This window comes from Yoonia sp. SWMV100, from assembly GCF_056108365.1.
This window is the reverse complement of sequence record NZ_JBWBAQ010000002.1, coordinates 170,225-225,854: the sequence shown is the minus strand read 5'-3', so window position 1 is coordinate 225,854 and position 55,630 is coordinate 170,225. Positions and strand designations below refer to the sequence as shown.

Genomic DNA, 55,630 nt, shown 5'->3' with positions numbered 1-55,630 from the left:
GGTTGCAGGTGGTGCTGAAGCGGCCATTTGCGAGCTGGGCATTGCGGGTTTCAACGCGTGTAAAGCATTGAGCACGCAGCACAATGATGACCCAACCAAGGCGAGCCGCCCGTGGGATGCTGACCGTGACGGGTTTGTCATGGGCGAGGGCGCCGGCATGGTTGTGCTGGAAGAATACGAGCATGCCAAAGCGCGCGGCGCCCGTATCTATGCCGAAGTGCTGGGCTATGGGTTGAGCGGAGACGCGCATCACATCACCGCCCCACCACCTGATCACGAAGGGGCAGAGCGTGCGATGCGCGCGGCCTGCCGCAATGCGGGGATTGACCCGACGCAGATTGATTATGTGAACGCGCATGGGACATCGACGATGGCTGACACCATCGAACTGGGTGCGGTTGAACGGTTGGTGGGGCCAGAGGCCGCTGCCAAGTTGACAATGTCGTCCACGAAGTCCGCGACAGGTCACCTTTTGGGGGCTGCGGGCGCAATTGAGGCGATTTTCTCGATTTTGGCGATCCGCGATCAAGTTGCGCCGCCGACGATCAATCTGGACAATCCCGCGGTCGAAACGGTTGTTGATCTTTGCGCGAATGCGAAACGGGAACGTAGAATTGACATCGCTTTGTCGAATTCTTTCGGCTTTGGCGGCACAAATGCGAGCGTTGTGTTCGGAAAGGTTAGCTGATGTGGCGTCACATCGCGTCTAACTTTTTGACGTTCTTTATCGTGGCTTTGTTCCTGTTGGTCGGCGCTATCGGCTGGGGGGCAAAGCAATACAGCGCCCCCGGTCCGCTGGCACAGGCGATCTGCTTTCAGGTGCCCAGTGGCGCGAACATGTCAAAAATGGCCGACAGCTTGTCCGCGCAGGGCGCAATTGGGTCGCCGTTCATTTTTGAAACGGGTGCAGATTATACAGAAAAGTCCGGTCAGCTTAAGGCCGGGAGCTTTCTTGTTCCAGAAGCCGCGTCGATGGAAGAGATTGTCAGCATCATCACCCGTGGTGGTCAAAACACTTGCGGGACTGAGATTGTGTACCGCGTTGGTATCAACCGCATGCAAATTCAGGTCCGTGAGTTAGACCCCGCCACGAATCGTTTTGTCGAATTGGTGAGCTATGATCCGCAAGAGGTCGAAACGCCCGCTGAATATTCTGAGGTGCGGGCAGCTGCGGACACACGTTACCGCGTGACATTGGCGGAAGGTGTCACAAGCTGGCAGATCGTGAACGAGTTAAGCGCCATTGACGTTCTTACGGCCGACGTGGACGTCATACCAGCAGAGGGATCTTTGGCGCCGTTTAGCTATGATATTACGCCGGGAACGGCGGTATCGTCGGTTCTTGAGCGGATGACGGAAAAGCAATCCGAAATTCTGGCGGCTGCCTGGGCGGAACGTGCGGACGGTTTGCCGCTGAATTCATCCGAAGAGGCGCTGATTTTGGCAAGTATCGTTGAAAAGGAAACGGGTGTTCCCGAGGAGCGTCGTCAAGTCGCAAGCGTATTTGTGAACCGTCTGAACCAAGGCATGAAGTTGCAAACAGACCCGACCGTGATTTACGGAATCACCAACGGAGAAGGTGTTTTGGGCCGTGGTTTGCGCCAAAGTGAATTGCGTGGAGAAACCCCGTATAACACCTATGTCATTGCTGGATTGCCGCCGACACCGATTGCAAATCCGGGGCTGGCAAGTATCGAAGCGGCGTTGAACCCTGACACCACCGATTATATTTTCTTTGTGGCGGATGGCACGGGTGGGCACGCTTTTGCGACCAACTTGGATGACCATAACCGCAATGTAGCACGCTGGCGCGAGCTGGAGGCACAAAGCGGTACTGACAATTAAGGCATTGTAAAGGTTAATGAAATGACAGCCGGGGGCGCGTAATGCGGCCCCGGCTGTTTGACTTTTCGGGTTTTTTGTGTCTAAGTGAATTTTGCTAGAAGGCGAGATTGTGCGCCTCTCGATGTAACGGAAGATTACCTTTACAGGCGAAAACATCATGGACAAATTATCTGATCAGGGGCCACAGGCCGCTGATAACGCGTCGGCGCGTGTGGCCGAAATTTCCCAACTTTACGAAAATATCCGGGCTTCACTTGTGCTGATGATGGCGCAGGCGGGCCCGCTTACGACCGATACGCCAAAACCTATTCTTAATAAAATGAACGAATTGCAATCGGCGCACTTGAAAGTGCTCGCGGCAGAAGAGGCTTTTCATGCACACCAAAAAGCAACCGCACCTGATGAAGACATCGACTATGACGACCTGCGGGCTGACATCGGGCGCCAAATTGATCGCATCCGGACCGCGCATGACGCAGATTGAGTTTCTCAATCAACTGACGCCAGCGCAAATTGCGGCGCTTCCGTATCTTTTCGACTTTTGGGCCTTGCCCCATCAGTTGCCACCCAAGGGTAACTGGCGAACCTGGGTTATTATGGGGGGCCGTGGCGCGGGCAAGACACGTGCCGGTGCGGAATGGGTGCGCACAATGGTTGAGGGGCCGCGACCGAGCATTCCTGGCCATGCCCGCCGTATGGCGATTGTCGCCGAAACGATGGACCAAGCCCGCGAGGTGATGGTGTTTGGCGAAAGCGGTATCATGGCGGTAAGTCCGCGGGATCGCAGGCCCGAATGGATTGCGACACGGCGTTTGCTGGTTTGGCCCAATGGCGCGCAGGCGCAGTTGTTTTCAGCGCACGACCCCGAGAGCCTGCGTGGGCCGCAGTTTGACGCAGTCTGGGCGGATGAATTGGCCAAGTGGCGCAAAGGTGGCGACACATGGGATATGTTGCAGTTCGGCTTGCGGTTGGGGGATCATCCGAAGGCCTGCGTGACGACGACGCCGCGCCGTGCTGCTGTGTTACGCGACCTGCTTGATTTGCCGTCCACGGTTGTGACCCATGCGCCAACGCAAGCCAACCGCGCCAATCTGGCACCGAGTTTTATTGCAGAGGTTGAAGCGCGCTATGGCGGGACATCATTGGGTCGCCAAGAGATCGAGGGCGTGTTGCTTGATGATGTCGATGGCGCGCTTTGGCGGGTTGACCAGTTGGCAGGGGTGCAAGCCGACCACCTGCCGCCTTGTAGCCGGGTGGTGGTCGCGATTGATCCGCCTGGCACATCGCATAAAGGATCGGATCAATGTGGTATCATTGTTGCCGGTGTGGTGGTGGATGGCCCGCCGCATCAATGGCGGGCCTATATCCTTGCGGATCTGTCGATGTCGGCGGCGCGCCCCTTAGATTGGGCACAGGCGGCTGTCGACGGGATGCGCCGGTTTGGTGGCGATCGACTGGTTGCCGAGGTCAATCAGGGTGGCGACATGGTGGAAGCCGTTTTGCGTCAGGTTGATCCATTGGTGTCATATCGGTCTGTTCATGCGTCCAAGGGCAAGGTTGCGCGGGCCGAACCGATTGCTGCGCTTTATGAACAAGGGCGGGTGCGCCATGCCCGTGGATTGGCGCAGCTTGAAGACCAGATGTGTCAGATGACCACACAGGGATATGTGGGCCGCGGGTCGCCTGACCGTGTCGATGCGTTGGTTTGGGCGCTGTACGATTTGATGATTGCGCCCGCTGCAAAGTGGCAAAACCCAAGCATTCGCAGCCTTTGAGACCGTTGCGTAGGGGTGCGTACGCATCCCTACCAACTTTGTAATGCTTTCAATGCAAATTGTGTTCACCGATTACAAACGGTCACCGTAGGCCGGTTGGCACAAAGGAGTTTTGGATGTTTGAGTTTTTGAACCGCCCCAAGCCATACGCGGACGCGCCAGAGGTCAAGGCATCCGCCACCGGGCGTGTCATGGCGATGTCGGGCGCAGGTCGTGTCGCGTGGAGCCCTCGTGATGTTGTGTCACTGACCAAGACCGGTTTTACGGCTAACCCGATCGGTTTTCGTGCCGTCAAGATGATTGCCGAGGCCGCTGCCGCACTGCCGCTGGTCTTGCAAGACGCAAAGCGCCGCTATGACAACCACCCGGTACTGGCGCTTTTGGCGCGGCCGAATGCGGGGCAGGGCCGTGCGGAGTTGCTTGAGGCGCTGTTTGGACAACTGCTGCTGACTGGTAACGGGTATCTGGAGGCGGTCGGTGACGCGGAATTACCGTTAGAGATGCATGTGCTGCGGTCTGACCGCATGTCCGTTGTCCCGGGTGCAAATGGTTGGCCGATTGCCTATGAATACAATGTGAACGGACGCAAGCATCGGTTTGCCGCTGCGGAAAATCAAAGCCAGATTTGCCATATCAAAAGCTTTCATCCGCAAGACGATCACTATGGGTTTTCAGCGCTTCAGGCTGCGGCGAATGCAATTGACGTGCATAATGCGGCGTCACGATGGTCAAAGGCATTGTTGGACAATGCGGCCCGTCCATCTGGCGCGATTGTGTACAGGGGCGCCGATGGGCAGGCGTCGCTGTCGGCCGATCAATATGACCGTCTGATAAGCGAGATGGAAACCCAGCACCAAGGTGCGCGCAATGCCGGACGGCCTATGTTGCTGGAGGGGGGACTTGATTGGAAGCCGATGGGGTTCTCGCCTTCTGATATGGAATTCCAAAAAACCAAGGAGGCCGCTGCACGCGAAATCGCGACGGCATTCGGGGTGCCGCCGATGTTGCTGGGAATTCCCGGCGACGCGACCTATGCCAATTATCAAGAGGCCAACCGAGCATTTTATCGTCTGACCGTGCTGCCATTGGCCACCCGTGTATCGAGCGCGATTGCGGATTGGTTGTCGGATTTCACGGGTGAACGCGTTGAGCTGCGGCCGGATTTAGACCAGATTTCCGCCCTTTCGTCAGAGCGGGACGCCCATTGGCGACGGGTCGCAGATGCGGCGTTTCTGACAGACGCCGAAAAGCGCAATTTGCTTGGGCTTCCGGCACTTGAGGTTGGCGATGGACAATAAGGTTGTCGACCTGAAGGGCAAGCCGCACGGCAAGCCGACGCCGCCTGTGTCTGATTTTTGGTTTGCGCAGGTCGATGTGCGGTTGGGCCGGATTGAATTCATGGTCACCCGGTTGGAATGGCAGATCTGGTTTATCGTCTGCGGCTGTTTCGGTCTGTTGATTTTCGAAATTGTGAAAGCACTGAGCGGGAGAATACTATGAGTTTAGAGCATAAATTTTGCCAGCTGGATGCAGAGGTGACGGTGACCGACGGATCGGTGATCAGTGGCTATGCGTCCCTGTTTGGCAAGGCTGATCAAGGCGGCGATACGGTTATTGCTGGCGCCTATGCTGCGTCCCTTGCAAAAGGGCGCCAGATTAAAATGCTTTGGCAGCATGATCCCGCACAGCCAATCGGGGTATGGGACGAGGTTCGCGAGGATGTCAAAGGCCTGTGGGTCAAGGGCCGGTTGTTGACTGACGTGGCCAAGGGCCGCGAGGCGGCATCTTTGGTCAGCGCCGGTGCGATTGATGGGCTATCCATCGGTTATCGCACTGTGAAGGCGCACAAGAACGACAAGGGCGGACGCCTGTTGTCTGAGCTGGAGTTGTGGGAGGTGTCATTGGTGACATTCCCCATGCTTCCTGATGCGCGTGTTGCGGCCAAGGGTGATGACCCGAATGCCCTGATGCTGCGTGACCTGGCTGCGGTGTTTGAAGATGCCCGTCGCCTGATGGCGCGGACCTAACCCCGCCGACTGCACCAAAGGACGAATTGATGAGCAAGACTGAGAGAGATTCTCGGGTCGGGGAAGATGTGTCTCCGGCGCAGAGCCTGAATGCGGCGATTGCCGGGTTTGTGAGCGATTTCAAAGACTTTTCCAACGGCATTAATGCCAAAATGCAAAGACAGGATGACCGGATGAATAAGCTGGACCGTAAAACAATGATCACTGCCCGCTCTGCGCTGGCCACAACAGCGGCGGTCGAGGCGCCACATCAGAAGGCATTTGCCGCCTATCTGCGGTCAGGGGATGACGACGCGCTGCGCGGCCTGGAGCTGGACGGCAAATCGATGAACACGGCGATTGCTGCTGATGGCGGTTATCTGGTTGATCCACAGACTGCGGACACGATTAAGGGCACGCTGTCGTCGACCGCGTCGATCCGCGCGATTGCCAACGTCGTCAACGTGGATGCCACATCATATGACGTGTTGGTTGACCACACAGAAATGGGTGCCGGTTGGGCCACCGAGACGGGATCCGTATCTGAAACCGCGTCGCCGCAGATCGATCGCATCACCATTCCGCTGCACGAATTGTCGGCCCTGCCGAAAGCGTCGCAGCGCCTGCTGGATGACAGTGCATTTGATATTGAGGGTTGGCTGGCCGGACGTATTGCGGATAAATTTGCCCGCTCGGAAGCAGGCGCGTTCATCAACGGTGATGGTGTGGATAAGCCAAAGGGCGTGCTGACCTATCCGACGGTCGACAACGATGTCTGGGCGTGGGGCAACATTGGTTACGTGCCCACGGGGACAGCTGGCGGGATTGATGGCGGCGATGCCGTGGTTGATCTGGTGTACGCGCTGGGTGCCGAATACCGGGCAAATGGCACATTTGTGATGAATTCAAAAACTGCCGGTACTATTCGCAAGCTGAAGGACAATGATGGCCGTTTCTTGTGGTCGGATGGTTTGGCAGCGGGCGAGCCTGCGCGGCTCATGGGCTATCCGGTGCTGATCGCCGAAGATATGCCGGATATTGCGGCAGATGCGATGGCGATTGCCTTTGGTGATTTTGGCGCGGGCTATACCGTGGCCGAACGCCCTGACCTGCGTGTCCTGCGCGATCCGTTTTCGGCCAAGCCGCACGTGCTGTTTTACGCCACAAAACGTGTTGGCGGTGCCGTGAGCGATTTTGGCGCGATCAAGCTGCTGAAGTTCGCGACCAGCTAAGGCTGGCGTGAAACCGGGGGGCGCAAGCGCCCTTCGGTCTCCCGGGCGCAGGTCTGGCAGTCCTGCATTGTCTAGCTGCTTCCTTCCGTCCGAGCGATGCAGGGGTGTCGCGCCCGGGATTACTGGCCAAAGGGCCGAAAGATCAGAGATTTTCGGAGTAAATCCATGATGTTAGTCGAAGAGACCACGGTGCCGCAATCCGCGCTTCCGGTGGCTGAATTTAAAGACCACATGCGCTTTGGGTCCGGGTTTTCGGATGACGGGTTTCAGGATGCGGTGTTGGAATCATATCTGCGCGCGGCAATGGCGGCGATCGAAGCCCGTACCGGGAAAATCCTGATCGAACGCGATTTCAGTTGGACGTTGACTGCGTGGCGCGATGCGCGTCGGCAAACGATCCCCATCGCCCCGGTAAGCGCAATTACCGGCCTCACGTTGGTCGGGTTCAACGGTGATGAAACACTGGCCGATACCGCCGCGTGGTGTCTGGAGCCGGACCAGCAGCGCCCCAGTGTGAAGGCGACCGGTGGCACGCTGCCGGCAATTCCTACAAACGGGAGCGTGCGCATCGGGCTCATGGCTGGATTTGGCCCGGAGTGGTCAGATCTACCTGCCGACATTGCGCAGGCTGTCGTTATGCTGGCCGCGCATTATTACGAATTTCGCCATGACGTCGTCCATGGGACACCGGCAATGCCGTTTGGAGTGGCGGCACTGATCGCCCCTTACCGCACTGTGCGGTTGTTTATGGGGGGGCCGGTATGAACGCGCCAAAGTTGAACCGCGCGCTTGTCCTTGAGGCCCCGTTGCGTGTTGGCGATGGCGCAGGCGGCTATATCCGGGACTGGCAGCCTTTGGGAGTGCATTGGGCCGAGGTGACAGCGGGCACAGGGCGTGAGACCGCTGCTTTTGCGGCCACTGTATCACGCGTGCCTTACCGTATCACGTTGCGTGCAACCCCGTACGGTGCCCCATCACGTCCCGTTGCTGGACAGCGGTTTTGTGAAGGAGACCGGATTTTTAACATTGTGGCTGTGGCAGAGCAGGGCACCGACGCCCGCTATCTGACCTGTCACGCATTAGAGGAGACTGCATCATGAGCTATGGCGTTGCTTCTGCATTGCAGGCCGCTGTTTACAGTAGGTTGTCGGGTGATCCGACGCTGACAGGTTTAGTTGGCACGGCGATTTATGACGCACTGCCCGGTGGGACTTTGCCACCGCTTTATGTGGTGTTGGGGGCAGAGGAAGTAAGTGATGCCTCTGACCAGACCGGCGGTGGCGCGCTGCATGAATTCACCATCACAGTCGTCACCGAAAGCGCCGGGTTTTCCAGCGCTAAGGACGCGGCAGCCGCAGTGTCAGACGCATTGGTAGATGCCGATCTGAACCTCAGCCGCGGGAGCCTGGTGTCGCTCAATTTTTTCAAGGCGAAAGCTGCTCGTGTTGGCACGGGTGATGTCCGCCAGATCAACGTGATTTTCCGCGCCCGTGTCGCGGATGACATTTAACCCCAAGGAGTAATGGCGATGGTAGCCCAAAACGGTAAAGACCTATTGGTCAAGATTGATATGACGGGTGGCGGATTGTTTGAAACCGCCGCAGGCCTGCGTGCCACGCGCATCAGTTTTAATGCTGAGAGCGTTGATGTGACGAGTTTGGAAAGCAGTGGCGGCTGGCGCGAGTTGCTGGCGGGTGCTGGTATGAAGACTGCGTCCATTTCGGGGTCAGGGGTTTTCAAGGATGCGGCCACGGACGAGCGTGCGCGCCAAATTTTCTTTGACGGGGAAACCCCTAATTTTCAGGTGATTATCCCTGATTTTGGCACAGTCGAAGGTGCATTCCAGATCACGTCGATTGAGTATGCCGGGTCGCACAATGGTGAGGCGACGTATGAATTGTCGTTGGCATCGGCGGGTGCGCTAACATTCACGGCGATTATCTGATGGCAAACCCTTGGACTGGTGAAGTGACGGTGCAGATCAACGGGGTATCCCAGACCTGCAAGCTGACCTTGGGGGCGCTGGCCGAACTGGAGGCCGGGTTGCAGGAAGGATCATTGATCGACCTGATCCGCCGGTTCGAGGGTGGCGCGTTTTCCAGCCGTGATGTGATGGCGGTGATTGTTGCCGGATTACGTGGCGGCGGGTGGACGGGAATATCAGCTGACCTGATGACAGCTGAAATTTCGGGTGGGCCGATCGGTGCGGCGCAGGTGGCTGCCACATTGCTTGCACGTGCGTTTGCCCCGCCGACATGATCGGTTTGGATTGGCAAGGGCTGATGCAGGCTGGGCTGCATGGGCTACGTCTGACCCCTGCGCAGTTTTGGGCGCTAACCCCGATTGAATTGCAGATTATGTTGGGGATGACCCAGAAAACACCGCCGATGGACCGCTCCCGCTTGTCTGCATTGCAGCAGGCATTTCCGGATACGCCACAGGAGAATAGAGATGGATGATTCAGACAAAATTGATCAGTTAGATAGCAATATCAGCGCGCTAGAGCGTACGTTGGGCGATGCTTCGGCTGTGGCGACTGCCTTTGACAGTCAGTTGCGCGGCATGCAGGGATCGCTGGCCGACACCACCCGCGATTTGGGAAAACTGGAGCGTGGGTTTTCAGGTGGTTTGCGCCGGGCTTTTGACGGGCTGGTATTGGACGGCATGAAACTGTCGGATGCGCTGGGCGGGCTTGCGCAGTCAATGATTAACACTGCGTATGCGGCAGCGGTGAACCCGGTCATGGATCACGTTGGGGGTCTGTTGGCCAATGGGCTGAATGCGGCAGTGTCCAGCATGATGCCGTATGCGGACGGCGCGCCATTTTCCCAAGGTCGGGTCATGCCATTTGCCAAAGGCGGTGTCGTCAGCAGCCCCGTGAGCTTTCCGATGCGCGGGGGCACCGGGCTGATGGGGGAAGCGGGCCCCGAGGCGATCATGCCATTGTCGCGGGGGGCTGATGGTCGATTGGGTGTGCGTACCCAAGGCGGCGGAGCCGTGACCGTAAATATGCACATATCGACCCCTGACGCCCAAAGTTTTCAACGCAGCCAAGGCCAGATCGCCACGCAAGTGGCGCGCGCATTGGGCCGCAGTCAACGCAATCGATAGGAGTAGGTCATGGCCTTTCACGAGATCCGATTCCCCGCATCGTTAAGTTTGGGCGCCATTGGAGGCCCGGAGCGGCGCACCGATATTGTCACGCTTGCCAATGGATATGAAGAACGCAATACACCTTGGGCGCACGCACGCCGTCGCTATGATGCGGGAATGGGACTGCGTTCGCTTGACGATGTCGAGACTTTGGTCGCATTTTTCGAGGCCCGACAGGGGCAGTTGATAGGCTTTCGGTGGAAAGACTGGAGCGATTATAAGTCGAGTATTCCGTCGCGCGAAATCGATGCAGAAGATCAGTTGATTGCTGTCGGTGACGAGATCACCAGCACCTTCCCATTAATCAAATCATATCGGTCGGGTACGACCACTTATGCGCGCCCGATTACGAAGCCGGTGCGCGGATCGGTCCGTATTTCTGTTGCGGGCGTCGCGCAGCAGGACGGCGTTGATTTCAGCGTTGATTTCGACACCGGTCTGGTCAGCTTTCCACACCCGCCTGATATTGGTGCCGAAATCCGCGCAGGCTATGAGTTCGATGTGCCGGTGCGGTTCGACACCGATGCGATTTTGACCTCTGTTTCCAACTTTCAGGCGGGCGAAGTCCCTAATGTGCCAGTTGTGGAGGTGCGGGTATGACTGTGCTTGACCTGCACGCGCATCTTGCAACAGGCGCAACCCGTGTATGCCACTGCTGGTCCATTGCCCGGACTGATGGCGTGACGTTGGGATTCACGGATCATGATCGCGCGATCGCCTTTGGTGGGATGACATTTCAGCCAGAAAGTGGATTAAGCGCGCGGGCATTGTCCAGCACAACCGGTCTTGCAGTCAATAATACCGAAGCGATTGGCGTGCTGTCGTCCGCAGCGATCACTGAAGAGGATATTTTCGCGGGGCGCTATGATGGCGCAGAGGTGACGACGTGGTTGGTGCAGTGGGACAGCCCCGAAGCCCGGCACGTCAGGTTCTATGGCACGATTGGCGAAATGACGCGTGCGAACGGCGGGTTTCAAGCTGAGCTGCGTGGTTTGACCGAGGCTTTGAACCAACCGCAAGGACGGTCATATTTGACGACTTGCAGTGCTGTGCTGGGCGATCCGCGCTGCGGCGTTGATACGTCTGATGCACGTTACGCTGTTGATCTTGTGCCTGAGGGTGTGAAGAGCGGTCAGCGGTTTACATTTTCCGGTTTGAACACTTTCAATCCGCGCTGGTTCGACGCTGGTCAATTGATCGTGGAATCTGGTGCTGCATCGGGCCTGCGGGGCGTCATCAAATCTGATGAGGTTGACGGGGATATGCGCGTTATCACCTTGTGGGAGCCGATCCCAATGCCGATTGCGATGGGTGATCGGGTCCGGTTGGTTGCTGGCTGTGACAAACGTGCTGAAACCTGCCGACTGAAATTCGAAAATATTGCCAATTTTCAAGGGTTTCCCGACATCCCTGGCGAAGACTGGCTGATGCGCGGTCCGACCGGTGGTTAGTGCGATGGACACGCGAATTGTCGAAGCTGCGCGGCGTTGGATGGGAACACCTTATGTTCACCAAGCCTCGGTCAAGGATGTGGGTTGCGACTGTTTGGGCCTGTTGCGCGGTGTCTGGCGCGAGGTTTACGGTCGTGAGCCGGAAACGGTTCCTGCGTACACGCCTGACTGGTCCGAACCGCAGGGGACGGAGCTGCTATATGCTGCGGCCCTGCGTCATATGACGATGGTTGCGGACCCTGTACTGCGTTCAGGACAAGTGATTTTGTTCCGAATGCGCGCGGACGCAGTGGCCAAACATATCGGGATCGTGTCGTTCGGGGACCCGAACCCAGCATTTATTCACGCATACACCGGGCACGGCGTGGTCGAAAGCCCGCTGTCGGCCCCTTGGCGCAGACGTATTGCTGCGCGTTTTGAGATTATAAAAGGATAACGCGTCATGGCAACAATCGTTCTATCTGCGGCCGGCATGGCCATTGGCGGCTCTCTTGGTGGGTCAGTTTTGGGGCTGTCGATGGCCACGATTGGGCGCGCCGCGGGAGCGGCGATTGGGCGTCGGATTGATCAGCAAATCTTAGGTGGGGGAAGTGAGCCCGTTGAAACCGGGCGGGTGGATAGGCTGCGGCTGATGGGGGCGTCGGAAGGCGCCGATCTGCAGCAAGTCTATGGGCGTACGCGCGTGGCGGGGCAGGTAATCTGGGCGTCCAATTTTCAAGAAACCAATAAAACGACCGGGGGAGGCAAGGGGGGCGCACCGACGCCTGAGGTGAGGTCTTATTCGTATTCTGTCAGTTTTGCGGTGGCGCTGTGTGAGGGCGAAATCAGTCGTGTGGGAAGGATTTGGGCCGACGGCGTTGAGGTGTCGCAAGACAGTTTGAACATGCGCGTCTATACAGGTGCGCTGGACCAACAGCCGGATCCGAAAATGGTCGCGATCATGGGTATCGATGACACCCCTGCGTATCGCGGTACGGCATATGTGGTGTTTGAAGATGTGCCTTTGGGACAGTTCGGGAATCGTATTCCGCAATTGACCTTTGAAGTGATGCGCCCGGCACCCGTGTCTGCGGAATTGCATGATCTGGTATCGGGTGTTGCATTGATCCCGGGCACGGGAGAATATTCTTTGGCAACGTCGCAAGTGTATCTTTCACCGTCGTATGGCGAACAGGTTGCGATCAATACCAACTCGCCTTCGGGTCAATCTGATTTTAGCGTATCAATGACCGCGCTGACCGAAGAGTTGCCTGCGTGCAAATCCGTCATGATGGTCGTGTCGTGGTTTGGCGATGATCTGCGCTGTGGCAACTGTCGGATCAAGCCAAAGGTTGAACAGGCAACCGTTGATGCCGCAGACATGCCTTGGTGTGTGACCGGGGTTACGCGCGGCGCGGCCGATCTCATTCCGCGCTTGGATGACAAGCCCGTGTATGGCGGGACGCCGACGGATGAGTCGGTGGTTGAAGCGCTGCAAGATATGCGTGCGCGCGGACTATTACCTGTGTTTTATCCGTTTATCCTGATGGAACAGTTGGGTGACAATACGCTGACCGACCCGTGGAGCGGAAACGTTGGCCAGCCGGCGCTGCCTTGGCGTGGGCGTATCACAACAGCGCTTGCGCCCAATATGGACGGAACCAGTGACGGCACGGTCATGGCCGAAGCTGAAGTGGCGGCATTTATGGGCGCTGCCACTGTGGCTGATTTCAGCATATCGGGCAGTCAGGTGAACTACACTGGTCCAGCAGATTGGGGATATCGGCGTTTCATTCTGCACTATGCACATCTGTGCAAGGCCGCTGGGGGCGTCGATGCATTTTGCATCGGGTCTGAAATGCGAGCATTCACCCAAATTCGTGGCGCCAGCAATGATTTCCCAGCGGTTTCAGCGTTGCGGGCGCTAGCCGCAGACGTACGTGCCATCCTTGGTAGCGGATGCAAGATTAGTTATGCTGCTGACTGGTCAGAATATCATGGATATCAGCCCATAGGTACGGCAGATAAGTTCTTTCATCTGGATCCGCTTTGGGCAGATGCAAATATCGACTTTGTTGGTGTGGACAACTACATGCCGCTGTCGGACTGGCGCGACGGGGCTGATCATGCTGATAGTGACGCACGGTCGATCTATAATCTGGACTACTTACAATCCAATGTGGCTGGTGGCGAAGGCTTTGACTGGTACTATACAACACCCGAAGCCCGCGCGGCGCAACGCCGTACGCCCATCACCGACGGGCAAGGAGAGCCATGGGTCTGGCGCTATAAGGATTTGCAAGGTTGGTGGGGGAATGCGCACCATAACCGGGTCGGCGGCGTAAGAGCGTCGTCACCAACCGCGTGGGTGCCGCAAAGCAAGCCGATTTGGTTCACTGAATTTGGCTGTGCCGCGATCGATAAGGGAACCAACCAACCAAACAAATTCCTGGACCCCAAATCATCAGAGTCGCAGTTGCCACATTATTCAACCGGCGGCCGTGATGATTTTATCCAGATGCAGTATCTGCGCGCGGTCTACGGTTATTACGGGCAAAGTGCGAATAACCCTACATCATCGGAATATGTCGGGCAAATGGTGGACACAGCCCGTATGCATGTATGGGCGTGGGATGCGCGCCCTTTCCCATTCTTCCCTGGTAACCGGACGCTATGGTCAGATGGTGATAACTACGGACGCGGACACTGGCTTAACGGGCGGTCGACGAACAGGTCACTTGCGTCTGTTGTCGCAGAAATTTGCGAGCGCTCTGGGGTGACCCGGTATGATACTTCCCGGCTTTATGGGATCGTGCGCGGGTATGTGGTCAGTGACATCGGATCGGGGCGTGCCGCGCTTCAGCCATTGATGATGACCTACGGGTTTGAGGCAATGGAGCGTGACGGTGTATTGGTGTTTGAAAACCGTGAAGGAACGGTGGATCACATCATTACCGATAACGAGTTGGCGATAGACACCGAAAAAGACCAGTCGATCGCCCTGACGCGACGGCCGTCGGCTGAACTTGCCGCGCGCATGCAATTTTTACACCTTAACGCGGACGGCGACTACGAACCTGTGGCAGCCGAGGCCGTCCATCCAGATAAACAGACCTTTGGGCTAAGTCGCACAGAGGTGCCATTGGCACTGACCCGTGACGAAGGCAAAAACGCGGTTAGTCGTTGGTTGCAGGAAGCACGGATTGGTCGCGATCAAGCCATATTTGCGCTGCCTCCTTCACAATTGGCTGTTGGCGCGGGCGATGTGGTCGGCCTGGATACAGCTACGCATAAAGGACACTACCGGGTTGACCGTGTTGAGGAAGGTGGCCTGCGCCTTATCGAGGCAACCCGCGTCGATGCAGAAGTCTACCGCCCCCAAATCACGACCGACAACGGGCCAGTTCTTGCGCCCTACGTGGGACCGACGCCCGTTGAAGCATTGTTTTTGGATCTCCCGCTGCTGACCGGCGATGAGATGCCACACGCGCCCTATTTCGTAAGCGCTGGGCGTCCATGGCCGGGAAATATCGCACTTTACGGGGCGGCCCAAGACAGCGGCTACACGCTTCAAACTGTCATCGACCGGTCAGGAACGATGGGCCTCAGTCAAACCGCGCTTATCAAAGGTCCAGTGGGGATTTGGGATCGGCAAGCGGGGCTTGAGATCACGTTGATCAATAACACGCTTAGTTCGGCGACATCCGAAGCCCTTTTGTCGGGTGCAAACACCATTGCGATCGGGGATGGGGCTGCGGACAACTGGGAGCTCTTGCAGTTTCAGGATGCAATTTTGGTTGGTGATCGGCGTTACAGATTGACCGGTTTGCTACGCGGTCAGGCTGGCAGTTGGGGGGCGATGCCAGCAGCATGGCCGGCAGGGTCGCGGGTGGTATTGATGGATGGCATACCATCCCAAATCGCTATTCCCACTGCGGCGCGCGGGCTTGACCGACATTTTCGCTATGGGCCAGCGGCACGGCCGCTTTCTGATCCAAGCTTTCGTTATGCCGTCCATCGGTTTCAGGGCAATGGTTTGCGCCCTTATCCCGTCGTACATTTAAAGGCACACGATGCAGCGACCAGCACCGAAGTCTCATGGATGCGGTGCAGCCGGATCGATGGCGATATTTGGACCGACGGTGAGATACCGCTGGGAGAAGAGATTGAAAGCTATCAAGTCAGGGTGGTGCAGAATGGTGTTGTCCGCCGTACCGAGACGGTCAGCACACCCGGTTGGAGTTACCCCAATAGCACGCGTTTGGCTGATGTGGGCGTGCTGCCCTATCGGGTAGAGATCGCGCAGGTTTCGGCGCGCTATGGGACCGGTCCATCGCAAAGCCTTGTGTTGCAAACGGCGTGATGCAACCGGTCCAACTGGCCGATATTGAAATGGCCGCGCGGGTTTTGCTGGCATTGCCAGAAGCCGCGCGGCCGACAATGGCAGCGGTCCTGTGTCGGCAGGCGAGCCTGGCGGGTGTTCACAAAGCCGAAACCGGAAAGGTGCATAGTCTTTACGGGAACGGCACATTGATGTCCGCAGCATCACGATATGCTGCAACTGGTCGCCCGGTGTTTTGTACGCGCGACTACCTCGCCTGTTTGGGCGATGTCATCACAGCGCTGCCCCACCACGGTGATCAAAATTTGTGATTTATGCAATCACAGCTTTGTTCTTGGCGCGGTGTTCCTATATGGTTTAGACAAAGCGTCTGAAACGCAAAGGAAGCGCCATGGCACATCTTAAACCCTCTCTGCGCGAACTCGATCCGGTATGGCACCGCATTTGTGACGAGGCAGAGGCCGCGATTAAGGCAGAGCCGCTGATCGGGGGAATGATGCATGCGTGCATTTTGCATCATAAGACCTTTGAGGATGCGCTGGGCTATCGATTGTCGATGAAGCTGGCGTCGTCGGAAATGTCTGAACAGATTTTGCGTGAAATCACCGACGAGGCTTATGCCGATGACACAAGCTTGGCCGCTGCTGCACGGGCCGATATTGTCGCGATCTTTGACCGCGATCCCGCCTGCCACCGCTTTTTGCAACCACTGATGTTCTTCAAGGGGTTTCAGGCTGTTCAAGCCTACCGGATTGGGCATTGGCTGTGGAAACACGGCCGCCGCGATCTGGCGTATTTTGTGCAAATGCGGGTAAGCGAGTTGTTTGGCGTTGATATCCATCCTGCCGCCAGAATCGGGCAGGGAATCATGATTGACCACGCCCATTCGATTGTCGTGGGTGAAACGGCTGTTGTCGGGGATAACGTGTCGATGCTGCATTCGGTCACGCTGGGCGGAACTGGCAAAGAAGATGACGATCGTCACCCGAAAATCGGCAATGGTGTATTGATCGGGGCAGGGGCAAAGGTTTTGGGAAATATCACCGTCGGTCATTGCAGTCGCGTCGCCGCGGGATCTGTCGTGCTTGAAGACGTGCCGCCGATGAAAACCGTTGCAGGCGTACCCGCGCGAATTGTCGGAGAGGCCGGGTGTGCGCAGCCGTCACGGTCGATGAACCAGTTTATCGAGACGATTTAGCTATTTGACGCTTCTGGTTGCAGATTAATGAAACGGGATGCAATCAGCGGTACAATCTGGGACCATAATTGTCATCCAGTACCGAACTAAAGCGGTGCAGTCATATTGAAATGCTGCATGAGAAAGGTTGTGAAACGGGTAAAAGCCTGGCTGATGCTTTTGCGTAAGATAGCAGTCGTAGGAAAATCGCAGTTTAAACACAGTCACGGCTCGCCGTCTGCCCGCATGCGTTAAACCGGATTGAAATCTATGTTCTAAAACAAACATGCCCAGCCAAATTGGCTGGGCATGTTTGTTTTGCTTTACGCCAACATGGTCAGCGGGTTTTCAAGGTTATCCTTGATCGCATTCAACAGGTTCGCGCCCAGGGCCCCATCGATCACGCGGTGATCAACCGATAGCGTGGTGGACATGACAGTTGCCACGGTCAATTCGCCATCTGCCCCGACGATAGGTTTCTTCACGCCCGCGCCCACAGCCAAAATCGCGGCATGCGGCGGATTGATGATAGCGTCAAAGTTGTCGATGCCAAACATGCCGAGGTTGGAAATCGCGAACGAACCACCTTGGTATTCATGCGGCGCCAATTTGCGGTCGCGCGCACGGGTGGCAAGGTCCTTCATCTCGGACGACAACGCCGACAGAGACTTCATTTCGGCGTCGCGCAGGACAGGTGTGAACAACCCACCTTCAATGGCGACCGCGACAGCCACGTCCGACTTCGTGAACTTCAGCGTCCGATCCCCAGCCCAAACTGCGTTCGCCTCTGGCACCTGTTGCAGCGCCAGTGCGCAGGCTTTGATGATAAAGTCGTTGACCGACAGTTTCACGCCGCGGCCTTCCAACTGTTTGTTCAACTGGGCGCGGAATTTCATCAGCGCATCAAGGTTGATGTCACGGCGCAGATAGAAATGCGGCACCGATTGTTTGGCTTCGGTAAGGCGGGCAGCAATGGTTTTGCGCATGCCGTCCAGTTTGACTTCTTCGAAGGGACGATCCGCATATGTTTTCAGAACCGCATCCGTTGACGGACCAGCCGCCAACGTAGCAGCAGGCGCTTCGGCCTTGGCAGCTGTGGGTGCCGCAGCTTTCGGTGTAGCGGTCGCGCTTTCGACATCTGCTTTTACGATCCGGCCATGCGGACCAGAACCGGCGATCGCGGCCAAATCAAGACCTTTGTCAGCCGCAATACGACGGGCCAAAGGCGTGGCAAACACGCGGTTACCGTCTTTGACAGGTGCCGCTGGCGCAGGGGGGGCGACCTTATCGGAGCCCCCGGCGGGGGCCGCCTCTGCGGTCGCGGCGGGCTGCGCCGCCGGTTCTGCTGCAGGCGTTGCGGCAATGTCATCCGCGCTTTCGCCGTCTTCCAGCAAAATCGCGATGACATCGTTGACCTTCACACCTTCGGTGCCTTCGGCGATCAGGATCTTGCCCATCACACCTTCGTCGACGGCTTCGAATTCCATCGTGGCTTTGTCAGTTTCGATCTCGGCCATAATGTCACCAGAGGAGACCTTGTCGCCCTCTTTGACATGCCATTTGGCCAATGTGCCCTCTTCCATCGTCGGGGACAGGGCGGGCATCAGGATTTCTGTAGGCATCGCATCGTCTCCTTAGCGGTAGGTCACGGATTTGCAAGCATCGACGACTTCGTCGACGGTCAGCAAAGCGTGTTTTTCAAGATTGGCGGCATACGGCATAGGAACATCTTTGCCTGTGCAGTTGATCACTGGCGCATCCAGGTAATCAAAGGCCTGCTGCATGATCACGTTGCTGATGAAGCCACCAACGGACCCTTGTGGCCAACCTTCTTCGACGGTGACACAGCGGTTGGTCTTACGCACCGACGCAAGGATGGTTTCGGTATCCATCGGACGCAGGGTGCGCAGGTTGATGACCTCGGCGTTAATGCCTTCTTCTGCAAGCTTTTCAGCGGCTTGCAGCGCATAGGTCATGCCGATGCCAAAGGAAACGATGGTGACATCGTCACCGCTGCGTTCGATTTTGGCCTTGCCGAATGGGATCGTGAAATCATCCATGACCGGCACATCAAAGGATTTGCCGTACATGATTTCGTTTTCAAGAAAGATGACCGGGTTGGGATCGCGGATCGCAGTTTTCATCAGGCCTTTGGCGTCGGCGGCAGAGTAGGGCGCCACCACCTTGAGGCCGGGAATCTGCATGTACCATGCGGCGTAACACTGCGAATGTTGTGCGCCAACGCGGGCGGCGGCGCCGTTCGGACCACGGAACACCATCGGTGCGCCCATTTGGCCGCCCGACATATACAGCGTCTTGGCGGCAGAGTTAATCAAGTGGTCGATCGCCTGCATCGCAAAGTTGAAGGTCATGAATTCGACGATCGGTTTCAAACCGCCAAATGCAGCACCTGTCGCAATGCCCGCAAAACCGTGTTCGGTAATCGGGGTGTCGATGATCCGCTTGGCACCAAATTCATCCAGCAGGCCCTGCGATATCTTATAAGCACCTTGGTACTCTCCGACCTCTTCACCCATCAGGAAGACGTCGCCGTCGCGGCGCATTTCTTCGGCCATCGCGTCGCGCAGTGCCTCTCGGACGGTGGTGGATTTGGTCGCAACGTCAGCGGGCCAATCGGGGGTCGCATCGGCAATAGGTGCGGCAGGCGCCGCTGCGACAGCGGGGGCTTTGGCCGCGGCGGGTGCCGCTGTTTCGGTTTTCGGTGCGCCGCTGGCCGCTGGCACGTCTTCGCCTTCTTCGATCAGAATGGCGATGGGTGTATTTACTTTCACGCCTTCGGTGCCTTCGGCGATCAGGATCTTGCCCATGATACCTTCGTCCACGGCCTCGAATTCCATCGTGGCTTTGTCCGTTTCAATTTCGGCCATGATATCGCCGGACGACACCTTGTCGCCCTCCTTCACCAGCCATTTGGCCAATGTGCCTTCTTCCATCGTGGGGGACAGGGCGGGCATCAGAATTTCGGTTGCCATGTCTTATGCCTCCACTTCAGCGTAAATATCTGTCCAAAGCTCTTCAAGCGCGGGCTCTGGGCTTTCTTTTGCGAACTCGGCAGCCTCGTTCACGATAGCTTTGATCTCTTTGTCGATGGCCTTTAGGTCATCCTCGGTTGCGTGTTTGCCAGTCAGCAGCATATCGCGAATTTGTTCAATCGGGTCGCGTTCATCACGCATTTTCTGAACCTCTTCGCGGGTGCGGTATTTTGCCGGATCCGACATCGAGTGACCGCGATAGCGATATGTTTTTACCTCAAGGATATAGGGGCCTTTACCAGCGCGGCAGTGCGCAACGGCGCGTTCACCGGCCTCTTTGACAGCCAGAACGGACATGCCGTCGACTTCTTCGCCCTTGATGCCATACGCGGCGCCACGTTCCCAAAGGGATGGCGATTTGGTCGAGCGTTTGACAGATGTGCCCATGGCATAGCCGTTATTTTCGATCACGAAGATCACCGGCAAATCCCACAGTTCAGCCATGTTATAGGTTTCGTAAACCTGACCTTGGTTGGCGGCACCATCGCCGAAATAGGCGAAAGTCACACGGTCATTGCCTCTGTATTTGTCAGAGAATGCTAAACCAGCACCAAGAGGCACCTGTGCGCCGACAATACCGTGACCGCCGTAGAAATGTTTCTCCTTTGAGAACATATGCATCGAGCCGCCTTTGCCTTTCGAAAAACCGCCTTCGCGGCCTGTCAATTCGGCCATGATCCCTTTGGGGTCCATGCCACAGGCCAGCATATGGCCATGGTCGCGGTAAGATGTGACGCGCTTGTCGCCCTCATCTGCGGCGGCTTCCAGGCCAACAACAACGGCTTCTTGTCCGATGTAAAGGTGGCAGAAACCGCCAATCAGGCCCATGCCGTATAGCTGGCCCGCCTTTTCTTCAAATCGCCGGATCAGCAGCATTTCACGGTAATGCCCCAGCAGCTCTTCAGCTGAGACGTTGGGTTGCGCGGCGGCCTTTTTGGGCGGCATGGGTGCTCCTCCAGCGTTTGTGCAGTATAGTTTAACGTTAAACTATCTCATACAGCAGCTCAGGGTGAATTGCGAGGGGAAAAGTGAAAACCTGAATTTTTGCGCGCTGATACACGGCCGTGGATAGGCGAAAGCTGTGTCAAAGCGACAAAGTTTTGTGCCCGCCGCGATGCGCAAAGGCGGGTCGGTCATATCTCAAGATTCGACCTCATTAGCATCTCGCAAAATAACTATGCATTGCGGTGGTGAGACAGATGCCAATTCTGCGGGCGCTTTTGTCGTGACACTGATTTGGCCCCCAATCAGCAGATCATGATCGCACGGCCGCTTTGGATCGATCGGGGTTCATATCACAGCGGATGAACCCTAGCGGGAACGCGATTTCAGATCGTGAAACAGGGTCGCACATCTGCATGTGCTGAAAACTAACGAATAACCACTTCATCCGCGCGGATCAGACCCAGCACATCGCGGGCCTGTTGATCAAGCAGGTCAAGATCCAGAAAGCCATCCGACAAGCGAGAGGTGAGGTTCGCCATGCGACCAACCTCCGCCTGAAGGATTGCCAGTTCCTGCTCCAGTGCGACGCCCTCTGCCTGGATCTCTATGCGCTTGAAAAGGCCATAATCACCCTGCACAGCGGCAAAGGTGAAATATAACCCAAGCATCAACGCGCCTAGGAAATACAAAAGAGTGCCCATCGGGGGGCGGTGACGTCGGAACATGTGCTTGCCTCATATGCCGCCTCTTGCGGGTGGCTGACATCAGAATCGCACAGTTGATTCGCAATGTGAATCCCCTAATTTACCAAATTTGGGGATATTCACTGGAATTTACATGATTTTATGCCGCGCCACGGTAGATTTCGACCAACTTGGCCAACATCTCTAACGCGTCCGCGCGATCACGTTGGAAAGAGTTTCGGCCAATGATGGATCCGTTGCCGCCGCCATCACGGATCGCCCGGGCGTCGTCATAAACAGCGTCTGCACCTTTGGCTGCCCCGCCCGAGAACACCATCAAACGCCGCCCCGCGAACGCGCTTTCAACGCAGTGGCGCACGCGGGCTGCTTGGGTCGCCACGTCTATCTTCTGTTCTTGGTAGACCTTTTTGGCTTCGCCAAGACTAAGATGATCGGTAGAGAGTTTGATCTTGATGATATGTGCGCCCAACAACGCCGCGATTTGTCCCGCATATGCGGCAATATCAATCGCGGTCTCGCCGTCTTTGTCCAAGGCTTCACCGCGCGGATATGACCAGATCACGGTTGCAATGCCCTTGGCTGCGGCCTCGCGGCGCATTTCTGCAATGTCAGAAAACATCGTCAGGGCGGCGGACGACCCCGGATAGATTGTGAACCCGATCGCAGATGCCCCAAGGCGCAGCGCATCGTCGACAGATGCTGTAATGGCTTGGGTTTTGGGGGCTGCATCGGGGATCAGTGAATTGGCAGAATTCACCTTCAGAATTGTTGGAATTTGACCGGCAAATGTATCTGCGCCTGCCTCAAGCATTCCCAACGGTGCCGCATAGGCATTCAGCCCCGCATCAATTGCCAACTGGTAATGGTAGTGCGGATCGTAAGCTGCAGGGTTGGGTGCAAAGGATCGGGCAGGGCCGTGTTCAAACCCTTGATCGACGGGCAGAATAATCATTTTTCCCGTGCCGCCCAATTTACCGGTCATCATGATCCGCGCAAGGTTGGCTTTGACCCCCGGGGTTTCACCCTCGTAATTGGCCAAAATACGTTGCACGTTTTCTGTGGTTTTCATGATGCGGCACCCCTTTTGTTGCTGTACGCATACGCCGCTTTAACAGCATGAAAATACAGCACAATAACGGTTGCGCTAACACTTTGGATGTTTGCGTTAACAGGCGGAAATTGGCCGGCAGACTAGCCAAATTTTTGCTCTGACAGCCAATCCAAGGTCACGCGCACCCGTGGGGAAAGATGTCTGTCGCGGGGGTAAACTGCGGCAAGAGGTGACGGGGTTGGCTTTGTATCCGGCAATAGTTCGATCATGCGACCAGCCGCCAGATCCGCCGCCAACCGATATCGCGGAATTTGTGCGATACCCAATCCGGCTTGTGCCGCCGCGATCAGGGTTTCGGTGCCAGTCACGGTGATCGCGGTTTGAATGCGCCGTGTCACGACAGTTCCATCCCAGACAAAGTCCAAGGACAGCACCTCATGCGCGCGGGTGGAAAAGAACCCGACCATGTGATGCCTATCCAGATCATCCGGATCGCGCGGCGTGCCGTACTTTGCGACGTAGGCCGGTGAGGCAACGGTCACTTCTTCCAGCATACCCAGCGGCCGCCGGATCAGGTCACTGTCGGACAGCGGCCCCGTGCGCAGCGCGATGTCGACGCCTTCGCGAATAAGATCAACCAGCCTTTCGCCCTCTGACAGGATTAATTCAATCTCGGGATAGCGCGCCAAAAGTGCGGGCAGGGCGGGTAAAAGCACAGTGCGCGCAAGCGACCCGACCGCGTCCAGCCGCACGCGCCCCGCAGGGATACCACCCCGAAAGGCAGCCTCCGCATCTTCAACGTCACCCACTATTGCGCGGCAGCGGTCATACCATGCCAAGCCGTCTGGTGTCGGTGCTACGACCCGTGTGGTGCGGTCCAAAAGGCGCGTGCCGAGCCGTGCCTCGGTCCGCTTTACAACATCGGTGACGGTAGAGGGCGGCAAACCCAATGCAATTGCAGCGCCACGAAAGCTGCGGGCGTCAACAACATTCAAAAATACGCGCATTGCGTCGATCCGGTCCATCATGCCCCGTTGTTTGTGTATTCCGAATTATGAAGCCAAGTTTACGGTCATTATCCGAATTTGGCAAAGATGATATCACGCAGACAGTCAAAAAAGGAAAGAGACACCAATGATCCAACACCTATTCAAATCCGCGCTCGTCACGGGGGCTTCTCGCGGTATCGGGGCGGCGATTGCGCTGCGGCTCGCAGCCGACGGATATGCCGTGACAGTCAATTACACGGGCCGCAAAGCCCAAGCCGAAGATGTCGTCGATCAGATCAAATCTGCCGGCGGGTCTGCGATTGCCGTCCAAGCAGACGTCAGCGACCCGGCACAGGTTACAGCGTTGTTTGATCAATCCACCGCGGCATTTGGCGCACCGCACGTCCTTGTTAACAATGCAGGCGTGATGATGCTTGCCCCGCTCGTCGAAACCACCGACGCTGATTTCGATGCGATGATCGCGATCAACCTCAAGGGGGTCTTTCACTGCCTGCGCGAAGCGGGGCGGCGGATGCCTGACGGGGGCCGGATCGTCAATCTATCGACCACGGCTTTGGCTGTGAATTTTCCCGGTTACGCCGGATACTGCGCCGCAAAAGCAGGCGTGGATGCGATGACGCCGATTTTCGCAAAGGAACTGGCCGGGCGCAATATTACCGTGAATGCAGTTGCGCCGGGACCAGTCGGGACTGACCTATATTTGACCGGAAAAACCCAATCACAGCTTGACTATGTCGCAGGCCTGAACCCGATGGGGCGGATCGGTGCACCTGAAGATATCGCCGCAATTGTATCGGCGATGGTTGGTGGTGACGCGGATTGGGTGAATGGTCAGATCATCCGCGCCAATGGCGGTATGGCCTAATGACATGGCCCGCAGGGCGATCTGCGGGCCAGTTTTGAAAATGTCTTTGCGATAAGGAGCGGCGGCCCGAAAAAATCGCGCCGCCGTCAGACGCTAGCCAAGCGCCGCAACGCCGGGCAGTTCTTTGCCTTCCATCCATTCAAGGAACGCGCCGCCCGCGGTGGAAATATAGGTGAAATCTGCGCCGTGGCCCGACGCATTAATCGCGGCAACCGTATCACCACCACCGCCAACAGATACCAATTCACCTGCTTTGGTCTGATCGGCAATCACATCCAGAATCGCAAAGGTGCCGGTGTTAAATGGCGGCAGTTCAAACACCCCCAACGGCCCGTTCATGATCAGCGTCTTTGCACCTTTGATCACGGTATTGATATACGCCACCGTATCGGGACCGGCGTCAAAGATCATCGCGTCGTCAGGGCAGGCGGTTGCAGCCACGGTTTCATTGGCTGCATTGGCCTTGAATTCGCGGGCGATCACGATGTCGCGGGGCAGGATGATTTCGCACCCGGCCGCCTCTGCCTTGACCAAAATTGCGAGGGCGGTGTCCGCAAGATCATGTTCGCACAGCGATTTCCCGACGTTCATACCCTGCGCGGCAAGGAACGTATTGGCCATGCCCCCGCCAATCACCAGATGGTCGACCTTACCAACAAGATTACCAAGCAGATCCAGCTTGGTGGACACCTTTGCCCCACCAACGACCGCAACAACCGGGCGTTCAGGCGTGCCGAGCGCCTTTTCCAACGCACCCAATTCTTCGGCCATCAAACGGCCCGCGCAAGCTGGCAAAAGGTGCGCGATGGCTTCGGTGCTGGCGTGGGCGCGGTGCGCCGCCGAGAAGGCATCATTCACGTAGATATCGCCAAGGCTCGCCAGACGTTTGGCAAACGCTTCGTCGTTCTTTTCTTCGCCAGGGTTAAATCGCAGGTTTTCCAGCAACAAAACTTCGTCGTCGTCCATCTCGGCGACGGCATCGCCGTAATCGCTATCGACGAATGTGACGGGCAGGCCCAGAACATCGGCAACGGCGGGTGCGATGATTTCCAGCGACATCTCTGGCACAACCTGTCCCTTGGGGCGACCAAAGTGCGCCATCAAGATCACCTTGCCGCCTTTGGCTTGGATGTCGTCCACTGTGGCGGCAATCCGTTCGATCCGGCTGGTGTCTGTCACCACGCCATCTTCGACGGGCACGTTGATATCAACCCGTACCAACGCACGCTTCCCGGCAAAATCCATATCATCAAGAGTTTTCCAAGCCATTTGCTGTTCCTTCATGGGCATGTTTCACGCTTTGTTGCGGCAATCGGTGCGTAACGTCAACCAGACCCGCTTGGCATTTGGCACATAGACACATATGTCTTCGCCCAATACAGATTAAAGGAGCCCAAAATGGCCGAGATTAAAGACCCAGAAAACACGATCATCATGACACTGAAAGGCGGCGATGTTGTGATCGCGCTGCTGCCCGACGTTGCGCCCGCACATACGGCGCGGATGAAAGAATTGGCGCGTGCCGGTGCCTATGACAATGTGTGCTTTCACCGTGTGATTGACGGTTTCATGGCGCAAACGGGCGACGTCGCCAATGGCAACATGGAAAAGAACTTTAACCTGCGCAGCGCCGGCACTGGGGCATCCGACTTGCCCGACCTTCCTGCTGAATTTTCGAAATTGCCGCATGCGCGCGGGTCATTGGGTGCGGCGCGGTCGTCGAACCCGAATTCGGCTAACTCGCAGTTTTTCATCAACTTTAAAGACAATGACTTCCTGAACGGTCAGTACACCGTTTACGGTCACGTCATTTCCGGCATGGAGCATGTTGATGCCATCACCAAAGGTGAGCCGCCGATGAATCCCGACCGGATGATCAGCGTGAAAGTTGCCGCCGATGTATAAAATCGCTGCGCTGCTCGCCCTGCTGGGCACGCCCGCGCTCAGCGCCGGGCTTGAAATCGATGTCGCAGGCGAAGCCAACGGCACCATCAAAATCGATCTGTTCGAAGATGTGGCGCCGCTGCACGTGGCGCAGATCACAGCAATTGCCGAATCCGGCGCCTATAACGGGGTGGTCTTTCACCGCGTGATCGACGGTTTCATGGCGCAAACCGGTGATGTGCAAAACGGCGTTCTCGGGGGGGATCTGTCGATGGCAGGCACCGGCGGGTCTGACCTTGGTGATATCCCGGCAGAGTTTTCCGACCTGCCGTTCGAGCGCGGCGTTGTCGGCATGGCGCGGGCGCAAAACCCCGATTCTGCCAACAGCCAGTTCTTTATCATGCTGGAACCCGGCTATTTTCTGAACGGCGATTATACTGTCGTTGGTGAAATCACCGAAGGCATGGACATTGTCGACGCGATCAAGCGCGGCACAGGTGCCAATGGCGCTGTCATTGGTCAGCCAGATGTGATGTCCGAAGTGCGCGTTACCGAATAAAATATTGCCCAGCCCCGGTTGTCGGGGCTGGGCATTTTGCACTCAGGTGCCACAAAATGTCCGCGTCACACGTTCATCATCGGTTGGTGGTCGCGCAAACGCGGATGTGGCCTCGGTCAGGGCGGCATATGGCGCGGTAACCGCAGCCAATAATGCGTGAAACGGCGCATAATCCCCCGCGACACCAGCCGCAATAACGGCTTCAACCTGATGATTGCGCGGGATTATTTTTGGATTTGCAAGGGCCATGATATGCTGTGCATCGGGCGATTTTCGGGCGCCCCAGCGCGTTTTCCATGCGTCAAAGGCGTCCCGATCAAGAAACTGATCGCGCACGGTAACGTCTGCCAGATTCGCAAAAACATTGGTGAAGTCTGCCCCATCGGTCGCCATCAACCTGATCAGGTCATTGATCAGTGGTTCGTCGTCTTGACTGACGTTATCAATCCCGAGCTTTCCGGCAAACACGCGACGCCAAGCCGTTTGATAAAGGTCGGGGAACCGGTTCACCGCAAGCGTAAAACTTTCGACGGCGGCGTCGGCATCTGGCATCAGCGGAATGAGCGCGGTCGCAAATTGCGCCATATTCCAGATGCCGACGTGCGGTTGGTTGGCATAGGCATAGCGTCCGTTCTGGTCAATCGCGCTGAATACCTGATTGGGCTGGAACGCGTCCATAAAGGCGCAAGGCCCGTAATCAATGGTTTCGCAGGCAATCGACACGTTGTCCGTATTCATCACGCCATGAATAAACCCGAGACCCATCCAGGCCGCGATCAGGTCGGCGTAGCGTGCGACGACCTGATCCAGCAAATCGGCAGGTCCGGTGGCGGTCGGGTAGTGACGGGAAATCACGTGGTCCGTGAGGGCTTGTAATGCGGTCACATCGCCGCGCGCTGAAAAATACTGAAATGTCCCGACACGGATGTGGCTTTGCGCAACCCGTGTGATCACGGCGCCGGGAAACACCTGTTCTCGGTAGACATTTTCGCCCGTTGTCACGGCAGCCAATGCGCGGGTCGTCGGCACGCCAAGCGCATGCATGGCTTCGGACACCAGATATTCACGCAGCACCGGACCAAGCCAGGCCCGGCCATCGCCGCGCCGTGAATAAGGTGTCGGCCCCGAACCCTTTAATTGGATATCGCGGCGCACACCATCTGCGCCTATCACCTCGCCCAAGAGAATCGCCCGGCCATCGCCCAATTGCGGATTCCAGTTGCCAAATTGATGTCCGGCATAGGCTTGAGCAATGGGTTGTGCGCCCTGTGGCAAAGCATTGCCTGCAAAAACCGCGACATCAGGTGTGCCCACGATCCCCATCACATCGGCCAGCGGTTGATTATAGGCGACCAGCGTCGGATTGGTGACCGGTGTCGGCTTATGCGCCGTGAACATCTGCGCAGGTAGTCGGGTATAGCTGTTATCAAACGCGAATTTCACAGCCGTGCCAACCGATCTGCAAGCAAGTCGTAAAATCTTTCGGCATCAAGGTCGCCAACAAAGGTTGCGTTTTTCGGGCGGTCGGTGATGCCCCACCAATCCGCCACGGTCATCCCAAGCGTCAACGCAGAGTCTGTTTCAATCTCGACGTTGATCAGGCGTCCCGTGAACAGGGTCGGGTCAATCAGATAGGCAATGGTGCACGGGTCATGGAGTGGCGCGCCCTCTGACCCGTATTTCGCCATATCGAAACGTTCAAAGAAATCAGTCCAAGCTGCGACCATGTCACCGACTTTGGTTCCCATCTCCTGAAACGCAGCGATACGTTTTTTTGTTGTCAGCGCTTTATGGGTCACGTCCAGCGGCATGACGACCAGCGGTACACCGGAACCAAAAACAATCTTGGCGGCCTCTGGATCGACATAAATATTAAATTCTGCGGCGGGGGTGATGTTGCCAACCTCGAAATACGCGCCCCCCATCAGAACAATTTCTTGAATGCGCGGGATGATATCGGGGGCCTTTTCAAACGCAGTGGCGATGTTGGTCAGCGGGCCGATGGGGCACAGGGTCACGGTGCCCTCGGGTTCATTGCGCAGGGTGTCGATAATGAAATCAACCGCGTGCTGGCTTTGCAGTGGCATTGTGGGGGCGTCCATTTGCGGGCCGTCAAGACCGGTTTTGCCATGAACATGTTCAGCTGTGACCAGCTTGCGGTGCATCGGCGCATCACAGCCTGCAAAAACCAGTGTCTCTGGTCTGCCTGCCAGCTCGCAAATGATGCGCGCGTTTTTTTCGGTGAGAGGCAGCGGCACGTTCCCTGCGACTGCCGTAATTCCTAAAACCTCGACATTCTCGGGCGATGCAAATGCGAGCAGGATCGCAACGGCGTCGTCCTGACCGGGGTCTGTGTCGATGATAATTTTGCGCGGGGTCATAGTTTCATCCTGTCTTGCGTTAACGACAGCTTGTCGCGTGGCGCGGGCAGTCGCAAGGGGGCGCGCCTATGAAACCTGTATCAAGTCGTGCATCACATCTCCGACAGATGGGGTGGCGCGTGTGAAACAGCGCGATATAGTCAAATTACGGTGATAAATTGTCACATTGTCCCATATTTGGATACATAGGCATAAAATTGCATCTTTTGTTTCCACTTATGGCGATCTTGCGCCGTTTTCACTTTGCATTTGCATGAGGCATGGTAAGTGCTGCGCAGGGCGACCATGTAGTGTGGCGAAGGCAAGATGACCTTCTTAACGTCCTAAAATGGAGACTAACGATGACCCATCTAAAAACACTTTTGGCACCAGCCGTTATCGCAATGACGCTGGCGATTCCTGCCGTTGCTCAAGACGCAGCAATCGATATCAACGGTGACGGCATGTACAGCTACCCAGAGCTGACAGCGGTTCTGCCAGACCTGGCTGAAACCGATTTCGAAGCAATGGACGTATCCGGTGACGGCCTTCTGGATGCAGAAGAAATCGTTGCAGGACAAGAAGCTGGCCTGCTGCCAGGCTAAACGAAATTGCGCCGGATCAGGGGGCTGATCCGGCGCGTTCTTGCGTATTATTTTGCGCCGCGCGACAGTGCGGCAACACCCGTCCGGGCAATTTCCTGAAGGCCCAATGGGCGCATCAATTCCGCAAATGCGTCGATCTTTTCGGGTGTGCCGGTAATCTCGAATACAAATGATTCCAACGTGCTATCGACAACATTTGCGCGAAAGATATCCGCAAGGCGGATGGCTTCGATGCGGCTGTCGCCTTTCCCGGACACCTTGAACAGCGCCAATTCACGCTCAACCGAAGGGCCTTCGACAGTCAGGTCGTTGACCTTGTGCACATCCACGATCCGTCCCAATTGCGCCTTGATCTGTTCAATGATCTGCGGCGTGCCGGATGTGACGATGGTGATGCGCGACCGGTGGCCCAAATGGTCCACCTCGGCCACGGTCAGGCTGTCGATGTTATAGCCGCGCCCCGAGAAAAGCCCGATGACACGCGCCAGAACACCCGGTTCGTTTTCGACCAAAACGGCCAGTGTGTGCCGTTCCACGGTGTCAGAATAGTTGGGCCGTAGATTGTAAGCAGAATGGCTGGTAGCGCCTTTTTTGATTTTAAGTGCGGACATGAAAAACCCCTGAATTTTGCTGTCGGATTTGCGTCTGATAAATTCGGCAAACCGTCGGACCCCAACGGACGTACCGTTGGGGGATCATTTGTGTTGGGCGTTAGACCAACGCCTGTCCTGCGCCCGTAATCGCGCCATCGGTAGAAGCTTCGCCCATCAGCATTTCATTGTGCGCCTTGCCTGACGGGATCATCGGAAAGCAGTTTTCGTGCTTTTCCACCAAGCAGTCGAACAGGACCGGGCCGTCATAGGTGATCATTTCCATGATCGCGTCGTCCAGCGTGTCGGGGTCGTGGCATTGGATGCCTTTGGCGCCAAAGGCCTCGGCCAGTTTCACGAAATCAGGCAGGGATTCCGACCAGCTGGAAGAATAGCGTTCACCGTGCAGCAACTGTTGCCACTGGCGCACCATACCCAGACGTTCGTTATTCAAAATGAACTGTTTGACGGGCAGGCGGTATTGCATCGCTGTTCCCAGTTCCTGCATGTTCATCAGCCATGACGCTTCGCCGGCGACGTTAACCACCAACGCCTCTGGATGTGCCATTTGCACGCCGATCGACGCCGGAAAGCCATAGCCCATGGTGCCAAGCCCGCCGGATGTCATCCAGCGGTTCGGGTCTTCAAAGCCCAGATATTGCGCGGCCCACATCTGGTGCTGGCCGACTTCGGTGCAAATATAGCGGTCGTATTTTTTGGTCAGCGCCTCAAGCCGTTGCAATGCATATTGCGGCTTAATGATTTTGCCTTCCTGTTTGTACTTGAGGCATTCAACGGCGCGCCATTCATCGATCTGTTTCCACCACTTGGACAGACCTTCGCGGTTGGTTTTGGCGCCGCGTGCCTTCCAAACCTTCAACAGGTCTTCAAGAACATGGGCGACATCGCCCAAGATCGGAATATCAACGTGAATAACCTTGTTGATAGACGATGCGTCGATATCGATATGCGCCTTGGTCGATCCGGGGCTGAACGCGTCCAGACGTCCGGTGATCCGGTCGTCAAAGCGCGCGCCGATGTTGATCATCAGATCACAGTCGTGCATCGCCATGTTTGCCTCGTACAGACCGTGCATCCCCAACATGCCCAGCCAGTTATCGCCGGATGCAGGGTAACACCCCAAGCCCATCAAGGTTGACGTGATCGGAAAGTTGGTTGCCGCAACCAGTTCGCGCAGCAATTGCGATGCCGCCGGGCCAGAGTTGATGACACCGCCGCCGGTGTAAAACACCGGGCGTTTCGCCGTTTCCATCGCTTTGGCCAGTTCGGTGATCGCATCGATGTCGCCCTTGACCTGCGGATTATAGTGCGTTTCGACCTGTTGCGCCTTTGTGTAGGTGCCGGTGGCGAATTGCACATCCTTGGGGATGTCGATCAGAACCGGACCGGGGCGGCCAGAGGTCGCAACATGGAATGCCTCGTGCAGGGTCGCGGCCAGCTTGTCAGTTTCTTTGACCAGCCAGTTATGTTTGGTGCAGGGGCGGGTGATGCCAACAGTGTCGGCCTCTTGAAAGGCATCCGACCCGATCATGAATGTCGGCACCTGACCGGTCAGAACGATCAGCGGAATGCTGTCCAACAGGGCATCGGTCAACCCGGTCACGGCATTGGTGGCACCCGGACCAGATGTGACCAGCGCAACACCGGGTTTGCCGGTAGAACGCGCATACCCTTCGGCGGCGTGAACCGCGCCTTGTTCGTGGCGTACCAGAACATGGGTAATGCTGTTTTGCTGAAAAATCTCGTCATAAATTGGTAGGACGGCACCACCAGGGTATCCAAAGACGACTTCCACGCCCTGATCTATCAGAGCCTGTACTACCATTTTTGCGCCTGTCATGGCTTTTGTCATTGTACTCGCGTCCTATCCGCTGGTGTTATCATTAGTCACAAAAAAACCCCCGAGTATTTCGGGGGCGCATGGGATCGTTATGGTCTTACCGTTACCGGCCCATGCGCGTTTTTCTCACAATTAGTACGACACTTTTCATCAGAGATTCCTTTGTGTCTGGTGACAATAGTGCGCTGTGGAAACAGGGTCAACCGTCAGTTTGGAGAAAATGTCGTTTGAATGCGATTTTTCGCAACTTTATTTCTGTGGAGCCGCTTATGCGCAAGAAATGCCAATAAACATTGCGCCACCCCTTTGTGGGGTGGCTTTTGATTAATGGCGTTAGCCGCCGATTTTATCTTGGGTTCTGGTGTCAAAGTCGCTGGCATCGTGGCGTTCATGCAATTGGCCTTCGGGCGGACCAAAGGATTTGTTGACCATGGCACCGCGGATGAAGGCCGGGCGCGACATGACGTCGTCTGCCCAACGGATCACGTTTTTATAGATCCCGACATCCAAAAATTCGCCCGCGTCATAGGCTTCGCCTTTGACCATGCGCCCATACCATGGTGCGGTTGCGATATCGGCAATCGTGTAATCGGCGCCCGACAGATACTGGTTATCGGCCAGCCGCTGATCCAGCACATCAAGCTGCCGCTTGGCTTCCATAGCGAAGCGGTTGATTGGGTATTCAAATTTTTCGGGGGCATAGGCATAGAAATGGCCAAAGCCGCCGCCAAGATACGGCGCAGACCCTTGCAGCCAGAACAACCAGTTCAGCGCTTCGGTCCGCATGGCCGGGTCTTTGGGAAGGAAGGCGCCGAATTTTTCGGCCAGATACAGCAGGATCGCGCCGCTTTCAAAAACGCGACTTCCGGTGCCGTGGTCCATGAGGGCAGGGATCTTGGAGTTGGGGTTCACGCCAACAAAGCCGCTGCCGAATTGGTCGCCTTCGCCGATGTTGATCAGCCACGCGTCGTATTCGGCGTCATGCCCCGCAGCAAGCAGTTCCTCGAGCATGACAGTCACTTTGACGCCGTTTGGTGTGGCCAGCGAATACAGTTGCAGCGGATGCTTGCCGACTTGCAGGTCCTTATCATGGGTCGGGCCGGAAATCGGGCGGTTGATACTGGCGAATTGGCCGCCGTTTTCTGCGTCCCACGTCCAGACCTTGGGGGGGACGTATGGTGTGGCTTCGGTCATCGTTTGCTCCGGTTTGTGGGGTTTTGTCAGGGTTCAGCTTCGACCAACGCCGTGGGTAAGCGCAAGCTGAAACTGTTCACCATTTTGTGCAGACCTGCGCAGATGATGTGCGGCGGTTAATTGCCGGAAACAATTAAGTATTTTCAATTTAATTGCAGACTTTCTGAAAGAGTGTGAAATAGTTGCTGCACTTAACAATGATAAGCAAAAGGAATGTCTAATGTTTAGACGTAGTACACAGGTCAATGTGTTGAGCTTGTCACGAGTAAATCTTTTTTCTTCCAAACGTCGTGCGGCGCTATGCACGTCAGCGGTCACGGTGCTGGCGCTGTCCGCAGGCCACGCCCAAGCCCAAGAGCAGTGCAGCAGCTACACGGTGGTCCGCGGGGACACGCTGTTCGGGGTCGCAACTGCGGCGCGTGTTCGCGGCGGGTATCAACAGTTGTTCAACGCGAATACAGATGTGCTGACATCGCCCAACGATCTGGAAGTGGGACAGGTCCTGAAAATCCCCTGCGCGGACGGGTCTTTGCCTGCGGGCAGCGCAAATAGCGTGATTTCGATTGCGCAGCCCGCGGCGGCGCCAACCCCAGCACCGGCAAGCCTTGCGCGTCCTGTCAGTTTTGTCACCTCCAGCGGGTACGCGCCGTTCACCGACGAGAAACTTCCCGGCGGCGGGTTGTTCACGCAGATGGTGCGCCGGTCGATGGAATTGGGCAACGCCGATCAAGAGTTCAACATTGTGTTTGTGAATGACTGGAATTCACACCTTGAGGATTTATTGCCATTGGGCATCGTCGATATGGCGTTCCCGTGGTTTAAACCCGATTGTGACAAGGTCGAAAACCTGTCCGCACCGAATGCATACCGGTGTACTGAATTTAACCATTCTCTTCCGTTTTATGATGCGCTGGTGGGATATTACACACTGGCAGACAGCAGCTATGCGACTGCGGACAGCTATGACGATCTGATCGGGGCGCGGATCTGCCGTCCAGAGGCGTGGTTTACCTTTGACCTCGAGGCCGAGGGGCTGATTGCGCCTGCGATCACCCTGACCCAAGCCCCGACGCAGGCGGGCTGCTGGGACTTGCTGCGCCATGGTGATGTAGATGTCGTAACTTATGACGCCCTACCTGCCGAAGAGGATTTCACAAATGCGGGCATGAACGATACGGTCGTTGATTTACCTGCCCTGACGTCACAGCAAACGCTGCATGTGTTTGTCAGCAAGGATAACCCCAACGGGGATGCCTATATGCAGATCATCAACGCGGGCCTTGAGGAACTGCGCCTGTCTGGCGAATGGTTCGAAATTGTGCGCGAAGGGATCAAGGCCACCGTCGAAAACTAGGCCCGGGTATGGCCAAGATGATCGCGTCTTGCGTACCGCACGGCGCGATCATTGATTATATGCCGGTGCCCTGCAGCACCCCGTGTTCCAACGCATAGCGGGTCAGCCCGGCGGTGGAACTGATCCCCAGTTTGCCTTTGATGTTTTTGCGATGTGTTTCGACGGTCCGCACCGAAATATTCAGCGCGATCGCGACTTCTTTGTTGGATTTGCCTTGCGCAAGTTCCAGCAGGATCGTTTGTTCGCGCCCCGTCAGTGCGACGCGTCCATCACTGATCTTTGGCTGCAACGATCCTTTCGCACCGGTACAAAGGTATCTTTTGCCTGCCATCACCGTATCAATCGCGGTCCGAATTTCGTCGGTGGGCACGTCCTTTAGAATATAGCCGCGCGCGCCGTGGCTCAGCGCGGTTGAAATATATTCGGGGCTGTCGTGCATCGAAAGGATCACGATCCGCGTGTCGGGCCGTTTTTCCAGGATCATCTCGGTCGCGTTTAATCCCGAAAGACCCGGCATATTCAGATCAAGCAAAATGACATCAGGGGCGAGGTCATCGACCATATTCACGGCCGCCTGACCGTTGTTCAGCGTGCCGACGACCGTGATGTCATCATAGCTTTCTAGGATGGCTTGAATGCCCTCGGTGACCATCGGGTGGTCATCCACGATCAGAATGCGGATTGTCATGCAATGTCCTTTGGCGTCTTTTGCGGGCTGAGCATGTGCGTCAGCGGTACTTGGGCTTCGATGGTTGTGCCGGTGGGGGCGACCCGCGCGGTATCCACCCGCAGCGTCCCGCCGATCTGTTCCATCCGTTCTTGCATATTGCGCAGGCCAAGCCCATGCACGCTGCGTCTATCTTGCGGTTTGGCCACGCCGATCCCGTTGTCGCGAATACGTAACATCGCGCCGGTGCGGTGCCCCTTAAGGGTCATATGCACATGGGTGGCGTGTGCGTGTCGTTCGATATTTGTCAGGGCCTCTTGGGCGATGCGGTAGAGCGCGATCCGCGCCTCCTGGTCCAGACGATTGCGGAAAACAACGGTTTCAAACTCGGTTTCGATCCCGGTGCGTGCCTGAAAATCATCCGTCAGCGCCTGAAGCGCCGGACCAAGACCCAGATCATCCAACACCCCTGGCCGCAGGTCGCGGCTGATCCGCCGGACCTCTTGGATGGTTTGGCCAAGACCGTCGATGCCTTTGTTCAGGCTTTCGCCGACCGACGAATCTTTGCCCAGCTTGCGGCGGGTTAGTTCAAGCGCGTAGCGCACCCCGACCAGCATCTGGCTGATCCCGTCGTGCAGTTCGCGCGCCACGCGCCCGCGCTCTTCTTCCTGGGTGTCGATGATCCGCTGGGTCAGCTCCTTAAGCTTGACATCGGCAAGGCGGCGTTCACGCAGGTTCAAAACCATGCCTGTCAAAAACACCCCGATCAGGGCGATAATTGCGATCGCGACAATATAATAGGATGTGCGCGTGATGCGCGCTTCGACTTCGGCACGCGATGTGGCGACGTTTTGCAGGACATCGTCGATAAAAATGCCCGTGCCAATCACCCAACGCCAGTCCTGAAACCCATTGACATAGGCGATCATGCGGGCCTGTTCGCCGGTCGATGGTTTGGTCCAGACAAAGCTGTGATAGCCGCCACCAGTGCGGGCGATGCGGATCAATTCATCGGTGACAGCGGTACCGTTCGCGTCGGTCAGGCCCAGCCAGTTGCGCCCGATCAGGTCGGTTTGCCGCGGCGCGACAAGGTTATTGCCATCATAGTCAAACACAAAAAAATATCCGTCCTGCCCATAAAGCATGGATGACAGTTCTTGTGTGACCCGCAGTTTAGCGTCTTCGTCATCTGGTGCGGCGCGGCCATATATATTGACGACAGCGGTGCGTGCGATCGACAGATAGTTTTGAAGTTCGGCACGTTTTGTGGCGATCAACTGGACTTCAAGCGCGTGAATTTCGCGCTCTGCGAGCTGGCGTGACTGCGCCGATACCACCAACGAAATCAAAAACACCGCAAGGACAAGCGGCATGGTGGCCAAAAGAAAAACCTTTTGACCGTAGCTAAGATTGATCCTGTCAACGAAACGCGAAAACCACTGCTGCATGTGCTGACCGTTACCGGGAAATCATTTGGAAGCAAACCCTATACGATTCGCACAGCTGCGGTCACGAACCCGTGTTTGCCTAATATTCGTGCGTAGGTTGTCATAATTCGTCACAAAATTACCGCTTCTACGTAAAACTACGTATTTTCCGAAGCCTGCGCAGGCGCTAGGGTGGCCGAACGAAACCGATCTATCCTTGCCCGTGTTGTTGGGCGGGGGGACAATATCTGGGAGGAAATTCTATGGATCGCCGTTCATTTTTAAAAAATTCCGCGCTTGGCGGGACCGCCGCCGCTGCAACAGCTTTGGCTGCACCTGCTTATGCGCAGGGGAACCGGACGCTTACGCTTGTGACCACTTGGGGCCGCGGCCTTGCCGGTGTTCATGACGCTGCACAGCGCGTTGCCGATACCATCACTGCCATGTCCGGCGGTTCGCTGACAATCGACCTGAAGGCTGCTGGCGAACTCGTTGGTGCATTTGAGGTTTTTGACGCTGTGACTTCTGGTCAGGCTGACATGTACCACGGCGCTGACTACTATTTCGTCAACCAGCACCCAAGCTATGCGTATTTCACGTCCGTTCCATTCGGTATGACCGCACAGGAACTGATGAACTGGTACTACCATGGCGAAGGTCAGGGTTTCCATGACGAACTGGGCCAAATCTTTGGTCTGAAGTCGTTCCTTGCGGGTAACACGGGCCCACAGTCGGGTGGTTGGTTCAGCAAAGAGATCACAGGCCCCGAAGACTTCCAAGGTCTGAAGTTCCGTATGCCGGGTCTTGGTGGTGAAGCACTGGGTAAAATGGGCGCGTCCGTCCAGAACCTTCCGGGCGCCGAAGTGTACCAAGCACTGGCATCAGGCGCGATCGACGGCACCGAATGGATCGGTCCATGGGCTGATGAAAAGGCTGGTTTCCAAGAGATCACCAAATTCTACTACACAGCCGGTATGCACGAGCCGGGCGCAGGTCTGTCGTTGGCCACAAACCTTGACGTGTTCGAAAGCCTGAGCCCCGAGCACCAGAAGATCATTGAAATTGCATCGGGTGAAGCACACCAGTGGAACCTTGCGCAGTTCATGAACAACAACGGTGCCGCGCTTCAGCGGTTGCAAGCTGGCGGTGTCAAGGTTCTTGAATTCCCGGATAGCGTTTGGGACGCGATGGGCGTTGCTGCAAAAGAAACGCTGGACCAGTATGCCGGCGATGACATCTACGACCGCGTCCGTGCGAGCTATAACGCGTCGATGTCGTCTTCTTCGGGTTGGATCACAAAGTCCGAAGGCATGTACCGCACACAGCGCGACCGCGTGATGGGCTAAGCCTTTGGGGTGAATGGGGGGGCGGCCAGATCGGCGGCCCCTCGCTTCATTGTACCTGCGGGTCAATGCACGACGACTTCATTTTTGAGGGGGAGACCATGGGACTGGTCGAAGCATGGGGCGGCAACGTCTTTGGTTGGTTTTTCGCCAATCTAATCGAAGCATTTTATAATTTTGGCTATGCGGTCACACATCCGGGACAGTGGCTGTCGTGGGTTCCCTTTATCAACAAAGGCATGGACGATGTCGCCGTCAAAGAAGCGCTGATGCGCTTTATTTACTATGGTGCCTCGGTCGAACTGTTCTTTGTTGTTTTGGTGATTTTCCTGATCGTCAGCGCGATCGGATTTATCAACAACCGCTTTATGTGGGGCTGCGTGCGGTTTCTTGAAGGCATCGGGAATACCGTTGGCCGCTTTTTCGCATGGGCCGGTTTGCTGATGGTGCTGCAACAGATCGTGATTATCTTCATGCAGCGCGTTTTTGCGGTGTCCGAGATCGGGTTTGGCTTTGGCGTGAATTTTGCCAAAGACGTCAGCTGGTGGTCGGAAGAATTGAAGCTTTATAATGCGTTGATCGTGTGCATGTGCGCCAGCTACACGTTTGTCCAAGGCGGCCATGTGCGTGTCGACCTTGTTTATTCCGCCGTCAGTTTCCGCACCAAGCGGATCATCGATATGGTCGGGTCGTTGTTATTCATGGTGCCCGCCGCCATTCTGACATGGCTTTACGGGTGGTTCTTTTTGTGGCGCAACCTTGTGGTGCCAAATCCGTCCGCGTCCGATGCGCTAGAGCGGTTGATCGGCAAGGCGCGCGCGCTGCGCTGGAATATCGAGACAATCGGATTTTCGCCAAACGGGTTCAACGCATACTTTTTGTTTAAAATCCTGCTGGTGGCGTTCACGATCATGGTCATGATCCAAGCGGTCGCATTTTTCTACCGGTCCTATCTGGAACTGAAAGAGGGCGAAGCGAGCGAAGACAAGTATCTGGATCGCGATGTCCTTGGCGACGCAACCGCCGAACTTGTTGCTGAAATTCACTAGGTTAGGACGCGAGATATGCTTTTAGGTTTAGATGGCGTTGAAATCGGCATTGCAATCGTCTTTTTGACGTTGTTCGCCGGGATTTTGTCCGGCTTCCCGGTCGCTTTCGCGATCAGTGGATCGGCGGTTATTTCGTTTGGTATTATTGCCGCTTTGGACAGCTCTGGTTTGCTGGTTCACGCGGGCATTGATACGGCATCCGCTGAATACGCGGGGCTGATCGCAGAAGGTGTACGGCCCGACGCGATCTCGGTGTTCCGCTACCCCGAATTGCCACGCTTTGAAGAAATGTTGTTCCCCAGCGGCTGGGAACAGGCGCTGGATCGCAACGTCGGTTTTCTTGTCAACCGGATGAACGAACGGGTGCTTGCGGGTCAGTCGATTGAAACACTGCTGGCAGTCGTCATGTTCGTGATGATGGGGATCGTTCTGGAACGGTCCCGCATTGCGGACGAATTGCTGACCACGATGGCCAAAGTGTTTGGCCCGCTTCCGGGTGGTTTGGCGGTGTCAATTGTGATCGTGGGCGCATTTTTAGCGGCATCCACCGGGATTGTCGGGGCCACGGTTGTGACCATGGGCCTGCTGGCCCTGCCGACCATGTTGAAAAACGGGTATTCCCCCGAGCTTTCGACCGGGGTGATCGCGGCGTCGGGTACGCTGGGGCAAATCATTCCGCCATCGATTGTGATCGTGCTTTTGGGCACGCTTGCGGGTGATTTGTATTCCGCAGCGCAAGAACAGCGTGCGCAGCTTGTTGGCTGTTCTGATGCGTTGACGTATTTGGGCGAACCTGCCGTCGTGTCTGTCGGCACCTTGTTTCAGGCAGCGATGCTGCCGGGGATCATGCTGGCGGTGCTATATGGTGGTTACGCGTTTATCTACGCGCTGTTTAACCCGTCCAAGGCACCCGCGGTGCAGTTTGGATCCACAGGCGGCGGTAATGTCATTACCCGCAACGAGGCCTTTACATGGTTCCTTGCGGTGCCTGTCGGCATCATTGGTCTGACCATCGGGCTGGGGCAGACGGGGTTGCTAGGCAATCAGAATATCATCGTTGATAGCTACACCGATGCGGGTCAAACATCGTCTTTGCGTACAAACGTCAGCGCGGATTGTGCTGACGCCATGTTGGAGCTGCACGGCGCAGAGGCGTGGCAACAGGCGCTGAACGAACAGGCTGCGATTGATGCCGCCGGTGGTGTAACCGAGGCGCGTGCGCTTTCTGATGAAGAACGTGCAACGCTGATGGCTGAACGCGTGGGCAACGCGGCCCCCATCGGCAAAGGTATCGGGATCACAGCGATGTTCATCGCGTTGATGCTGGCCCTTGCGCGCGGTGTCGCACCCGCTGCGGATGGACGTCCGCTGCTGATTGGCGCGGCGGGCGTTGGTCTGCTGGTGTTGGTGGATATCTTGTTCATCTCGCCGCTGACGTCGCCGGGTCTGACCACGGTGCTGATCGCGCTGCCGCTTTTCGTCGCCTATCTGGGGATGAAGGTCGCTGCAAAGTATCTGGCCGGGAACGAGATTTTGCGCGTGGTGTTCCCGCCGCTTGTCTTGATCATTGCAGTGCTTGGGTCGATCCTTGGCGGGATCACGAACCCGACGCCTGCGGCGGCACTGGGGGCGGGCGGCGCGCTGTTGCTGGCTGCTTACCGCAAGCGCCAAGACCAAGGTCTGTCTGGTAATATCGTGCTATGGACCACCGCCGCGATTGCCGCGATGCTGCTGATCGGCGTCAACTTTGACATGCGTATGGGCCAAGAGGTTGTGCTGCTACAAAACCGCATCGCTTATTTGGTCGCCTTTGGCTGCTTCCTTTATACGATGTTCGGTTTTTTCTGGGCGTGTTGGGTGTTGTTCGCCGGTGGCGTGCTGCGACCTGTCGTGCGTGAAACGGCCAAAGTCACGTCAATGGTGTTTACGATTCTGATCGGGTCACAGTTGTTGAACCTTGTTCTGATCTCTTTCGGGGGTGAACATTATATCCAGGACTTCCTGCGGTCGTTTGACAACGAATGGCAGGTGTTCTTGCTGGTGATGTTCGTGCTGTTCATCTTGGGCTTTGTTCTTGATTTCCTCGAGATTATTTACATCGTGATCCCGATCGTCGGCCCGGTCATCTATGGCGGCACCTTTGATCCGAAATGGGTGACGATCATGATCGCGGTGAACTTGCAAACATCGTTCCTGACGCCGCCATTCGGGTTTGCTTTGTTCTATCTACGCGGGGTGGCCCCGAAGTCGATCACAACAGGGCAGATATATCGTGGTGTGATGCCGTTCATCGCGATCCAGCTTGGCGCGCTGCTGTTGCTGGCGTTGGTGCCAAGCGTGGTAACGATTGTGCCGAACCTGCTGAAATAGGCGGGTGGCGCAGGTACAAAAAGGCGCGCGCAGGTGACTGCGCGCGCCTTTTGCGTTTCAGGTGACCGGATTAGTAGCGACCATCAGGCAGTTTGATCTGCGCGACCTGTTCGGCGATGGGGTTGCTGGACAGCGGGTCGATATCCGAACTGTAATGTGCCGGATCACCCAAAGGCGCCCATGCGCTGTCTTTGTAGATTTCCAGCCCTTTGAATTTGGCTTTGTAATCCATTTTCTGGCTGCCCGGCACCCAATAACCCAAGTAAATATAGGGCAGGTTCAATTCTTGGGCGATGCGGATATGATCCAAGATGATGTAGGTGCCAAGCGACAGGCGTTCGAGGTCAGGATCAAAAAACGAATAAACCATCGACAGCCCATCATCCAGAATATCGGTCAGGCACACGGCCTTCAGGCGTTGGGTATCGGTGTATTCGATCAGGCGCGACCGGATCGGCGTTTCTTCGACCATGGCCGCGAATTCGAACATGTCCATGTCCGCCATGCCGCCCGTCGCATGACGACTGTCAAGATAGCTGCGGAACAATTCATATTGGTCTTCAGTCGCCCAAGGCGATGTCGCGCGGCGGTCCAGATAAGACGCCCGTTTGGCGACACGTCGCTGGCTGCGGGTGGGTTCAAACTGTGAAATATTGATGCGTGCGGACATACAGGCAGAACATTCAGCGCAGGACGGACGGTAGAGCACGTTTTGCGACCGCCTGAACCCTTGCTTTGACAAAGAGTCATTCAGCTTTGTCGCGCTGTCGCCTTGCAAGGCAGTGAACAGTTTACGTTCCATCCGGCCCGCCAGATACGGGCAGGGTTGCGGTGCAGTGACATAAAACTGCGGAGCAATAGGAAGCGAGTGGCGCATGGGAACATCCGTACTGTGACACCAAACCTTAGCAACGCATTTTGGGTGCGCCAAGCCCTCCGTTTCCCTTTTGGAAACAGGAGGGCATATTATTTGTGTGCAATTCTGGATTGTGTCGGGTCAAAGCGAGCGATTGACCGCAAATGTGCCGAGGAACTGGTCGGTCAGGCCTTTGCCATTCGCAGTAACCAGCATCATGATCACAGATATCGCCTGCAAAGGTGCCACACATACGCTGATTGTATATCCGGCCGTATGGGCAAGTGCCGTCCCGGACGACAGTGGCGCGCCGTTGATGTCGCGCAATGTGACGCCCACCATGCGCATACCCCAGGTTGCAGAACCACCCGCAATGGTGAACCAGCGGTAAAAGAAGCCGACCACCAGCATCATCGCCGGAAAGAAGAAAATGCCCGTAAACGCGGTGAACGGCAGCAGGAGCGCGCACAAGATCCCGATCAAGACCACGTCAAAGATCCACGCGATGCCGCGTTTTAGCGCCACGCCAGCAAAGGCGTCCGGGTGAAGGGTTTGCGATGTGGCATAGCGGGGTGTCATGTTGGTCCTCGGTTCGAATATGATGTGGGGCCGCCCCGGTCGCACCGGGGCTAACCAAATGCATCTTAGGCGGCAGTGTCGTTTTCGGTGTCCACTGCGCTGGCGCGTTCGTTCATGAACTGGTCAAATTCGGCCTTGTCTTTGGCGTCGCGCAGACGCTTCAGGAACGCTTGGAAGTTGTCCTGTTCTTCTTCGAGGCGGCGCAGGGTTTCGGCTTTATAGGCGTCAAAGGCGCTGTTGCCGCTGGACTGACGCATATGCCCCATATGGCGGTAGGATTTGTGACTGCAAGATGATTTAAACATACGTTTGCTCCAGATCATATAGGCAAGAATGGCGAGGCCGACCGGCCAGACAAAGATGAAGCCCAGAATCATAGCCGCGATCCAGGCGCCTTTGCCACGCGCATCAAGCCATGCCTCGGCACGGGCGAAAAACCCAAGGTGATGGGGGTAGGCCATCGGGGATTGGGTGGTTGCGGTGTTCATTGTGGGCTCCTTTGAGTATCCGTTGGGTTATGTGAATGTCTTTCACATTACGAGATATCGGAACCACGGCGGCGTCGTTCAAGGGTTTATGTAAAGGTAATTTACATTAAATAAAATTATGATGTAAAATCAGTCAGTTGTGCGCCAGAAATTTCAATCAGCTGTGCGGGGCTGATCGGAAAGATATGGCGCGGTGTGCCCGCAGCGGCCCAAATTTTGGTGAATTCCGTTAAGCGCGGATCGATAAAGGCCCGGATTGGCGTCAGATGCCCCACAGGTGCCACACCCCCAATGGCAAACCCTGTTTGTGCGCGGATCAGTGCGGCGTCCGCTTTGCCCAACGGTTCGCCTGCAGCTGCGGTGGCCTTGATCGCGTCAACCTGATTGCCGCCTGCCGTGATAAACAAAATTTCCTGACCTGAGGTTGCCCCTGCGAAAATCACCGACTTGGCGATTTGGTCAAGATGACAGCCCGCAGCATCCGCTGCCTGCTGCGCCGTGCGGGTTTCGGCCGCCATCATCAGCGGGGTGATGTCCAAACCAGCGTCGTGCAGTGCACGTGTGACCCGTCCGAGGCTTTTGCTCATGATCTTCATGTCCTTTTTGGGCCTGCCTGCACGCAGAGTAGCAATTGACCCGGCGGCGGCACAAGTTAACTGTGGCGCATGTCTTTTATCAAACGCCTTGCCCGTTGCCCACGCCCCTACGATCTTGATCGTGGGGCGGATGTGCTGACTTATGTCCCTGATCTGCCCGCAGAACTCAGGCCGCTTTTTGCGGGAACGGCGGGATGCAGCCCGTATCTGGCCGGGCTGATCCAGTCAGAGGCCGATTGGATCGTGCCCGCCTGTGACACCCCAGAGACGGCTGTTGGCGACATCCTGACAGCGCTACCCGATGTGCCGCTTGATGCGCTGCCCGCGCATTTGCGCCAGTGCAAACGCCGGATTGCACTGATTACGGCGCTTGCGGATTTGGGCGGCGTCTGGCCGCTGGAAACCGTCACCCAAGTACTGACCGATTTTGCAGATGCGGCAGTGCAGGCCGCAATGGTGCAGTTGATCGCAGCCGAGGTAACCCGTGGTAAACTGCCGGGCGGCGAAGATCCGGCGCAGGCGGGCGGCATGGTTGCGCTTGCGATGGGCAAGATGGGCGCGGGCGAGCTGAACTATTCTTCCGATATCGACCTGATCTGTCTGTTTGATGAAACGCGGTTCGACCCCGATGATTATCACGAGGTCCGCGCCAGTTTCATTCGCGCGACCCGCCGTATGGCGGCGATGTTGTCGGATGTGCGCGAAGGTGGCTATGTGTTTCGCACCGATCTACGCCTGCGTCCGGATGCGTCGGTCACGCCTGTCTGCCTGTCAATGGAGGCCGCCGAACGGTATTACGAAAGTGTCGGGCGCACCTGGGAGCGTGCCGCCTATATCAAGGCCCGCGCCTGTGCTGGTGATCTGGTGGCGGGGGGGCGGTTTTTGGACACGTTGCGCCCGTTCGTGTGGCGCAAGCATCTGGACTTCGCGGCGATCCAAGACGCCCATGATATGCGGCTGAAGATTCGCGACCACAAAGGGCTGCACGGCAAGCTGGTGCTTGAGGGCCACAATATGAAACTGGGACGCGGCGGCATCCGCGAGATCGAATTTTTCACCCAAACCCGGCAATTGATTGCAGGTGGGCGCGATGTGTCGTTGCGCGTACGTGGCACGCACGACGGGTTGACCCGGCTGGCAGACGCAAATTGGCTACCGCAAAAAGATGCTGCAACCCTTTATGATCATTATAAATATCACCGACAAGTCGAGCATCGCTTGCAGATGGTCAACGACGCGCAGACCCATCATTTGCCACCCGATGCCGCCGGATTTGACCGGCTTGCCGCGTTTATGGGGACCGAGGTTGCGGCGCTGCGGACTGATCTGACGCAACGGCTGGAAGAGGTGCATACCCTGACCGAAGGCTTTTTTGCCCCCGATGCCGCCCCTGCGCAGACAACGGATTGGGGTGCCGATGTCGTGGCACGCTGGCACAGCTATCCCGCGTTGCGGTCTGAACGGGCGGTCGAGATATTCAAACGCTTGCAGCCCGAAATCATGGCCCGCTTGCAAGAGGCCGCGAAACCCGACGAGGCCCTGGCGCAGTTTGACGGATTTTTGGCAGGGTTGCCTGCGGGCGTGCAGTTGTTTTCGCTGTTCGAGGCGAACCCGCAACTGACCCAGTTGATCGTGGACATCGCTGCAACGGCGCCGGCATTGGCGCAGTATCTGTCGCGCAATGCGGGCGTGTTTGATGCGGTGATCGGTGGTGCGTTCTTTGCGACGTGGCCAGGCCAGGCGGGGTTGCAGGATGCGTTGACCGCTGTTCTGGCACAGGCTCCCGATTACGAGGCGCAGTTGATTGCCGCCCGCCGCTGGGCCAAGGAATGGCATTTCCGCATTGGCGTGCATCTGCTGCGCGGACTTATCAACGCCGAGGATTCCGGCACACAATATGCCGACCTTGCGGGCGCGGTTGTCGCCGGGCTTTGGCCCGTGATTGTCGCCGTCTTCGCCAGAAAGCATGGCGATTTACCCGGCCGCTGCATGGTGTTGGGCATGGGGTCGCTGGGATCAGGGCGGTTGAACGCGGGATCGGATCTGGATTTGATCATGATCTATGATGCCGGGGACATCGAGATGTCGGATGGCCGCCGCCCGCTTGCGACCCGGCAGTATTACGCACGGTTGACGCAGGCGCTGGTGACGGCGTTGTCGGTGTCGATGGCTGAAGGGCGGCTTTACGAGGTGGATATGCGATTGCGGCCATCGGGGCGGCAAGGGCCGGTTGCGACGGCGTTCACCGCATTTAAAACCTATCAATTGACCGAGGCATGGACATGGGAGCATCTGGCGTTGACCCGTGCCCGCGCCATCGCAGGCGACGCCGGGCTGGCTGCTGAGATGGAATTGTTTCGCGGGGCGGTTTTGGCGGCCAAGGGCAAAGGCGACACCGTGTTGCATGATGTTGCGGATATGCGCCGGCGGATTGCGGCAGCAAAGCCGCCGCAGGGTGATTGGGACGCGAAAATCGGGGCAGGGCGTTTGCAAGATGTTGAACTGTTTGCCCAGACCGCCTGTTTGCGGGCGGGGTCGCCTGCGCGCGATGTTGCCGCGCAATTGGATGCCGGTGTCGCGGATGGCTGGGTGAATGCCGCTGACGCGCAGGCAGTGTGCGACGCCGCAAGGCTTATGTGGAAACTGCAGGCCGTGGCGCGGTTGCTGACGGGGGGGGCATTGTCCCCCGATGATTTGGGCGAAGGAGCGAAGCGGTTGGTTTTGCGCGAAACAGGCTGTCAGGACTTGGCGCAACTGTCGGATCAACTGACCGCGCGGGCAGCCGCCGCCGATGCGGTGATCAGCCGTTTGTTGGGGGCGCAGGATGAAACCTGATCCGATCGACCCGACCGGACTGATCCGGGAATCGTTTCGCATCGACGGGATTACCGTCCCTGAATGTCGCACGATATTCTTTGAGTGGGCCGTGGGTATCGACGTGTCCCTGGACACAAAAGCCGCAATTTCGGCGCTGTTGACACGTTATGCCGATGCGCCCGCGGACCATCCGATGACCCAGACATTGCGGCAGGCGCTGGCCGATGCGCAACCCGCCCGCCGCAAAGGCGGCAGACGGGCGCGGATGTCTGAATGATCAGTTCGCGTTAAGTTTGGCGGCCTCTGCCGCCAAGGCTGTGATGCCTGCCCAGTCACCCGCAAGGACCATTTCCTTGGGTGCCACCCATGACCCGCCAACACAAAGAGTGTTGCTTAGGCTTAGGTAATCCTTGGCGTTTTTCAGACTGATGCCGCCAGTGGGGCAGAATTTGATCTGTGGCAGTGGTGCGCCGATCGCCTTGAGCGCGGGCGCGCCGCCGTTGGCTTCGGCGGGAAAGAATTTTTGCACGCTATAGCCGCGCTCCAGCAGGCGCATGGCCTCTGTTGCGGTGCAGATGCCCGGCAGAAGCGGCAGGTCGTTTGCTTCGCAGGCGTCAAGCAGCCGGTCGGTTGCACCCGGCGATACACCAAAGGTTGCTCCGGCGGCTTTGGCGTCTTCGACGTCTTTTGCGGTCAGCAACGTGCCTGCGCCGACAACGCCGCCGGGCACTGCTGCCATTTCGCGGATCGCGTCCAATGCGGCAGGGGTGCGCAGCGTGACCTCAAGTGCAGGCAGGCCGCCTGCGATCAGCGCGCGCGCCAGATCTGCCGCCGTGCTGGCGTCGTCGATCACCAAAACAGGCACAACAGGAGCCAAAAGGCAGACTTTGGCGGCGGCAGCAGAGGCTTCTTGTGGGGTCATGATCAAGCTTTCATCGGTTGTGGAATGCAGCGCGGGCAGGCGCACTGCGCTAAAGTGGTTATGGGAAATGCCGTGCGGTTAGACAACCACGGCCGCACCTTCTGACGACAGGCCGACATTGCGCCGGAATACCTCAAACAGTTCGCGTCCGACGCCGTTGCCGTTGCCTGTCAGATCCGCGATGGCGGGGCTGCGCGTGCTTAGGTCAACGCCAAGCACGTCGATGGTGCCTTTGGTCGCGTCAAGGCGGATGATATCCCCGTCTTTGATCAGGCTGATCGGGCCGTTGTCGGCGGCTTCGGGGGACAGGTGGATGGCTGAAGGGACTTTGCCCGATGCACCTGACATCCGGCCATCGGTGACCAATGCCACGCGCAGGCCCCGGTCTTGCAGGACCGCCATGGTCGGCGTCAGCCCGTGCAGTTCCGGCATACCGTTGGATTTTGGTCCCTGAAACCGCACGACAATTACGGTGTCACTGGTCAGTTCACCGGCTTTGAAGGCATCTTTGACGGCCTCTTGCGTGTGGAACACGCGGGCGGGGGCCTCGATGATGTGGCGTTCTTTGGCGACAGCGGATGATTTGATCACCCCACGTCCAAGGTTGCCCTTAAGTTGCTTTAGCCCGCCTTCGGGCTGGAAAGGGTCGCTGGCGGGGCGCAGGATTTTTTCGTTCAGTGATTTACCCGCACCCGGTGCATATGTGATCCGCCCGTCGGTCAGTTTCGGTTCTTGGGTATACAGGTGCAGCCCGTCACCCGCGACGGTTTTTACGTCATCATGCAGCAGGCCCGCATTCAGCAGTTCGCCGATCATAAACCCGAGGCCGCCAGCGGCATGAAAGTGGTTCACATCGGCCAGACCGTTTGGATAGACCTTTGCCATCAGCGGGGTCACATCAGACAAATCGCTAAAGTCTTGCAGGTCTAGAATGATCCCCGCCGCACGCGCCATTGCCGGCAGATGCAGGACAAGGTTGGTTGACCCGCCGGTTGCCATCAGGCCCACAAGCCCGTTCACGAACGCTTTTTCGTCCAGAATATCGCAGACAGGGGTGTATTGGTTGCCCAATGCAGTGATTTCCAGCGCACGTTCGGTGCCGGCTGTGGTCAGCGCATCGCGCAGCGGTGTATTCGGGTTCACAAAGGACGCGCCGGGCAGGTGCAATCCCATGAATTCCATCAGCATCTGGTTGCTATTCGCCGTGCCATAGAAGGTACAGGTGCCCGGCCCGTGATAAGACGCCATTTCTGCGGCCATCAGTTCTTCGCGGCCAACTTCGCCAATGGCGAATTGCTGACGCACCTTGGCTTTTTCATCGTTGGGCAGCCCTGACGTCATCGGACCCGCAGGCAAAAAGATGCTGGGAATATAGCCGAACGTCGCGGCGGCCATCACAAGACCGGGCACGATTTTGTCGCAGACGCCCAGATAGATGGCAGCGTCAAAAACGTTGTGCGACAGGCCAACCCCGGCGGCCAACGCGATCACGTCGCGCGAAAACAGCGAAAGCTCCATGCCGGTTTGGCCTTGCGTTACGCCGTCACACATCGCGGGAACACCGCCCGCGACCTGGGCGGTGCCGCCCGCCGCCCGCGCCGCTGTGCGGATCAGGTTGGGATAGTATTCAAACGGCTGGTGGGCCGAAAGCATGTCGTTATACGCGGTGATAATGCCGATATTCGGGGCTTTTTCTGCGACAAGCGCGGCTTTGTCTTCGCCCATCGCGGCATAAGCGTGGGCTTGGTTTCCACATGCCATATGGGCGCGACGCGGCCCTTCGGTGGCGGCGCGCGCCATGTTTTCGAGATAGGCCTGCCGGGTATCTTGGGAGCGTGCACGAATGCGGTCAGTGACTGCTGCGATCGTTGGGTGAAGTGGCATAGGCTTCCTCATAACATTGGTTTGGTGAAATGCTATCATACAGTGTTAGCGCTAACAAGTAGGAGTGACCTATTAGGGTGGCTTTAAGTTAGGGAATGTTATTTGTAAGTTATCAACAATTATGAAGTGTGTTAACCCCGCGCAATGCAGCGTCTATGAGGTCAAGGAAACCTATGTTGAAAAAGCTTTTGAGTATCGCCCTGTTGCTGGGGGCAATGGCGGCATGTGGCATGGTCGGTGGTGGCTCCGATCCGCGCCCGGTGATAGCGCGGTCTTACACCCTGACCGGATTGAATTTTGCGGCGACCGAAGGGTTGGTGGTCTCCGAAGCGAACCGGTATTATCCGCAGGCCGACATCGTGTGGCGCGGCGATGCGCCCGGTGACCGTGTTGCCCAGATTGGCGCGATGTTTCAGGCCGCCGCCACCCGTAATCGCGGGGTGTTGACGGGAAACACGCCGGTGGTTGTTGATATTCAGCTGATCCGGTTTCATGGCGTCACCGAACGCACCCGCGGATCGATAGGCGGTGTTTACAACATCATCTTTATGATGACAGTGCGTGATGCCCGCACTGGCGCAGTGATTGAACCGCCGCGCCGCATTGTGGCCGACCTGCCTGCACCCGGCGGAAGTGCCGCGCGTGACCTAGAGGCGCGTGGCCGCACCGAAAAAGTCGAGGTCACAGATTTCTTGACCGCGACACTCCGTAACGAACTTAGCTAGGGACGCATTTCTGCGTCTTCCCAAGACGGGGCAAATAGGGGTAGGAGGTCAGGTATGAACACATCTGACACCTCCCCCGAATTTGACGCATCTGAGATGCCTGTTGTCCGCTTGATCCCAAAGGCCGAGGCGCGTGCCATTCGGCATGGGTTTCCATGGGTTTACGCCAATGAATTGGTCACAGACCGGCGCACACGCAAACTGACGCCCGGTACCATTGCCCAGCTCGAAGACGCGAACCGCACACCGATGGGTGTTGTGGCGGTGACGCCTGATTCGAAGATTATTTGCCGCATGTTGGACCAGGATCCAAACGCGGTCATCGACCATGACTGGTTTGTGGCCCGTTTGACCCGTGCATTGGCACACCGTGCACGTCTATATGACGCACCGTTTTATCGGCTGGTCCACGCGGAATCAGATGGTTTGCCCGGCGTCGTGATTGACCGTTTTGGTGATGTTGCGGTTGTGCAGCCAAATGCGGCGTGGGCGGACGTGCGGATCACAACCTTGGTTGCTGCCCTGCAAGAGGTGACAGGTGTGACCACTGTCATCATGAACGGGACAGGCCGCGCACGCACGTTGGAAGGTCTGGAAGAAAAGACCGAAGTATTGTTGGGCACCGCCCCAACGGCCCCGATTGCGGTGCCAATGAATGGCGCGACGTATATGGCGGATGTCATGGGCGGCCAGAAAACGGGCCTGTTCTATGACCAGCGCCCGAACCATGCTTTTGCGGCAAGCCTGTCAAAGGGCGCGCGCGTGCTCGATGTTTTCGCCCATGTTGGCGGTTTCGGTTTGGCTGCGCTGGCAAATGGCGCGGCATCTGCGCTTGCGGTGGACGGATCAGCCCCTGCGCTGGAGCTGGCCGAACAGGGCGCGGCTGCCATGGGCGCGTCGGATCGGTTCACAACCCGCAAAGGCGATGCCTTTGCCGTGCTGACCGCGTTGGCCGAAGAAAATGCCGAATTCGACATTGTTGTCTGTGACCCGCCTGCATTTGCGCCATCGCGCGAATCCGTCGAGGCCGGTTTGCGGGCCTATGAACGCGTGGCGCGACTGGCGGCCCCGTTGGTGGCGGATGGTGGATATCTGGTCGTCTGTTCATGTTCACATGCCGCTGACCTGACGAAATTCCGCAACGCATCGTCGCGCGGCATTGGCCGGGCCGGACGCCGTGGGCAGATTATCTACACAGGCTTTGCCGGACCGGACCACCCGATGATGCCGCATTTGGCCGAAAGCGGTTACCTGAAGGTTGTTGTTTATCGCCTATGAGGGTGATGATCGACGCCTGCGTTCTGTATCCGACAGTCATGCGCGAAGTTGTGCTGGGCTGTGCCCAAGCGGGGTTGTTTGAACCCCGCTGGAGCCCACGTATTCTAGAAGAATGGGCGCGTGCGACCATCAAGCTGGGACCAGAACAAGAGGTATGGGCGCGGGGCGAAATCGCAGCGCTTGGCGTGCAGTTCCCGATGGCCTGTGTGACCTATGATCGCGCGATCGAAGCGCGGTTCTGGTTGCCTGACCCGGCCGATATCCATGTTTTGGCGGCGGCTGTCGCCGGATCATGTGATGCTATTTTAACGATGAATACCAAAGATTTTCCCGGTAATCTTCTTGCAGACGAAGGGCTGGACCGCATTGATCCAGACGGGTTTGTCCGCGATCTGTTCAACCGTGCGCCTGATCTGGTGCGCGGGATTGCCCACGGCGTTCTGGCCGAAGCAAACAGGCTGTCAGATCGCCCTTGGGAGATGCGTGCGCTGATGAAAAAGGCGCGTTTGCCGCGATTTGGCAAGGCGTTGGTGGCTTAACGCCACTTCGCCTCGTTGGCCTCGATCGCGGCGATGCGTTGCGCGGTTTTGGGGTGGCTTAGCAACCATGCAGGTGTGCTGGCCCCGTGTGCGCCGGTCAGATGTTCAAGCTTTGCAAAAAGTGTCTTTTGTGGCGTTGTGCCGATGCCCGATTTTGTCAGCAGTGCTGACGCATAGGCGTCCGCTTCGAATTCATCCTTGCGGGAAATGCCGGCTGCGACCAGCCGCATCGCCATCGTGGCGATCCACGGACCGACCCCCGGAATAAACCGCCCCAGTACCATCGCGAGCGCCGTGCGCATGGCGTTCTGGCCAGAAAAGTCGATCATCCGGCGTTTGGCGTGCCCCAAGGCGACATGCCCCAATTCATGCGCGAGCACCGATGCCATTTCCGCGGCGCTGACCTTGCCTTCGCGGTATTTGTTATAAAACCCGCGGGTGATAAAGATGCGCCCGTCAGCAACGGCCAAGCCGTTTACGGGTTCAATTTCATAGATATGCACCCGAATCCGATCAATTTCGAGCGCTTTCGCCATTTTGCGGGTCATGGCGATCAGTCCCGGATCAACCAATTCCGTCGATTGCGCATCCAGCGCACGCGCGGTCCGCCAGACCGAAAACCGGTACAGTATTAGCCCATAAATGACGGCCAGCAGGATCGGGGTAAAGCGGATCATGGATGTGATATTGGGGCGCGGGTGGTGAAAGGCAATGGCTTAACGCGTCAACAGCTTCATGCCGCTCTCGATCCCTGACAGGGTCATCGGCACCATGCGGTCCATGCCAAAAATATCGCGGATCATTTGCACGGACTGTGTGTAGGCCCAATAGCGTTCATCAAGCGGGTTGATCCACAGATGGCCGGGCCATTGGTCGCGCGCACGCATCAGCCATGTTTCCCCGGTCTCGGCGTTCCAATGTTCATTTGCACCGCCTTTATAAGCGATTTCGTAAGGCGACATGCTGGCGTCACCGACGAAAATGCATTTGTAGTCAGATCCATAGGTGCGCAGCACATCCCATGTGGGTGTTTGCTGGTCCCAGCGGCGTGCGTTGTCTTTCCAAACCCCTTCGTACAGACAGTTGTGAAAGTAGAAATGTTCAAAGTGTTTGAATTCGGACTTTGCGGCGCTGAATAATTCTTCGACGATTTTGATATGGGGGTCCATCGACCCGCCGATATCAAGAAACAGCAAAACCTTGACCGCGTTGCGCCGTTCCGGTCGCGTTTGCACATCAAGGTAACCATGTTCGGCCGTGGCACGGATCGTCCCGTTCAGATCAAGTTCATCGTGCGCCCCATCACGTGCCCAACGGCGCAGCCGTTTCAGCGCGACCTTGATGTTGCGGGTGCCAAGTTCAACGCTGTCGTCCAGATTGCGAAATTCGCGTTTATCCCAGACCTTGACGGCACGCTGGTGGCGGCTTTTGTCTTGGCCGATCCGCACGCCTTCGGGGTTGTAGCCATAGGCCCCAAAGGGCGAGGTGCCAGCTGTGCCTACCCATTTACTGCCGCCTTGATGCCGTTCTTTTTGTTCCGCGAGCCGTTTTTTAAGGGTCTCTATCAGGGCATCAAAACCGCCAAGGGCGTCTACGGCCGCTTTTTCTTCGGCGGACAGATGTTTTTCGGCCAGTTTTTCAAGCCAGTCAGCGGGGATATCGACAGCCTCTAACACCGCCTCGGGGGGGATGGCGTCAAGACCTTCAAAGGTTGCGGCAAAAGCGCGGTCGAATTTATCAAGGTTGCGTTCGTCTTTGACCATGATGGTACGGGCAAGAAAATAGAACGCCTCGATGTCGTAGGTGGCCAACCCTGCCTGCATGCCTTCAAGAAAGGCAAGAAATTCGCGCAAGGTGACGGGGACACCATGCCTGCGCAAATGGTCAAAGAAGGGCAGGAACATGGTCTAAAGATAGCTGCGTTCAAGAAAGATCAGGGTGAACAGACCGATCAGACCCCCGATGATCGCAAAAACAAGCGCCCACTGGATGATATCTTTGCCCGTGCCTTCACGCATTTTCGCCCGCACTGCGCCCAAAATAGCGCCTAAAACAAGTCCCATTAGCGGATAAATCATCGGTCCAACCTTTGTCAGTTTGTACGCGCGAGCGGCGCGAGTGAGGCAATTTCATTGAGCCGTTCGATGACGTCATCGCGGCTTCCAAAGCCGTAGCGTGCCCACGCCAGACTGTCGACCCGCAGCGCCATGCCGTCTGTGGTGTTGCCTTGAATGTCCAGCGCTTCGGCTTTGAACATCATCAACAACGCCAGCAGCGATGCGTTTTCATAGCGCCGTGCCACGGGGATTGCCGCGTCTGTAATGGCGATCGTCGCCTCTGCATCGCCCCGTTGCAAGGTGAATGCCGCCATTTGTACCGCAACATGGGCCGCGTGAATATCGGTCAGGCTGCTGGAGCTGTAGGCGCGGTTGGCGGCGTTGAATGCGATCAGGGCTTGGGATGAATCATTGCTGATTTGAAGGCGCCCATAGGCGTATTGCGCAAATCCGGCCCGTGGCCCACCCCAGCCGATCTGGTCGCCAATCGTCACTGCACGCCCTGCGGCGGCGCGGCGCGCATTTTCTGATCCTGACCCGCTCAGTGCGGTTTCGATCGCCGTGATCCATGCCCGTGGGGTCGGTTGGGCCGTGTCGCCTCCGCCGCGTTGACCACGCGGATTTAATCGCGCGAGGATGCCCGGCAGCCGTGCTGCCACGTCGGCGCGTGACATGCCACTGCGCAATTCGCGGTCGTAGAACACGCGCAGGATCAGCATGTCAAAACCCGTCAGCACCGCGTGCATGTTGTCATCGTTATAAACGGAATCCGGTAGGCGATAGAGGTCGTTTAGCGGGCCCAAACCCTGGGCAAGTTCTTCGTGCAGGCAATCGCGTGCTTCTTGGGGCGGGGTGTCGACGGGAATAAAGATCGCCGCGGTTTCACGGCGCGCCAGCGTCGCCCATTCCAATGCGCCGTTGTTGCGTGAACGGCGCAGTTCCGCCCAGCTTTGCACGCGGGGCACGACAAAACATGCCGCGGCAGGCGCCACGGCTTGCAACTGTCGTTGTGTCACGGCTTCGATGACGATGTTGGCC

58 protein-coding genes (2 of these 58 cut by a window edge) are annotated in these 55,630 nt (G+C 57.1%); 34 read left to right on the top strand and 24 right to left on the bottom strand.

Annotated elements, in window-relative coordinates; all coding sequences use genetic code 11:
• The 21 genes from fabF to cysE all read left to right on the top strand — a co-directional run.
• On the top strand, nt 1-688 hold the 3' portion of the coding sequence (gene fabF, locus ACXJGX_RS01150; protein ID WP_474778300.1) for a beta-ketoacyl-ACP synthase II. It extends 575 nt beyond the left edge of the window; only the last 688 of its 1,263 coding nucleotides appear in the window; its start codon lies off the left edge, out of view; the stop codon is at nt 686-688.
• Entirely contained in the window at nt 688-1,845 is a 1,158-nt protein-coding gene (gene mltG / locus ACXJGX_RS01145; protein WP_474778299.1) for an endolytic transglycosylase MltG, read from the top strand. Before fabF ends, mltG begins: the two co-directional genes overlap by 1 nt.
• A gap of 157 nt (nt 1,846-2,002) precedes the next feature.
• Complete coding sequence (locus ACXJGX_RS01140) at nt 2,003-2,329, top strand: hypothetical protein (RefSeq protein WP_474778298.1); 327 nt, start codon at nt 2,003-2,005, stop codon at nt 2,327-2,329.
• On the top strand, nt 2,316-3,620 hold the full coding sequence (locus tag ACXJGX_RS01135) for a DNA-packaging protein (RefSeq protein ID WP_474778297.1): 1,305 nt from the start codon (nt 2,316-2,318) through the stop codon (nt 3,618-3,620). Before ACXJGX_RS01140 ends, ACXJGX_RS01135 begins: the two co-directional genes overlap by 14 nt.
• A gap of 116 nt (nt 3,621-3,736) precedes the next feature.
• Entirely contained in the window at nt 3,737-4,918 is a 1,182-nt protein-coding gene (locus ACXJGX_RS01130) for a phage portal protein (RefSeq protein ID WP_474778296.1), read from the top strand.
• Entirely contained in the window at nt 4,908-5,120 is a 213-nt protein-coding gene (locus ACXJGX_RS01125; protein WP_474778295.1) for a hypothetical protein, read from the top strand. The genes ACXJGX_RS01130 and ACXJGX_RS01125 overlap by 11 nt, the downstream gene beginning before the upstream one ends.
• Nucleotides 5,117-5,647: an HK97 family phage prohead protease gene (locus tag ACXJGX_RS01120; RefSeq protein WP_474778294.1), complete on the top strand. Its 531-nt coding sequence runs from the start codon at nt 5,117-5,119 to the stop codon at nt 5,645-5,647. The genes ACXJGX_RS01125 and ACXJGX_RS01120 overlap by 4 nt, the downstream gene beginning before the upstream one ends.
• Before the next feature lie 29 nt (nt 5,648-5,676).
• The gene (locus ACXJGX_RS01115) at nt 5,677-6,858 is read left to right on the top strand and encodes a phage major capsid protein (RefSeq protein ID WP_474778293.1); all 1,182 of its coding nucleotides are present in this window, start codon (nt 5,677-5,679) and stop codon (nt 6,856-6,858) included.
• A gap of 165 nt (nt 6,859-7,023) precedes the next feature.
• Nucleotides 7,024-7,623: a head-tail connector protein gene (locus ACXJGX_RS01110; RefSeq protein WP_474778292.1), complete on the top strand. Its 600-nt coding sequence runs from the start codon at nt 7,024-7,026 to the stop codon at nt 7,621-7,623.
• Nucleotides 7,620-7,958, top strand: coding sequence for a head-tail adaptor protein (locus tag ACXJGX_RS01105; protein WP_474778291.1), 339 nt, complete (start codon nt 7,620-7,622; stop codon nt 7,956-7,958). Before ACXJGX_RS01110 ends, ACXJGX_RS01105 begins: the two co-directional genes overlap by 4 nt.
• Entirely contained in the window at nt 7,955-8,368 is a 414-nt protein-coding gene (locus ACXJGX_RS01100) for a DUF3168 domain-containing protein (protein ID WP_474778290.1), read from the top strand. Before ACXJGX_RS01105 ends, ACXJGX_RS01100 begins: the two co-directional genes overlap by 4 nt.
• Before the next feature lie 18 nt (nt 8,369-8,386).
• Nucleotides 8,387-8,803: a phage major tail protein, TP901-1 family gene (locus ACXJGX_RS01095; RefSeq protein WP_474778289.1), complete on the top strand. Its 417-nt coding sequence runs from the start codon at nt 8,387-8,389 to the stop codon at nt 8,801-8,803.
• Nucleotides 8,803-9,117 carry a gene transfer agent family protein gene (locus ACXJGX_RS01090; protein ID WP_474778288.1) on the top strand — a complete coding sequence of 105 codons (315 nt, stop codon included), beginning with the start codon at nt 8,803-8,805 and terminating at the stop codon, nt 9,115-9,117. The genes ACXJGX_RS01095 and ACXJGX_RS01090 overlap by 1 nt, the downstream gene beginning before the upstream one ends.
• On the top strand, nt 9,114-9,317 hold the full coding sequence (locus ACXJGX_RS01085) for a rcc01693 family protein (protein ID WP_474778287.1): 204 nt from the start codon (nt 9,114-9,116) through the stop codon (nt 9,315-9,317). Before ACXJGX_RS01090 ends, ACXJGX_RS01085 begins: the two co-directional genes overlap by 4 nt.
• Nucleotides 9,310-9,969 carry a phage tail tape measure protein gene (locus tag ACXJGX_RS01080; RefSeq protein WP_474778286.1) on the top strand — a complete coding sequence of 220 codons (660 nt, stop codon included), beginning with the start codon at nt 9,310-9,312 and terminating at the stop codon, nt 9,967-9,969. The genes ACXJGX_RS01085 and ACXJGX_RS01080 overlap by 8 nt, the downstream gene beginning before the upstream one ends.
• Before the next feature lie 9 nt (nt 9,970-9,978).
• Nucleotides 9,979-10,611, top strand: a complete 633-nt coding sequence (locus ACXJGX_RS01075; RefSeq protein ID WP_474778285.1) for a phage distal tail protein, Rcc01695 family — start codon at nt 9,979-9,981, stop codon at nt 10,609-10,611.
• Nucleotides 10,608-11,462, top strand: a complete 855-nt coding sequence (locus tag ACXJGX_RS01070) for a DUF2163 domain-containing protein (RefSeq protein WP_474778284.1) — start codon at nt 10,608-10,610, stop codon at nt 11,460-11,462. Before ACXJGX_RS01075 ends, ACXJGX_RS01070 begins: the two co-directional genes overlap by 4 nt.
• A 4-nt stretch (nt 11,463-11,466) precedes the next feature.
• On the top strand, nt 11,467-11,898 hold the full coding sequence (locus tag ACXJGX_RS01065) for an NlpC/P60 family protein (RefSeq protein WP_474778283.1): 432 nt from the start codon (nt 11,467-11,469) through the stop codon (nt 11,896-11,898).
• Between the two features lie 6 nt (nt 11,899-11,904).
• Complete coding sequence (locus tag ACXJGX_RS01060; RefSeq protein WP_474778282.1) at nt 11,905-15,804, top strand: baseplate multidomain protein megatron; 3,900 nt, start codon at nt 11,905-11,907, stop codon at nt 15,802-15,804.
• A complete protein-coding gene (locus ACXJGX_RS01055; protein WP_474779149.1) occupies nt 15,804-16,094 on the top strand; it encodes a DUF7742 family protein in 291 nt (96 codons plus the stop codon). Before ACXJGX_RS01060 ends, ACXJGX_RS01055 begins: the two co-directional genes overlap by 1 nt.
• Nucleotides 16,095-16,174: 80 nt before the next feature.
• On the top strand, nt 16,175-16,981 hold the full coding sequence (gene cysE, locus ACXJGX_RS01050; protein ID WP_474778281.1) for a serine O-acetyltransferase: 807 nt from the start codon (nt 16,175-16,177) through the stop codon (nt 16,979-16,981).
• 302 nt (nt 16,982-17,283) lie between these two features.
• On the opposite strand, the gene ACXJGX_RS01045 is transcribed toward cysE, so the two are convergent.
• From ACXJGX_RS01045 to ACXJGX_RS01020, 6 genes are all read right to left on the bottom strand, one after another.
• On the bottom strand, nt 17,284-18,582 hold the full coding sequence (locus ACXJGX_RS01045) for a pyruvate dehydrogenase complex dihydrolipoamide acetyltransferase (protein WP_474778280.1): 1,299 nt from the start codon (nt 18,580-18,582) through the stop codon (nt 17,284-17,286).
• Nucleotides 18,583-18,594: 12 nt separating this feature from the next.
• On the bottom strand, nt 18,595-19,953 hold the full coding sequence (locus ACXJGX_RS01040; RefSeq protein ID WP_474778279.1) for a pyruvate dehydrogenase complex E1 component subunit beta: 1,359 nt from the start codon (nt 19,951-19,953) through the stop codon (nt 18,595-18,597).
• 3 nt (nt 19,954-19,956) lie between these two features.
• Nucleotides 19,957-20,958 (bottom strand): pyruvate dehydrogenase (acetyl-transferring) E1 component subunit alpha, encoded by a 1,002-nt coding sequence (gene pdhA / locus ACXJGX_RS01035; RefSeq protein ID WP_474778278.1) that lies wholly within the window; start codon nt 20,956-20,958, stop codon nt 19,957-19,959.
• 425 nt (nt 20,959-21,383) lie between these two features.
• Nucleotides 21,384-21,683, bottom strand: coding sequence for an FtsB family cell division protein (locus ACXJGX_RS01030; RefSeq protein WP_474778277.1), 300 nt, complete (start codon nt 21,681-21,683; stop codon nt 21,384-21,386).
• A 118-nt stretch (nt 21,684-21,801) separates the two neighbouring features.
• Complete coding sequence (locus tag ACXJGX_RS01025; RefSeq protein ID WP_474778276.1) at nt 21,802-22,731, bottom strand: class I fructose-bisphosphate aldolase; 930 nt, start codon at nt 22,729-22,731, stop codon at nt 21,802-21,804.
• A 122-nt stretch (nt 22,732-22,853) separates the two neighbouring features.
• Nucleotides 22,854-23,741 carry a LysR family transcriptional regulator gene (locus tag ACXJGX_RS01020; protein ID WP_474778275.1) on the bottom strand — a complete coding sequence of 296 codons (888 nt, stop codon included), beginning with the start codon at nt 23,739-23,741 and terminating at the stop codon, nt 22,854-22,856.
• A 106-nt stretch (nt 23,742-23,847) separates the two neighbouring features.
• Between ACXJGX_RS01020 and ACXJGX_RS01015 the strand changes: the two genes are divergently transcribed.
• Nucleotides 23,848-24,588, top strand: a complete 741-nt coding sequence (locus ACXJGX_RS01015) for an SDR family oxidoreductase (protein WP_474778274.1) — start codon at nt 23,848-23,850, stop codon at nt 24,586-24,588.
• 93 nt (nt 24,589-24,681) lie between these two features.
• Here ACXJGX_RS01015 and ACXJGX_RS01010 read toward each other — a convergent pair whose 3' ends face one another.
• Nucleotides 24,682-25,857 carry a phosphoglycerate kinase gene (locus tag ACXJGX_RS01010; protein WP_474778273.1) on the bottom strand — a complete coding sequence of 392 codons (1,176 nt, stop codon included), beginning with the start codon at nt 25,855-25,857 and terminating at the stop codon, nt 24,682-24,684.
• 129 nt (nt 25,858-25,986) lie between these two features.
• Between ACXJGX_RS01010 and ACXJGX_RS01005 the strand changes: the two genes are divergently transcribed.
• Together ACXJGX_RS01005 and ACXJGX_RS01000 are read left to right on the top strand one after the other, a co-directional pair.
• The gene (locus ACXJGX_RS01005; RefSeq protein WP_474778272.1) at nt 25,987-26,493 is read left to right on the top strand and encodes a peptidylprolyl isomerase; all 507 of its coding nucleotides are present in this window, start codon (nt 25,987-25,989) and stop codon (nt 26,491-26,493) included.
• Complete coding sequence (locus ACXJGX_RS01000) at nt 26,486-27,031, top strand: peptidylprolyl isomerase (protein ID WP_474778271.1); 546 nt, start codon at nt 26,486-26,488, stop codon at nt 27,029-27,031. Before ACXJGX_RS01005 ends, ACXJGX_RS01000 begins: the two co-directional genes overlap by 8 nt.
• 42 nt (nt 27,032-27,073) lie before the next feature.
• Here ACXJGX_RS01000 and ACXJGX_RS00995 read toward each other — a convergent pair whose 3' ends face one another.
• Together ACXJGX_RS00995 and ACXJGX_RS00990 are read right to left on the bottom strand one after the other, a co-directional pair.
• Nucleotides 27,074-28,474 (bottom strand): protein adenylyltransferase SelO, encoded by a 1,401-nt coding sequence (locus tag ACXJGX_RS00995; protein ID WP_474778270.1) that lies wholly within the window; start codon nt 28,472-28,474, stop codon nt 27,074-27,076.
• Nucleotides 28,471-29,412 (bottom strand): nucleoside hydrolase, encoded by a 942-nt coding sequence (locus ACXJGX_RS00990; RefSeq protein ID WP_474778269.1) that lies wholly within the window; start codon nt 29,410-29,412, stop codon nt 28,471-28,473. Before ACXJGX_RS00990 ends, ACXJGX_RS00995 begins: the two co-directional genes overlap by 4 nt.
• 341 nt (nt 29,413-29,753) lie before the next feature.
• Here ACXJGX_RS00990 and ACXJGX_RS00985 point away from each other — a divergent pair, with 341 nt between their 5' ends.
• Nucleotides 29,754-29,996 (top strand): EF-hand domain-containing protein, encoded by a 243-nt coding sequence (locus ACXJGX_RS00985; RefSeq protein ID WP_474778268.1) that lies wholly within the window; start codon nt 29,754-29,756, stop codon nt 29,994-29,996.
• A gap of 47 nt (nt 29,997-30,043) precedes the next feature.
• Here the strand turns inward: ACXJGX_RS00985 and ilvN are convergent, their stop codons facing one another.
• From ilvN to yghU, 3 genes are all read right to left on the bottom strand, one after another.
• Nucleotides 30,044-30,607, bottom strand: coding sequence for an acetolactate synthase small subunit (ilvN, locus tag ACXJGX_RS00980; RefSeq protein ID WP_474778267.1), 564 nt, complete (start codon nt 30,605-30,607; stop codon nt 30,044-30,046).
• A gap of 100 nt (nt 30,608-30,707) precedes the next feature.
• The gene (locus tag ACXJGX_RS00975; RefSeq protein ID WP_474778266.1) at nt 30,708-32,459 is read right to left on the bottom strand and encodes an acetolactate synthase 3 large subunit; all 1,752 of its coding nucleotides are present in this window, start codon (nt 32,457-32,459) and stop codon (nt 30,708-30,710) included.
• Between the two features lie 321 nt (nt 32,460-32,780).
• Nucleotides 32,781-33,641: a glutathione-dependent disulfide-bond oxidoreductase gene (gene yghU / locus ACXJGX_RS00970; protein WP_474778265.1), complete on the bottom strand. Its 861-nt coding sequence runs from the start codon at nt 33,639-33,641 to the stop codon at nt 32,781-32,783.
• A gap of 220 nt (nt 33,642-33,861) precedes the next feature.
• On the opposite strand from yghU, the gene ACXJGX_RS00965 reads away from it, so the two are divergent.
• Complete coding sequence (locus ACXJGX_RS00965) at nt 33,862-34,995, top strand: LysM peptidoglycan-binding domain-containing protein (RefSeq protein WP_474778264.1); 1,134 nt, start codon at nt 33,862-33,864, stop codon at nt 34,993-34,995.
• Between the two features lie 55 nt (nt 34,996-35,050).
• Here the strand turns inward: ACXJGX_RS00965 and ACXJGX_RS00960 are convergent, their stop codons facing one another.
• Both ACXJGX_RS00960 and ACXJGX_RS00955 read right to left on the bottom strand, forming a co-directional pair.
• Nucleotides 35,051-35,683: a response regulator transcription factor gene (locus ACXJGX_RS00960; RefSeq protein WP_474778263.1), complete on the bottom strand. Its 633-nt coding sequence runs from the start codon at nt 35,681-35,683 to the stop codon at nt 35,051-35,053.
• Nucleotides 35,680-37,110, bottom strand: coding sequence for a cache domain-containing protein (locus ACXJGX_RS00955; RefSeq protein WP_474778262.1), 1,431 nt, complete (start codon nt 37,108-37,110; stop codon nt 35,680-35,682). The genes ACXJGX_RS00960 and ACXJGX_RS00955 overlap by 4 nt, the downstream gene beginning before the upstream one ends.
• Before the next feature lie 242 nt (nt 37,111-37,352).
• Here ACXJGX_RS00955 and ACXJGX_RS00950 point away from each other — a divergent pair, with 242 nt between their 5' ends.
• The 3 genes from ACXJGX_RS00950 to ACXJGX_RS00940 all read left to right on the top strand — a co-directional run bounded on the left by ACXJGX_RS00950 (nt 37,353) and on the right by ACXJGX_RS00940 (nt 41,851).
• Nucleotides 37,353-38,435 (top strand): TRAP transporter substrate-binding protein, encoded by a 1,083-nt coding sequence (locus ACXJGX_RS00950; RefSeq protein ID WP_474778261.1) that lies wholly within the window; start codon nt 37,353-37,355, stop codon nt 38,433-38,435.
• A 98-nt stretch (nt 38,436-38,533) separates the two neighbouring features.
• Entirely contained in the window at nt 38,534-39,481 is a 948-nt protein-coding gene (locus ACXJGX_RS00945; RefSeq protein WP_474778260.1) for a TRAP transporter small permease subunit, read from the top strand.
• Between the two features lie 15 nt (nt 39,482-39,496).
• A complete protein-coding gene (locus tag ACXJGX_RS00940) occupies nt 39,497-41,851 on the top strand; it encodes a TRAP transporter large permease (protein WP_474778259.1) in 2,355 nt (784 codons plus the stop codon).
• Between the two features lie 70 nt (nt 41,852-41,921).
• Here the strand turns inward: ACXJGX_RS00940 and ACXJGX_RS00935 are convergent, their stop codons facing one another.
• The 4 genes from ACXJGX_RS00935 to ACXJGX_RS00920 all read right to left on the bottom strand — a co-directional run bounded on the left by ACXJGX_RS00935 (nt 41,922) and on the right by ACXJGX_RS00920 (nt 44,361).
• Nucleotides 41,922-42,728 (bottom strand): arginyltransferase, encoded by an 807-nt coding sequence (locus ACXJGX_RS00935; RefSeq protein ID WP_474778258.1) that lies wholly within the window; start codon nt 42,726-42,728, stop codon nt 41,922-41,924.
• A gap of 120 nt (nt 42,729-42,848) precedes the next feature.
• On the bottom strand, nt 42,849-43,286 hold the full coding sequence (locus ACXJGX_RS00930; protein ID WP_474778257.1) for an RDD family protein: 438 nt from the start codon (nt 43,284-43,286) through the stop codon (nt 42,849-42,851).
• A 65-nt stretch (nt 43,287-43,351) separates the two neighbouring features.
• Nucleotides 43,352-43,774 (bottom strand): DUF2852 domain-containing protein, encoded by a 423-nt coding sequence (locus ACXJGX_RS00925; RefSeq protein ID WP_474778256.1) that lies wholly within the window; start codon nt 43,772-43,774, stop codon nt 43,352-43,354.
• A 116-nt stretch (nt 43,775-43,890) separates the two neighbouring features.
• Nucleotides 43,891-44,361 (bottom strand): YbaK/EbsC family protein, encoded by a 471-nt coding sequence (locus ACXJGX_RS00920; RefSeq protein ID WP_474778255.1) that lies wholly within the window; start codon nt 44,359-44,361, stop codon nt 43,891-43,893.
• Nucleotides 44,362-44,439: 78 nt separating this feature from the next.
• Between ACXJGX_RS00920 and ACXJGX_RS00915 the strand changes: the two genes are divergently transcribed.
• Both ACXJGX_RS00915 and ACXJGX_RS00910 read left to right on the top strand, forming a co-directional pair.
• Nucleotides 44,440-47,205, top strand: a complete 2,766-nt coding sequence (locus ACXJGX_RS00915) for a [protein-PII] uridylyltransferase family protein (RefSeq protein WP_474778254.1) — start codon at nt 44,440-44,442, stop codon at nt 47,203-47,205.
• Entirely contained in the window at nt 47,195-47,464 is a 270-nt protein-coding gene (locus ACXJGX_RS00910; RefSeq protein ID WP_474778253.1) for a hypothetical protein, read from the top strand. The genes ACXJGX_RS00915 and ACXJGX_RS00910 overlap by 11 nt, the downstream gene beginning before the upstream one ends.
• Here the strand turns inward: ACXJGX_RS00910 and eda are convergent, their stop codons facing one another.
• Both eda and edd read right to left on the bottom strand, forming a co-directional pair.
• Nucleotides 47,465-48,109: a bifunctional 4-hydroxy-2-oxoglutarate aldolase/2-dehydro-3-deoxy-phosphogluconate aldolase gene (gene eda / locus ACXJGX_RS00905; RefSeq protein ID WP_474778252.1), complete on the bottom strand. Its 645-nt coding sequence runs from the start codon at nt 48,107-48,109 to the stop codon at nt 47,465-47,467.
• Between the two features lie 78 nt (nt 48,110-48,187).
• Nucleotides 48,188-49,993 (bottom strand): phosphogluconate dehydratase, encoded by a 1,806-nt coding sequence (edd, locus tag ACXJGX_RS00900; RefSeq protein WP_474778251.1) that lies wholly within the window; start codon nt 49,991-49,993, stop codon nt 48,188-48,190.
• A gap of 173 nt (nt 49,994-50,166) precedes the next feature.
• Between edd and ACXJGX_RS00895 the strand changes: the two genes are divergently transcribed.
• From ACXJGX_RS00895 to ACXJGX_RS00885, 3 genes are read left to right on the top strand one after another with little or no spacing between them, the layout of a single operon-like run.
• Nucleotides 50,167-50,718, top strand: a complete 552-nt coding sequence (locus tag ACXJGX_RS00895) for a DUF6778 family protein (protein ID WP_474778250.1) — start codon at nt 50,167-50,169, stop codon at nt 50,716-50,718.
• A gap of 54 nt (nt 50,719-50,772) precedes the next feature.
• Nucleotides 50,773-51,996 (top strand): RSP_2647 family RNA methyltransferase, encoded by a 1,224-nt coding sequence (locus ACXJGX_RS00890; RefSeq protein ID WP_474778249.1) that lies wholly within the window; start codon nt 50,773-50,775, stop codon nt 51,994-51,996.
• Nucleotides 51,993-52,535, top strand: a complete 543-nt coding sequence (locus tag ACXJGX_RS00885) for an RSP_2648 family PIN domain-containing protein (RefSeq protein WP_474778248.1) — start codon at nt 51,993-51,995, stop codon at nt 52,533-52,535. The genes ACXJGX_RS00890 and ACXJGX_RS00885 overlap by 4 nt, the downstream gene beginning before the upstream one ends.
• On the opposite strand, the gene ACXJGX_RS00880 is transcribed toward ACXJGX_RS00885, so the two are convergent.
• The 4 genes in view from ACXJGX_RS00880 to ACXJGX_RS00865 are tightly spaced (at most 39 nt apart) and all read right to left on the bottom strand, a layout consistent with a single transcriptional unit that may run on beyond the window.
• A complete protein-coding gene (locus tag ACXJGX_RS00880) occupies nt 52,532-53,212 on the bottom strand; it encodes a M48 family metallopeptidase (RefSeq protein ID WP_474778247.1) in 681 nt (226 codons plus the stop codon). The two genes, ACXJGX_RS00885 and ACXJGX_RS00880, sit on opposite strands and share 4 nt — an antisense overlap.
• 39 nt (nt 53,213-53,251) lie before the next feature.
• On the bottom strand, nt 53,252-54,439 hold the full coding sequence (locus tag ACXJGX_RS00875) for a vWA domain-containing protein (protein WP_474778246.1): 1,188 nt from the start codon (nt 54,437-54,439) through the stop codon (nt 53,252-53,254).
• A gap of 3 nt (nt 54,440-54,442) precedes the next feature.
• Nucleotides 54,443-54,613, bottom strand: a complete 171-nt coding sequence (locus ACXJGX_RS00870) for a hypothetical protein (protein ID WP_474778245.1) — start codon at nt 54,611-54,613, stop codon at nt 54,443-54,445.
• Between the two features lie 14 nt (nt 54,614-54,627).
• Nucleotides 54,628-55,630 carry the 3' portion of a DUF2927 domain-containing protein gene (locus tag ACXJGX_RS00865; protein ID WP_474778244.1) on the bottom strand. Its footprint extends 344 nt past the window's final position, so the window shows 1,003 of its 1,347 coding nt (coding positions 345-1,347); the start codon falls outside the window, past its right edge; it ends in the stop codon at nt 54,628-54,630.

Bases quoted from the DNA above. Each gene is read 5' to 3' on its own strand.
- ACXJGX_RS01080 (WP_474778286.1), top strand. From the start codon at position 9,310: ATGGATGATTCAGACAAAATTGATCAGTTAGATAGCAATATCAGCGCG.
- ACXJGX_RS01065 (WP_474778283.1), top strand. From the start codon at position 11,467: ATGGACACGCGAATTGTCGAAGCTGCGCGGCGTTGGATGGGAACACCT.
- ACXJGX_RS01095 (WP_474778289.1), top strand. From the start codon at position 8,387: ATGGTAGCCCAAAACGGTAAAGACCTATTGGTCAAGATTGATATGACG.
- ACXJGX_RS00925 (WP_474778256.1), bottom strand. From the start codon at position 43,774: ATGAACACCGCAACCACCCAATCCCCGATGGCCTACCCCCATCACCTT.
- ACXJGX_RS01005 (WP_474778272.1), top strand. From the start codon at position 25,987: ATGGCCGAGATTAAAGACCCAGAAAACACGATCATCATGACACTGAAA.
- ilvN (WP_474778267.1), bottom strand. From the start codon at position 30,607: ATGTCCGCACTTAAAATCAAAAAAGGCGCTACCAGCCATTCTGCTTAC.
- ACXJGX_RS01135 (WP_474778297.1), top strand. From the start codon at position 2,316: ATGACGCAGATTGAGTTTCTCAATCAACTGACGCCAGCGCAAATTGCG.
- yghU (WP_474778265.1), bottom strand. From the start codon at position 33,641: ATGACCGAAGCCACACCATACGTCCCCCCCAAGGTCTGGACGTGGGAC.
- ACXJGX_RS00985 (WP_474778268.1), top strand. From the start codon at position 29,754: ATGACCCATCTAAAAACACTTTTGGCACCAGCCGTTATCGCAATGACG.
- ACXJGX_RS01070 (WP_474778284.1), top strand. From the start codon at position 10,608: ATGACTGTGCTTGACCTGCACGCGCATCTTGCAACAGGCGCAACCCGT.
- ACXJGX_RS00870 (WP_474778245.1), bottom strand. From the start codon at position 54,613: ATGATTTATCCGCTAATGGGACTTGTTTTAGGCGCTATTTTGGGCGCA.
- ACXJGX_RS00990 (WP_474778269.1), bottom strand. From the start codon at position 29,412: ATGACCCCGCGCAAAATTATCATCGACACAGACCCCGGTCAGGACGAC.
- pdhA (WP_474778278.1), bottom strand. From the start codon at position 20,958: ATGCCGCCCAAAAAGGCCGCCGCGCAACCCAACGTCTCAGCTGAAGAG.
- ACXJGX_RS00885 (WP_474778248.1), top strand. From the start codon at position 51,993: ATGAGGGTGATGATCGACGCCTGCGTTCTGTATCCGACAGTCATGCGC.
- ACXJGX_RS01020 (WP_474778275.1), bottom strand. From the start codon at position 23,741: ATGATGGACCGGATCGACGCAATGCGCGTATTTTTGAATGTTGTTGAC.
- ACXJGX_RS01040 (WP_474778279.1), bottom strand. From the start codon at position 19,953: ATGGCAACCGAAATTCTGATGCCCGCCCTGTCCCCCACGATGGAAGAA.
- ACXJGX_RS00935 (WP_474778258.1), bottom strand. From the start codon at position 42,728: ATGCGCCACTCGCTTCCTATTGCTCCGCAGTTTTATGTCACTGCACCG.
- ACXJGX_RS01110 (WP_474778292.1), top strand. From the start codon at position 7,024: ATGATGTTAGTCGAAGAGACCACGGTGCCGCAATCCGCGCTTCCGGTG.
- ACXJGX_RS01105 (WP_474778291.1), top strand. From the start codon at position 7,620: ATGAACGCGCCAAAGTTGAACCGCGCGCTTGTCCTTGAGGCCCCGTTG.
- ACXJGX_RS00920 (WP_474778255.1), bottom strand. From the start codon at position 44,361: ATGAGCAAAAGCCTCGGACGGGTCACACGTGCACTGCACGACGCTGGT.
- ACXJGX_RS01060 (WP_474778282.1), top strand. From the start codon at position 11,905: ATGGCAACAATCGTTCTATCTGCGGCCGGCATGGCCATTGGCGGCTCT.
- ACXJGX_RS00915 (WP_474778254.1), top strand. From the start codon at position 44,440: ATGTCTTTTATCAAACGCCTTGCCCGTTGCCCACGCCCCTACGATCTT.
- ACXJGX_RS00960 (WP_474778263.1), bottom strand. From the start codon at position 35,683: ATGACAATCCGCATTCTGATCGTGGATGACCACCCGATGGTCACCGAG.
- eda (WP_474778252.1), bottom strand. From the start codon at position 48,109: ATGACCCCACAAGAAGCCTCTGCTGCCGCCGCCAAAGTCTGCCTTTTG.
- ACXJGX_RS01090 (WP_474778288.1), top strand. From the start codon at position 8,803: ATGGCAAACCCTTGGACTGGTGAAGTGACGGTGCAGATCAACGGGGTA.
- ACXJGX_RS00880 (WP_474778247.1), bottom strand. From the start codon at position 53,212: ATGATCCGCTTTACCCCGATCCTGCTGGCCGTCATTTATGGGCTAATA.
- ACXJGX_RS00890 (WP_474778249.1), top strand. From the start codon at position 50,773: ATGAACACATCTGACACCTCCCCCGAATTTGACGCATCTGAGATGCCT.
- ACXJGX_RS01130 (WP_474778296.1), top strand. From the start codon at position 3,737: ATGTTTGAGTTTTTGAACCGCCCCAAGCCATACGCGGACGCGCCAGAG.
- ACXJGX_RS00955 (WP_474778262.1), bottom strand. From the start codon at position 37,110: ATGCAGCAGTGGTTTTCGCGTTTCGTTGACAGGATCAATCTTAGCTAC.
- ACXJGX_RS00945 (WP_474778260.1), top strand. From the start codon at position 38,534: ATGGGACTGGTCGAAGCATGGGGCGGCAACGTCTTTGGTTGGTTTTTC.
- mltG (WP_474778299.1), top strand. From the start codon at position 688: ATGTGGCGTCACATCGCGTCTAACTTTTTGACGTTCTTTATCGTGGCT.
- ACXJGX_RS00950 (WP_474778261.1), top strand. From the start codon at position 37,353: ATGGATCGCCGTTCATTTTTAAAAAATTCCGCGCTTGGCGGGACCGCC.
- ACXJGX_RS01015 (WP_474778274.1), top strand. From the start codon at position 23,848: ATGATCCAACACCTATTCAAATCCGCGCTCGTCACGGGGGCTTCTCGC.
- edd (WP_474778251.1), bottom strand. From the start codon at position 49,993: ATGCCACTTCACCCAACGATCGCAGCAGTCACTGACCGCATTCGTGCA.
- ACXJGX_RS00910 (WP_474778253.1), top strand. From the start codon at position 47,195: ATGAAACCTGATCCGATCGACCCGACCGGACTGATCCGGGAATCGTTT.
- ACXJGX_RS00875 (WP_474778246.1), bottom strand. From the start codon at position 54,439: ATGTTCCTGCCCTTCTTTGACCATTTGCGCAGGCATGGTGTCCCCGTC.
- ACXJGX_RS01120 (WP_474778294.1), top strand. From the start codon at position 5,117: ATGAGTTTAGAGCATAAATTTTGCCAGCTGGATGCAGAGGTGACGGTG.
- ACXJGX_RS01075 (WP_474778285.1), top strand. From the start codon at position 9,979: ATGGCCTTTCACGAGATCCGATTCCCCGCATCGTTAAGTTTGGGCGCC.
- ACXJGX_RS01140 (WP_474778298.1), top strand. From the start codon at position 2,003: ATGGACAAATTATCTGATCAGGGGCCACAGGCCGCTGATAACGCGTCG.
- ACXJGX_RS00930 (WP_474778257.1), bottom strand. From the start codon at position 43,286: ATGACACCCCGCTATGCCACATCGCAAACCCTTCACCCGGACGCCTTT.
- ACXJGX_RS00975 (WP_474778266.1), bottom strand. From the start codon at position 32,459: ATGACAAAAGCCATGACAGGCGCAAAAATGGTAGTACAGGCTCTGATA.
- ACXJGX_RS01030 (WP_474778277.1), bottom strand. From the start codon at position 21,683: ATGTTCCGACGTCACCGCCCCCCGATGGGCACTCTTTTGTATTTCCTA.
- ACXJGX_RS01010 (WP_474778273.1), bottom strand. From the start codon at position 25,857: ATGGCTTGGAAAACTCTTGATGATATGGATTTTGCCGGGAAGCGTGCG.
- ACXJGX_RS00965 (WP_474778264.1), top strand. From the start codon at position 33,862: ATGTTTAGACGTAGTACACAGGTCAATGTGTTGAGCTTGTCACGAGTA.
- ACXJGX_RS01000 (WP_474778271.1), top strand. From the start codon at position 26,486: ATGTATAAAATCGCTGCGCTGCTCGCCCTGCTGGGCACGCCCGCGCTC.
- ACXJGX_RS01085 (WP_474778287.1), top strand. From the start codon at position 9,114: ATGATCGGTTTGGATTGGCAAGGGCTGATGCAGGCTGGGCTGCATGGG.
- ACXJGX_RS01025 (WP_474778276.1), bottom strand. From the start codon at position 22,731: ATGAAAACCACAGAAAACGTGCAACGTATTTTGGCCAATTACGAGGGT.
- ACXJGX_RS01125 (WP_474778295.1), top strand. From the start codon at position 4,908: ATGGACAATAAGGTTGTCGACCTGAAGGGCAAGCCGCACGGCAAGCCG.
- ACXJGX_RS01055 (WP_474779149.1), top strand. From the start codon at position 15,804: ATGCAACCGGTCCAACTGGCCGATATTGAAATGGCCGCGCGGGTTTTG.
- ACXJGX_RS01115 (WP_474778293.1), top strand. From the start codon at position 5,677: ATGAGCAAGACTGAGAGAGATTCTCGGGTCGGGGAAGATGTGTCTCCG.
- ACXJGX_RS00895 (WP_474778250.1), top strand. From the start codon at position 50,167: ATGTTGAAAAAGCTTTTGAGTATCGCCCTGTTGCTGGGGGCAATGGCG.
- ACXJGX_RS00940 (WP_474778259.1), top strand. From the start codon at position 39,497: ATGCTTTTAGGTTTAGATGGCGTTGAAATCGGCATTGCAATCGTCTTT.
- ACXJGX_RS01100 (WP_474778290.1), top strand. From the start codon at position 7,955: ATGAGCTATGGCGTTGCTTCTGCATTGCAGGCCGCTGTTTACAGTAGG.
- cysE (WP_474778281.1), top strand. From the start codon at position 16,175: ATGGCACATCTTAAACCCTCTCTGCGCGAACTCGATCCGGTATGGCAC.
- ACXJGX_RS01045 (WP_474778280.1), bottom strand. From the start codon at position 18,582: ATGCCTACAGAAATCCTGATGCCCGCCCTGTCCCCGACGATGGAAGAG.